The sequence below is a fragment of the Prevotella sp. P4-119 genome, assembly GCF_002251345.1.
In the GTDB taxonomy this organism is placed as follows: Bacteria; Bacteroidota; Bacteroidia; order Bacteroidales; family Bacteroidaceae; genus Prevotella.
The window spans coordinates 1-57,671 of record NZ_NPJB01000063.1; the positions used below are offsets into that span (position 1 = coordinate 1).

At 46.9% G+C, this 57,671-nt stretch carries 41 protein-coding genes and 1 other RNA gene (1 of these 42 running past the window's edge); 20 read left to right on the forward strand and 22 right to left on the reverse strand.

Features of this window, described 5'->3' with window-relative positions:
* Positions 1–313 (reverse strand): hypothetical protein (locus CIK89_RS06365; RefSeq protein ID WP_094390558.1); only part of this gene is annotated, 313 nt, incomplete at its 3' end.
* A 249-nt stretch (positions 314–562) separates the two neighbouring features.
* On the opposite strand from CIK89_RS06365, the gene menA reads away from it, so the two are divergent.
* The gene (menA, locus tag CIK89_RS06370) at positions 563–1,474 is read left to right on the forward strand and encodes a 1,4-dihydroxy-2-naphthoate octaprenyltransferase (protein WP_173824962.1); all 912 of its coding nucleotides are present in this window, start codon (positions 563–565) and stop codon (positions 1,472–1,474) included.
* On the opposite strand, the gene CIK89_RS13510 is transcribed toward menA, so the two are convergent.
* From CIK89_RS13510 to CIK89_RS06385, 4 genes are all read right to left on the reverse strand, one after another.
* Positions 1,443–1,610, reverse strand: coding sequence for a hypothetical protein (locus CIK89_RS13510; RefSeq protein ID WP_158214982.1), 168 nt, complete (start codon positions 1,608–1,610; stop codon positions 1,443–1,445). The two genes, menA and CIK89_RS13510, sit on opposite strands and share 32 nt — an antisense overlap.
* Positions 1,611–1,626: 16 nt before the next feature.
* The gene (locus CIK89_RS06375) at positions 1,627–2,520 is read right to left on the reverse strand and encodes an RluA family pseudouridine synthase (RefSeq protein WP_094390722.1); all 894 of its coding nucleotides are present in this window, start codon (positions 2,518–2,520) and stop codon (positions 1,627–1,629) included.
* A 431-nt stretch (positions 2,521–2,951) separates the two neighbouring features.
* Positions 2,952–3,155 (reverse strand): hypothetical protein, encoded by a 204-nt coding sequence (locus CIK89_RS06380; RefSeq protein WP_094390559.1) that lies wholly within the window; start codon positions 3,153–3,155, stop codon positions 2,952–2,954.
* Positions 3,156–3,220: 65 nt separating this feature from the next.
* Positions 3,221–3,799 (reverse strand): HU family DNA-binding protein, encoded by a 579-nt coding sequence (locus tag CIK89_RS06385; protein ID WP_094390560.1) that lies wholly within the window; start codon positions 3,797–3,799, stop codon positions 3,221–3,223.
* A 203-nt stretch (positions 3,800–4,002) separates the two neighbouring features.
* On the opposite strand from CIK89_RS06385, the gene CIK89_RS06390 reads away from it, so the two are divergent.
* The 4 genes from CIK89_RS06390 to CIK89_RS06400 all read left to right on the forward strand — a co-directional run bounded on the left by CIK89_RS06390 (position 4,003) and on the right by CIK89_RS06400 (position 10,036).
* The gene (locus tag CIK89_RS06390) at positions 4,003–4,224 is read left to right on the forward strand and encodes a DUF4248 domain-containing protein (protein WP_094390561.1); all 222 of its coding nucleotides are present in this window, start codon (positions 4,003–4,005) and stop codon (positions 4,222–4,224) included.
* 495 nt (positions 4,225–4,719) lie between these two features.
* Positions 4,720–4,881 carry a hypothetical protein gene (locus tag CIK89_RS13515; protein ID WP_158214983.1) on the forward strand — a complete coding sequence of 54 codons (162 nt, stop codon included), beginning with the start codon at positions 4,720–4,722 and terminating at the stop codon, positions 4,879–4,881.
* Positions 4,882–5,279: 398 nt separating this feature from the next.
* Positions 5,280–6,743 carry a trypsin-like peptidase domain-containing protein gene (locus CIK89_RS06395; RefSeq protein WP_094390562.1) on the forward strand — a complete coding sequence of 488 codons (1,464 nt, stop codon included), beginning with the start codon at positions 5,280–5,282 and terminating at the stop codon, positions 6,741–6,743.
* Between the two features lie 476 nt (positions 6,744–7,219).
* Positions 7,220–10,036: a pitrilysin family protein gene (locus tag CIK89_RS06400; protein WP_094390563.1), complete on the forward strand. Its 2,817-nt coding sequence runs from the start codon at positions 7,220–7,222 to the stop codon at positions 10,034–10,036.
* 91 nt (positions 10,037–10,127) lie between these two features.
* Here the strand turns inward: CIK89_RS06400 and CIK89_RS06405 are convergent, their stop codons facing one another.
* Positions 10,128–11,411, reverse strand: a complete 1,284-nt coding sequence (locus tag CIK89_RS06405) for an O-acetylhomoserine aminocarboxypropyltransferase/cysteine synthase family protein (RefSeq protein ID WP_094390564.1) — start codon at positions 11,409–11,411, stop codon at positions 10,128–10,130.
* A 483-nt stretch (positions 11,412–11,894) separates the two neighbouring features.
* Here CIK89_RS06405 and CIK89_RS06410 point away from each other — a divergent pair, with 483 nt between their 5' ends.
* The 10 genes from CIK89_RS06410 to CIK89_RS06455 all read left to right on the forward strand — a co-directional run bounded on the left by CIK89_RS06410 (position 11,895) and on the right by CIK89_RS06455 (position 26,442).
* Positions 11,895–13,178 carry a serpin family protein gene (locus CIK89_RS06410; protein WP_094390565.1) on the forward strand — a complete coding sequence of 428 codons (1,284 nt, stop codon included), beginning with the start codon at positions 11,895–11,897 and terminating at the stop codon, positions 13,176–13,178.
* A gap of 213 nt (positions 13,179–13,391) precedes the next feature.
* The gene (locus CIK89_RS06415) at positions 13,392–16,130 is read left to right on the forward strand and encodes a TonB-dependent receptor (RefSeq protein ID WP_094390566.1); all 2,739 of its coding nucleotides are present in this window, start codon (positions 13,392–13,394) and stop codon (positions 16,128–16,130) included.
* 62 nt (positions 16,131–16,192) lie between these two features.
* On the forward strand, positions 16,193–17,743 hold the full coding sequence (locus tag CIK89_RS06420; protein ID WP_094390567.1) for a hypothetical protein: 1,551 nt from the start codon (positions 16,193–16,195) through the stop codon (positions 17,741–17,743).
* Positions 17,744–18,007: 264 nt separating this feature from the next.
* Positions 18,008–19,228, forward strand: coding sequence for an efflux RND transporter periplasmic adaptor subunit (locus tag CIK89_RS06425; RefSeq protein ID WP_094390568.1), 1,221 nt, complete (start codon positions 18,008–18,010; stop codon positions 19,226–19,228).
* 18 nt (positions 19,229–19,246) lie between these two features.
* On the forward strand, positions 19,247–22,351 hold the full coding sequence (locus CIK89_RS06430; RefSeq protein ID WP_094390569.1) for an efflux RND transporter permease subunit: 3,105 nt from the start codon (positions 19,247–19,249) through the stop codon (positions 22,349–22,351).
* 36 nt (positions 22,352–22,387) lie between these two features.
* Entirely contained in the window at positions 22,388–23,617 is a 1,230-nt protein-coding gene (locus CIK89_RS06435; protein WP_094390570.1) for a TolC family protein, read from the forward strand.
* Between the two features lie 188 nt (positions 23,618–23,805).
* Positions 23,806–24,669 (forward strand): RNA polymerase sigma factor RpoD/SigA, encoded by an 864-nt coding sequence (locus CIK89_RS06440; RefSeq protein WP_094390571.1) that lies wholly within the window; start codon positions 23,806–23,808, stop codon positions 24,667–24,669.
* Positions 24,670–24,674: 5 nt separating this feature from the next.
* Positions 24,675–25,100, forward strand: coding sequence for a hypothetical protein (locus CIK89_RS06445; RefSeq protein WP_144007364.1), 426 nt, complete (start codon positions 24,675–24,677; stop codon positions 25,098–25,100).
* Positions 25,101–25,118: 18 nt separating this feature from the next.
* Positions 25,119–25,480, forward strand: an RNA gene (rnpB, locus tag CIK89_RS06450) — RNase P RNA component class A.
* A 41-nt stretch (positions 25,481–25,521) separates the two neighbouring features.
* A complete protein-coding gene (locus CIK89_RS06455) occupies positions 25,522–26,442 on the forward strand; it encodes a TIGR01212 family radical SAM protein (protein WP_094390573.1) in 921 nt (306 codons plus the stop codon).
* Between the two features lie 386 nt (positions 26,443–26,828).
* On the opposite strand, the gene CIK89_RS06460 is transcribed toward CIK89_RS06455, so the two are convergent.
* A complete protein-coding gene (locus tag CIK89_RS06460; protein ID WP_094390574.1) occupies positions 26,829–27,626 on the reverse strand; it encodes a hypothetical protein in 798 nt (265 codons plus the stop codon).
* Positions 27,627–27,802: 176 nt separating this feature from the next.
* Between CIK89_RS06460 and CIK89_RS06465 the strand changes: the two genes are divergently transcribed.
* Positions 27,803–29,065: a DUF4861 domain-containing protein gene (locus CIK89_RS06465; RefSeq protein ID WP_094390575.1), complete on the forward strand. Its 1,263-nt coding sequence runs from the start codon at positions 27,803–27,805 to the stop codon at positions 29,063–29,065.
* Here CIK89_RS06465 and CIK89_RS06470 read toward each other — a convergent pair.
* Both CIK89_RS06470 and mtaB read right to left on the reverse strand, forming a co-directional pair.
* Complete coding sequence (locus CIK89_RS06470) at positions 29,047–30,066, reverse strand: glycosyltransferase family 2 protein (protein ID WP_094390576.1); 1,020 nt, start codon at positions 30,064–30,066, stop codon at positions 29,047–29,049. The genes CIK89_RS06465 and CIK89_RS06470 overlap by 19 nt on opposite strands.
* A 38-nt stretch (positions 30,067–30,104) precedes the next feature.
* The gene (gene mtaB, locus CIK89_RS06475; RefSeq protein ID WP_094390577.1) at positions 30,105–31,487 is read right to left on the reverse strand and encodes a tRNA (N(6)-L-threonylcarbamoyladenosine(37)-C(2))-methylthiotransferase MtaB; all 1,383 of its coding nucleotides are present in this window, start codon (positions 31,485–31,487) and stop codon (positions 30,105–30,107) included.
* 858 nt (positions 31,488–32,345) lie between these two features.
* Between mtaB and CIK89_RS13670 the strand changes: the two genes are divergently transcribed.
* Complete coding sequence (locus CIK89_RS13670) at positions 32,346–32,510, forward strand: hypothetical protein (protein WP_173824964.1); 165 nt, start codon at positions 32,346–32,348, stop codon at positions 32,508–32,510.
* Between the two features lie 107 nt (positions 32,511–32,617).
* Here CIK89_RS13670 and CIK89_RS06480 read toward each other — a convergent pair whose 3' ends face one another.
* From CIK89_RS06480 to CIK89_RS06525, 10 genes are all read right to left on the reverse strand, one after another.
* Positions 32,618–34,279 carry a putative transporter gene (locus tag CIK89_RS06480; protein ID WP_094390578.1) on the reverse strand — a complete coding sequence of 554 codons (1,662 nt, stop codon included), beginning with the start codon at positions 34,277–34,279 and terminating at the stop codon, positions 32,618–32,620.
* A 300-nt stretch (positions 34,280–34,579) separates the two neighbouring features.
* Positions 34,580–36,016 (reverse strand): DUF6057 family protein, encoded by a 1,437-nt coding sequence (locus CIK89_RS06485; RefSeq protein ID WP_094390579.1) that lies wholly within the window; start codon positions 36,014–36,016, stop codon positions 34,580–34,582.
* Positions 36,013–37,482: a PD40 domain-containing protein gene (locus tag CIK89_RS06490; RefSeq protein WP_094390580.1), complete on the reverse strand. Its 1,470-nt coding sequence runs from the start codon at positions 37,480–37,482 to the stop codon at positions 36,013–36,015. Before CIK89_RS06490 ends, CIK89_RS06485 begins: the two co-directional genes overlap by 4 nt.
* A gap of 158 nt (positions 37,483–37,640) precedes the next feature.
* Positions 37,641–39,893: an endo-1,4-beta-xylanase gene (locus tag CIK89_RS06495; protein WP_094390581.1), complete on the reverse strand. Its 2,253-nt coding sequence runs from the start codon at positions 39,891–39,893 to the stop codon at positions 37,641–37,643.
* 31 nt (positions 39,894–39,924) lie between these two features.
* Positions 39,925–40,965, reverse strand: coding sequence for a DUF5627 domain-containing protein (locus CIK89_RS06500; protein ID WP_094390582.1), 1,041 nt, complete (start codon positions 40,963–40,965; stop codon positions 39,925–39,927).
* Between the two features lie 32 nt (positions 40,966–40,997).
* A complete protein-coding gene (locus CIK89_RS06505; protein WP_094390583.1) occupies positions 40,998–42,797 on the reverse strand; it encodes a RagB/SusD family nutrient uptake outer membrane protein in 1,800 nt (599 codons plus the stop codon).
* A gap of 25 nt (positions 42,798–42,822) precedes the next feature.
* A complete protein-coding gene (locus CIK89_RS06510; RefSeq protein WP_094390584.1) occupies positions 42,823–45,621 on the reverse strand; it encodes a SusC/RagA family TonB-linked outer membrane protein in 2,799 nt (932 codons plus the stop codon).
* A 31-nt stretch (positions 45,622–45,652) separates the two neighbouring features.
* Positions 45,653–47,566, reverse strand: coding sequence for a RagB/SusD family nutrient uptake outer membrane protein (locus CIK89_RS06515; protein ID WP_094390585.1), 1,914 nt, complete (start codon positions 47,564–47,566; stop codon positions 45,653–45,655).
* An 11-nt stretch (positions 47,567–47,577) separates the two neighbouring features.
* Positions 47,578–50,688, reverse strand: a complete 3,111-nt coding sequence (locus CIK89_RS06520; RefSeq protein ID WP_254046633.1) for a TonB-dependent receptor — start codon at positions 50,686–50,688, stop codon at positions 47,578–47,580.
* Between the two features lie 137 nt (positions 50,689–50,825).
* Positions 50,826–52,277, reverse strand: coding sequence for a cellulase family glycosylhydrolase (locus CIK89_RS06525; protein WP_094390587.1), 1,452 nt, complete (start codon positions 52,275–52,277; stop codon positions 50,826–50,828).
* 417 nt (positions 52,278–52,694) lie between these two features.
* On the opposite strand from CIK89_RS06525, the gene CIK89_RS06530 reads away from it, so the two are divergent.
* The 3 genes from CIK89_RS06530 to CIK89_RS06540 all read left to right on the forward strand — a co-directional run bounded on the left by CIK89_RS06530 (position 52,695) and on the right by CIK89_RS06540 (position 54,751).
* Positions 52,695–53,069: a RidA family protein gene (locus CIK89_RS06530; protein ID WP_094390588.1), complete on the forward strand. Its 375-nt coding sequence runs from the start codon at positions 52,695–52,697 to the stop codon at positions 53,067–53,069.
* An 8-nt stretch (positions 53,070–53,077) separates the two neighbouring features.
* Positions 53,078–53,956: a helix-hairpin-helix domain-containing protein gene (locus tag CIK89_RS06535; protein WP_094390589.1), complete on the forward strand. Its 879-nt coding sequence runs from the start codon at positions 53,078–53,080 to the stop codon at positions 53,954–53,956.
* A gap of 105 nt (positions 53,957–54,061) precedes the next feature.
* Positions 54,062–54,751, forward strand: coding sequence for a polysaccharide deacetylase family protein (locus CIK89_RS06540; RefSeq protein WP_216820466.1), 690 nt, complete (start codon positions 54,062–54,064; stop codon positions 54,749–54,751).
* 214 nt (positions 54,752–54,965) lie between these two features.
* On the opposite strand, the gene CIK89_RS06545 is transcribed toward CIK89_RS06540, so the two are convergent.
* The 3 genes from CIK89_RS06545 to CIK89_RS13915 form a co-directional block, all read right to left on the reverse strand.
* The gene (locus CIK89_RS06545) at positions 54,966–56,780 is read right to left on the reverse strand and encodes a VapE domain-containing protein (RefSeq protein WP_094390590.1); all 1,815 of its coding nucleotides are present in this window, start codon (positions 56,778–56,780) and stop codon (positions 54,966–54,968) included.
* A gap of 319 nt (positions 56,781–57,099) precedes the next feature.
* Positions 57,100–57,561, reverse strand: coding sequence for a DUF6078 family protein (locus CIK89_RS06550; protein WP_094390591.1), 462 nt, complete (start codon positions 57,559–57,561; stop codon positions 57,100–57,102).
* Positions 57,562–57,624: 63 nt separating this feature from the next.
* Positions 57,625–57,671 carry the end of a hypothetical protein gene (locus tag CIK89_RS13915; RefSeq protein ID WP_256387817.1) on the reverse strand. Its footprint extends 76 nt past the window's final position, so 47 of the gene's 123 nt are visible here — the last part of the coding sequence; the start codon falls outside the window, past its right edge; the stop codon is at positions 57,625–57,627.

A 57,671-nucleotide genomic window follows, 5' to 3' on the forward strand; every position in this document is an offset into this window, starting at 1 on the left:
AGTAGCGGGTTCCTTCAGCCTTCAGCTCATAAGAGTCGGAGAAGTATCGGTTATTCTGCTTGTCGTACCATTTGCGTCTTCTGACGATTAGATCAACACCTTTGTCGCGGATCGGGAAGTCACGTATGGTTACGGCTTCACAGAACCCTTTGGATTCAATCTCCGGGTTCTCTTTATATTCAGCCTTAACCGATTCGTCAAGATAGATGCGGATAAGGGATGCCTCTTCTTCTACACGTACTACTTCAAAATTTGAAAGTATCTCTGATGGCAGAATTAACTGTGCCAATGCTAATAGTCCTTGATTGTTCATGGTGCAAAGATATAAATTTTCTGTAGAATCAAAGAATATTCCCCCCTAGGTTTATCGGGTGAGCCCTCGTGACGTGTTCCATGCCGTGGGCACGGTCGAAATCAGCATACCGTGGGAGGATCTGTGTCTCCACAAAATCTATCAAATCAAGACTGGGATTATTGTTGTTCATAGAAAATGGGCTTATTTTTTGCAAATGTACGCAATAATCTGTACTTTTGCAAGACTTTACAGACAAAAAAACATATAATGAACGAAGAGAATATCAAACAAAACTCCTGGAAAGCCTGGCTGTTGGCAGTCCGTCCCAAGACCCTCACCGGTGCCGCCGTACCCGTCATGATAGGTAGCGCCTTGGCGTATGTCGATGCCCAAGCCTATGGCGACGATGTCTTCAACTGGCTGTCGGCATCCCTGTGCCTGCTGTTTGCATTGGTCATGCAGATCGACGCCAATCTCATCAACGACTTCTTCGACTATGCCCATGGCAACGACGACAGCACCACCCGTCTCGGTCCTTTGCGTGCCTGCACCCAGGGCTGGGTGTCTCTCGATGCCATGAAGCGTGCCATCGCCCTGACCACATGCGTGGCGTGTGTGGTAGGTCTGCCCCTTATCATCTTCGGCGGCCTCGAAATGATTCTGGTCGGCATCTGCTGCGTAGCCTTTTGTTTTCTCTACACCACCCACCTGTCCTACCTGGGCTTGGGCGACATCCTCGTGTTGATCTTCTTCGGCATCGTCCCCGTCTGCATCACCTACTATATACAGTTGCATACCGTCACGCCTTCTGTCGCTATAGCGTCCGTTGCCTGTGGACTGGTCATCGACAGTCTGCTCATCGTCAACAACTATCGCGACCGCGACAACGACCGGCGCGTCGGCAAGGTCACCCTTGCAGTGCGCATCGGTCCGCTTTGGACAGAGCGCCTCTACCTGCTGTTGGGCGTGGCGAGCTGCCTGTTGGGGATCGTGTTCTGGTATCAGGATCATCCCCTCGCCTTCTTCCTGCCCCTGATCTATCTGGTGCTCCATGTGTTCACCTGGTTGAAGCTGCGCCACATCAATCATGGTCGTCGCCTCAACGAGTGTCTGGGGGAGACCGCCCGCAACATGCTGCTCTACGGCATCATGGTGTCGGTGGGATTGCTCCTTCTTTGAAGCAGAAGAAGTAGAGGCACGCCAGTATCGCCAGCAACACCAGTGTCACAATGGTTTTCAGCAGACAGCCTGCTATGCGCTTGACTATCACAAAGCCGATGATAATCATGACCAACAGTATGATATATATTTGCATGGTTTCTATTCAGCAATTACTTAAACAATGATCGGAATGAGGCGGGGATGGGTGTTTCAAACTCCATCCGTTCGCGTGTGACGGGATGCACCATGCACAGCATATAGGCATGGAGGCAGAGTCTGTGGAGCGGATTGTCGCCGTTGCCGTATTTCACGTCGCCACACACGGGATGTCCCATGTCTGCCGTATGCACACGGATTTGGTTCTTGCGTCCTGTTTCCAGTTTAAACTCAGCGAGGGTATGGTCGGTGGTGCGCTGCAACACCTTGAAATGTGTCACGGCATATTTTCCGCCGTTATCCACAGGCGATGAGTAGGTGACATACGCCTTATTGTCCTTCAGCCAGTTTGCCACCGTACCGCTGTCGTCCTTCATCTCTCCGCTGACCACAGCCACATAGCGTCTGTCGAAGACGATATCGTGCCAGTTGTGTTCCAGAATCTGTTCTGTCTCGATATCCTTGGCATATACCATCAGTCCGCTGGTATCGCGGTCGAGGCGATGCACCACGTGTGCAGTACATTTCTGGTGACTCTTCCTGAAATAGTCGTCGAGCACCGTTTTCACGTTCAGCGAACTGTGTCCTGCTGCCATCGAGAGTATGCCGATATTCTTTTCTATCACGATAATCCATCGGTCCTCATATACTATTTTCAGCCATCGGCTCTTAAACTGCGTTTGGTTGCGCTTGGTGCGACTGACTGCCACCTTCATGCCTGGTTTCAGCAGGAAGTCGAACTGGGTGACGGTTTTCCGGTCCACTCTCACTCCCCTGCCCTGCAGTGTCAGTTTGATTTTGTTGCGACTCTGTTCCACGGTCTCGAGCAGAAATTCCAGTAGTGGCTGTTCCTTCTTCACCGTATAATGGGCATAATCGCCCTGCTGATTATAAGGATTATATTTCATTGTCATATCATCTATTAACCCAAAATGCTTCATCTTTGACCATAGTCAAAAGCACACATTGTGCAAAGGTACGATTAAGTGAGTGAAAAACCAAAGAAATTTGTGTTTTTCCGAGCGTGAGTACCTAAAATCCGTAGGATTAAAGGTACGAATAAGCGAGAGAAATACAAAAGAAAAATACTTTTTTCTTTGCTTTACTGCTTATGAGTACCTTCGACCGACAGGTCAGAGGTACGAATAAGCGAGAGAATAACCAAAAATAGCTTTTTTTTGCCGTAAGACGTAGGACATTTGTCCCTTAACTTCTCTCTTACTTCCCTCTTACTTCCCTCTTACTTCCCTCTAACTTCCCTAACTTCCCTCTAACTTCTCTCTAACTTCTCTCTAACTTCCCTAACTTCCCTCTAACTTCCCTCACACCAAATCTCAAACTAACTGTGCTTGCCCAACCGTTGGTCTATCACGCAATCCACTCCGATAAGACTGCCGGAGAATATCAGACACTGCGCCACAAACCACAATACCGACTCGCTGATCTCGCCCGTAGGCGGAGTGAAAAATCCCATGAAGGCAAACACGATGGCTGTGATGATGCAGAGCAGCGATGCCGTCTGCTTATAACGGATACTCTTCATGATAAGAATCTGCTGTTAGGGCAGTGCCCCTCTCGCCTCAGGGGAGCGAGGCACTGCGGTTAGGTTCAGCCCTCCACTCCGCTACCGCCGCTTGGGGTACCGCCAGAGGTGCTGCCAGTTGACGAGCTACCGCCGCCACCGTTTGACCCCGGGTTGTTGTCGGTCACCTTTACAGGGATGGGCAAGAGTCCCTCCTTGTTGGCCTCCTTGATACCCATGCACTCGTAGGCGTGGCGGTCTGCGCGAGTCGTTGAGGTGTTGTTAAACTTGCCGCCGAGCTTCTTGCCGCTGAAGGGGAGGAAGCGGAGGTTCACACCGGCAATCTGTGCCACATCAAACTTGGATGGGTCGCTGACCGCCTTCTTGCCGTCGTTGCGGATGGAGTTGTAGAACGTTCCGAGTTCGCCCAGCTTCACCTTGTAGCCCTGCGCCAGCAGTTCGTTGATGCAGTCAACCATTTTGGTCATCACTCCGACCACCACGTCGCGGGTATAGACTGATCCGTGGTCTGAGATGTGGGCTGCCAGCTCGTCAAGGTTCACGGTGCCCTGCGAAACGGGTTTTGCGTAATACTTGCCGTAAGAGTTGCTCTTGGAGTTCATACTCTTCTGCAGGCAGTAGCGAATAGTAGTCAGTGTACTCATAATAGAAACGAATTTAGTTAAACAAAGAAGAAAATTATCGCCTGCAAAGGTACGGGTATGCTTTGGCGAAATGTCAGTTAATGTCACTTATTGCCACTTATGCCGTGTTAAAAGAACTTAAAGTCGGGCGCTGCGCCTCGCTTCTTTTGCCCCATTGCGGCAAAGGCAGTAACTTTGCGTAAAAATAAAATCATCTGATTATTATGCCTACACTACGTCCTTACACCTCCATGAGCCGCACCCGTCTGGCACAGCTCTACTGCCCCGACGTCACCCCTCGCCATGCCTGGCGCACGCTGAAAGCATGGATGGATCGCTGCCGTCCGCTCATCGCCCGCCTCCGCTCGCTCGGCTACGACGGCCGTCAGCGCATCCTCTCGCCAGCCATGGTAGCCGCCATTACGGAGTATCTCGGAGAGCCTTAAAACGCCGAACGTCAATCGACGAGGGCGATTGGCAATATCTCCTTCGACGATTGGCGTTATCGCCACCGCCGAACGGCATACCTCGCGTGCGCCCCTGTTTACTGCCGATTCGGGCAGTTGCCCGAAAAAGGTTACGATTTGAAACCCTTGTTGCGAAAGAATAGAAACTTTAACAGAAGTGTTAATGCAAATTAACGTTTTTTTTTTGTTAACGCAAAGGTTCGTACCTTTGCAGCCGAGGTCCAGCCTTACGGATACAGCGGTATTCGGTCAAGTAACAAGTAACAAGTAACAAGTAACATTCAAAAGAAAAGCAACGAACGAATAAGGATGTAAACTTTATTATATTATTATAATATATAATATTATAATATATAATAAAATTATATACCTTACAAATTCTTAGCTTTTACCAAACTTGCACTGCTTGTACACCGTATGTTACTTGTTACTTGTTACTTGTTACTTATTCACTAACCCTCAAAATAACGAGCTATGACAAAAGAAAAAGAAAACCCCAGTACCGAGAAATCGCAAATCATCAGCGAACTGGCAAACAAACTCGGATTCAGTGTTGACCTGCTGCAAAGCGTAGTTGGTAACAGAATTAAAGGAACGTTTTCGTTAAGCCAAATGAGCAGAATAAAGCTCGCTTAAACTCAGCCATGGCGAGAAAACGAAGGGTGAAAACCAACGTTTTCGTTAAGCCAAATGAGCAGAATAAAGCTCGCTTAAACTCAGCCATGGCGAGAAAACGAAGGGTGAAAACCAACGTTTTCGTTAAGCCAAATGAGCAGAATAAAGCTCGTTTAAACTCTGCCATGGCGAGAAAATGAAGGATGATAAGAAAACAACTTGCAACTTTTTCAAATGATGTTTTGTGATTTTTTCAACAATAGCAGGGAAAGCGCAAACAGCCGTTAAGGGGAGCGGTCGAAGTGTTAAAATGCGCCAAAAAGCAATGCCATTTTGGCAGTTTAACAGATTTTGCGTCTATATTTGCACCCAGTTTCACGAAAACGGGAATTATAACATCAAAAAAACATAAAAAGAACATGAAAAAGATTGTGAAAAGCATTTTGCCAGCGGTCTATCTGATGGTGATCGCATTTTCTGCTGCATCGTGCAACAAAACCCAGGCGGCTCCTGCTGCTGCTCCGGGACAACCAGTGGATCTGACTTACGCTGCCGACAAGGCTCTGCCTTCGGTGGTTTACATTAAATCGGTGATCAACTCCAAGGTGCAGACCGTGGAATATGCCGACCCCTTTGAGGATTTCTTCTCAGACCCCTTCGGCGGCTTCTTCGGCCGCGGGCAGAACGGCAACAACGGAAGCCGCAAGCGACAGGTGCAGACCCCGAGACAGGCTGCTGCGGGCAGCGGTGTGATCATCTCTGCCGACGGATATATCGTGACCAACAACCACGTGGTGGACGGCGCTGACGAACTGACCGTTACGCTCAACGAGAACAGTAAGGAGTATTCAGCCCGCATCGTCGGTGCCGACAAGACCACCGACCTGGCACTCATCAAGATTGACGCTAAGAATCTGCCTGCCATCGCCATTGCCAATAGCGACAATGTGAAAGTGGGCGAATGGGTACTGGCTATAGGCAACCCCCTCGGACTGAACAACACAGTGACTGCGGGCATCATCTCTGCCAAGGCTCGCCAGATGGGCGAAGGCGTTTCGTCGATGATTCAGACCGACGCTGCCATCAACCAGGGAAACTCGGGCGGCGCGCTCGTCAATACACGCGGCGAACTGGTCGGCATCAACGCGATGATATACTCTCAGACCGGACAGAACATCGGTTATGGCTTTGCCATTCCTACCGCCATCATGAACAAGGTGGTCGCCGACATCAAACAGTACGGTACCGTGCAGCGTGCCATGATAGGCATCAAGGGCAGCGACGTCAGCACCTATGTGGATGTGGAGAAGGAAAAGGGCAACCAACTCGACCTTGGCACCATGGAAGGCATCTATGTGGCCGAAGTGGTGGAGGATGGTGCTGCCGCCTCGGCAGGACTGAAGAAGGGCGATGTCATCACGAGCATCGACGGCCAGAAGATCAAGAAGTTTGGCGAACTGCAGGGCATCATCGCCCAGAAGCGCCCCGGCGATAAACTGACTGTCACCTATCTGCGCAACAAGAAGAGCCATTCCGCTACGCTGACGCTGAAGAACGAACAGGGCACTACCAAGGTGGTGAAGAATGCCGACCTCGATGTACTGGGCGGTACGTTCCGTGCCGTCACCAGCAGCCAGAAGGAGCAATTGAACATCGGCTATGGTCTGCAGGTGGCTAAGATCAGCGGCGGCAGACTGAAAGAGGCTGGTGTGCCCCAGGGCTTCATTATCCAGCGCGTGAACGAACAGCCGATGAAGTCGGTGGAGGACCTGCAGAATGCGGTGAAGGAAACTTCAACCTCCAAGGATCCTGTACTCTTCATCCAGGGTGTGTTCCCCACTGGCAGGAAGGGGTACTTCGCCGTTCCTCTGGTCAACGAGTAATACCAGTAAAACGATACGCCATCCATTACGGATGATGCACATACAGCGTGCCGCCTTGAAGCGATTCAGGGTGGCACGTTTTTTTTCTCCATTATTAATTTATTCAAGTTTCGCAACTGAGGGAATTGATTGAAGTTAAAGAAGTTATCACTCCCTACGGTCGTTCGGGAAGTTAAGAGACAATAGCCTTTTGCCGTAAGACGTAGGACATTTGTCCCTTAACTTCTCTCTAACTTCCCTCTAACTTCCCTCTAACTTCCCTTAACTTCCCCACATGCGAAGCAACTGAGGGAATTGATTGAAGTTAAAGAAGTTATCACTCCCTACGGTCGTTCGGGAAGTTAAGAGACTTGAATTAAAAAACATTAAAAGGCACTACAAATCGGCGCAAAAGCTTTGCTTATCATAACAAAATACTTACTTTTGCACACAATATCCTAATCGCGAGAAAATCATTATTAACAAAAACGTAAAATATGAAACCAAAAAATCTATTGGCAGCGGCCATGCTACTGTTAGGTGCAACACCAACGACGGCACAGCAAATGCCACCTATCCCCGTGGATAGCAAGGTGAAGATTGGTCATCTGGACAACGGACTGACCTACTACATCCGCAAAAACAATTTCCCTGAGCATGTGGCAAGCTTCTATATCGCACAGAAGGTCGGTTCTATCAACGAGAACGAGGACCAGCGCGGACTGGCACACCTCTTGGAGCATCTGGCATTCAACGGCACAGAACACTTCAAAGACAATACCCTACAGGAATATCTGCAGAGCATCGGCGTGGAATACGGTCGCAACCTCAATGCCTATACCAGTATTGACAAAACGGTGTATTTCTTCACCGATGTGCCCACCACCCGACCAACGGCTGTGGATTCGTGTATGCTGATACTGAAAGACTGGAGCAACGGCATCTCGCTGACGCAGAAAGCCATAGACGACGAGCGCGATGTGGTGCACAATGAGTACCGCATGCGCATGGTGGGTCAGCAGCGCATGATCGAGCGCAGTCTGCCTCGCCTCTACCAAAACGAGAAATACGGCTTCCGCATGCCTATCGGACTGATGAGCGTCATCGACGGATGCAACCCCGAAACCCTGCGCGACTACTATCGCAAATGGTATCGCCCAGACAACCAGGCCATCATCGTGGTGGGCGATGTGGACGTAGATCATATCGAAGCACAGATCAAGACGCTGTTTGCCGACATCAAGGTGCCTGCCGATGCCGCCAAAGTGATACCAGAGCAGGTAAGCCCCAACGATACCGCAATCTATGTGGTGGATAAGGACAAGGAACAGCAGTTTGACCTCTTCCTCATAAACATGAAGCACAAAGCTATTCCCGATGAGATGAAGGTCAACATGGACTATCTCCTCATGAAATACATGGACAATGCACTCACCCTCATGCTGAACACCCGATTCAGCGAGAAAGCCAAGGAGCCCGACTGCCCCTATCTGCAGGCTGTGGGCGACAATGGCGATTACCTCATGTCGAGAACCTGCGGTGCCTTCACGCTGACAGGACTCGCCAAGGAAGGTCAAGTCAAGGAGGCGTATGCCGCTGTATTGCGTGAAGCCAAGCGTGCGCACGACTTCGGTTTCACTGCTACAGAATATCAGCGTGCCAGGGACGAGATCAAAAGTCAGATAGAGAAAAGCCTTGCCAATAAGGACAAAATGAAGAATGAGCAGTTTACCACACAGTATGTGGATCACTTCATTGCCAACGAACCTATCCCCTCGATAGAAGACGAGAGTGCTATCCTGCAACAGCTCATCCCCAACATCCCCGTGGAGGTGATCAATATGTATGCCAAGAAACTCATCTGCAACAGCGATACCAACTTCGTGACGCTGATGATGATGCAGGAGAAAGACGGTAAGGCATACCCCACCGAACAGCAGTTGGCTGACATTGTGAAAGGGGTGAGGGCTGAGAAACTCGAAGCCTACGTGGATCACGTGAAGAACGAACCCCTCATTGCCCAGCTGCCTAAGGCTGGCAAGATCAGGAAGACCGTAGAGAATAAGGTGTTGGGATATAAGGAACTGACACTGTCTAACGGTGCGAAGGTCATCATGAAGAAGACCGACTTCAAAGACAACGAGATTCTCTTCTCTGCAAAAGCCAAGGTGGGATATTCGGCATTTGAGAAAGCCGATCAGAGCAGTGTGATGCTGATGACCCAGGCACTGGATGCCAGCGGTCTGGGCAATTTCACCAACGCAGAACTGGAAAAGGCCATGGCTGGCAAGCAGGCGAGTGTCAAATTCACCATGGATCCGTTCTACCACGGATTGAGCGGTAAGAGCACTCCGAAGGATATCGAGACGCTGATGCAACTCATCTACCTCGACATGACAGCAGTGAAGAAAGACGAGAAATCGTTTGCCAACCTGCAGAACACCTATGCCACCATCCTTGCCAACCAGAGCAACAACCCCAACCTCGTGTTCCAAGACTCAGTACAGAGCACCGTATATCTGGGTAGCAAACTGGCACGCATACCTTCTGCCGACGATATCAAGGCCATCAACTACGACCGTCTGCTGGCCATAGGTAAGCAGTATTATGGCAATGCCAAAGACTTCACCTTCTATTTCGTGGGCAACTACGACGAGGCTACACTTCTGCCACTCATCGAACAGTATATCGCTTCGCTGCCTGCAAAGGGCTGCACCCTGCAAAACAAGGACATCCCCTACGCAAAAGGCAAGGTGAGCAACGTATTCACCAAGGCGATGAGCAACCCACAGAATCAGGTTCAGGAGATATGGTATGCCATGACGCCTTACACACTGAAGACTGACGTGCTGGCTGACGTGGCAGCTCGCCTGTTGGAGATGAAGTATCTGCGATCTATCCGTGAGGAACTCAGCGCTGCCTATCATGCGGGTGCCACCGCCTCTGTCTTCACCGATAAAGACGGTTTGGCTGCTGTCAATATCGTTGGTAGCGCACAGCTGAATCCTGAGAAGTCGGATGCTGCCATCCCCTGCTTCTTCCAAGGCATGAAGGAGGTCGTGGCAGGTGCTGATGCTGCCGACCTGCAGAAGGTCAAGGAGATTCTGCTGAAGCAAGCCGATGTGGACAGCCGTGAGAACAGCCACTGGCTTAGCGTGCTGATCAACTATGCCACACGCGGTGTAGATACCCATACCGACTATAAGAAGACGGTCAACGAGATTGACAGTAAACAGATATCAGACTTCCTCCAGAACACAATCCTCAAGTCTGGCAACCATGTGGAAGTCATCATGAAGGCTGTGAAGGAATAATCACCGTGACATCCGAATGACACAACAGGAGGCAAACACCGATGATGCGTGTCTGCCTCCTGTTTGTTATTATTGTTTATGAAAACTACTTTCAGATCTTATCGAGAGCCTGACGGATGTCGTCGAGGATGTCGTCACAATCTTCAATACCAACAGAAAGACGAATAAGATCGGGAGCCACACCAGCCTCACGAAGCTGTTCGTCGGAAAGTTGACGGTGGGTATGGCTGGCAGGGTGAAGCACACAGGTGCGTGCATCAGCCACGTGGGTCACGATATTGATCATGTCGAGCGAGTCCATAAAGCGGATAGCGGTCTCACGGTCGCCCTTCAGTCCGAAGGCTATGACGCCACACGATCCGCCAGGCAGATATTTCTCTGCCAACTCATGATAGGCATCGCCTGGCAGTCCGCTATAGTGTACCCATGCCACACGAGGGTCTGCCTGCAGAAATTCTGCCACACGCTGGGCATTGCTGCAATGCTGTGCCATGCGCAGATGGAGGGTCTGAAGACCGAGGTTGAGGATAAACGAGTTCATCGGTGCAGGGATAGAGCCCAAGTCGCGCATGAGCTGGGCAACGAGTTTGGTGGTATAGCCCATTTTTCCGAATGCCTTGACATAGGTGAGTCCGTGGTAGCTCTCATCGGGAGTGCAGAGTCCGGGGAACTTATCGGCATGCGCCATCCAGTCAAACTGTCCGCTATCTACAACAACACCTCCCACCTGCGATGCGGTGCCATCCATGTATTTCGTGGTACTGTGGGTCACGATGTCGGCACCCCATTCAAAGGGGCGGCAGTTGATGGGAGTGGCAAAGGTGTTATCTACAATGAGAGGCACACCGTTACGATGGGCAATGCGTGCGAATTTCTCGATATCGAGTACGGCACAGCCGGGATTGCTGATGGTTTCGCCAAACACCGCTTTGGTATTGGGACGGAAAGCCTTTTGTATTTCCTCTTCGCTATCGTTGGGATTGACAAAGGTACATTCAATACCCAGTTTCTTCAGGGTGACGCCAAAGAGATTGAATGTGCCACCATAGATTTCGTTGGAAGTAACGATATGGCTGCCAGCCTCACAGATATTAAACACGGCATAGAAGTTGGCTGCCTGTCCGCTACTGGTCAGTACCGCCCCTGCTCCACCTTCGAGTTGTGCAATCTTCTTGGCCACAGCATCGTTGGTAGGATTTTGCAGACGGGTATAGAAATAGCCCTCTTTCTTCAAATCGAAGAGCATCGCCATTTCTTCAGAGTTATCATATTTAAAGGTAGTACTCTGGATGATTGGCAACTCAATAGGTTCACCGTTTTTCGCTTCATAGCCTCCCTGTACACAGATAGAGGCAGTTTTTAGTTGTTTTTTCATTTGCAATATTTTGTTTTATCTGTTTTGCGTTGCAAAGGTACGATTAAGTGAGAGAAACACCAAATTTATTTGAATGTTTCCGAACGTGAGTACCTAAGACCGTCAGGTCAAAGGTAGTGCAAACCGAGAGAAGTACAAAGAAAAAAATATTTTTTCTTTTAATTCCGAGGTGCAGCCTACCTAAGACCGTCAGGTCAAAGGTACGATTAAGTGAGAGAAACACCAAATTTATTTGAGTGTTTCCGAACGTGAGTACCTAAGACCGTCAGGTCAAAGGTAGTGCAAACCGAGAGAAACACCAAGAAAAATAGACAACAAGAATAGGAGTTTTCAAAAAATATACTTATCTTTGCAAAGGAAAACCGCCATGAGAGGCTTATACGGTTAAGAGTTGTTAAGATTGTGGCTGTCTCATGCAATCTATCCCTATCATCGGCATTTACCAGATAAGAAACAATTTGAAATTAAAACCATACAACAACAATGAAGCACTACACAACAACCGCGGCGATACTATTGACTGCCGCCCTTACCGTTTCATGCAACAGTAGCAAGAAGCTCCAAAACCCCAACAACCCTTCGACAGACGATACTGTCGTTGTCACTCCCTCTAACTCTACAGATATGGATGAAGCATACCTCACACTCAGCGATGCACAGCGCGACATCGTCAACCGCAACAATGTCTTTGCACTACAGCTCTTCAATCAGGTTAGCGACCACAGCAGCAAAGTGGTGTCACCACTGAGCGTAGCATACCTCATGGGGATGTTGGCTAACGGTGCTGATGGTGTCAGCCAACAGGAAATCCTTAAAGCTATCGGCTGTGAGGGTATCGACATCAACGACCTCAACTCGCTCTATCAGAATATCCTGCATACTGCCGACCGACTGGATCAACAGACCACGGTAAGCATTGCCAACTATATTGCCGTGAACAAGGCATATCGGCTGCGTCCGCAGTTTGTCAGCACCGTGACAGACCATTACATGGCTGGGGTGGAAAGTCTGGATTTCAGCAATCCTGCCACAGTAAAACACATCAACAACTGGTGTTCCAAACATACTGACGGCATGATTCCTTCCATCATCGACCAGACTGATCCTGCTGCAGTATCTTATCTGATGAATGCCATCTATTTCAACGGCACGTGGGAGAAGAAGTTTGATGAACGCAAAACCAGTGAAGAGATTTTCCGTGGATACACCCGCGATATTCAAAAGGTGGAGATGATGCACCAACGTAACAAGTTCCTATACGCAGAAATGCCACTCTACAAAGCCGTTGTGCTGCCATACGGCAATGGTATCTATCACATGACGGTGTTGCTGCCCAACGAAGGTAAGAGCATCAACGAGATGATGGCATCTATCGACGCTTCGACACTCTCTACCCTGACCAGCAAGATGCATATCTGCAATGTCAATCTGCAACTGCCGAAGTTCACCACCGAGACCAACATCCCGCTCAACGGCATTGTCAGCACACTGGGAGCACCCAGCATCTTCAATCCTGCCGAAGCCGACTTCAGCAAGTTTGCCGATGGTCAGTTCTATGTATCACAGATGTTGCAGAAGGCTAAGATTGAAGTGAGCGAGAAGGGCACCAAGGCTGCTGCCGTTACTGCTGCTGTCATGCTGACGTCACTCGGTCCGACTGACTATCGTGATGTCAACTTCATTGCCGACCACCCGTTTGTCTATACCATCAGCGATTCGCTGAGCGGCACCCTGTTGTTCGTTGGCCAGTTTACTGGCAATAAGTAATCGATAAGGCGCAGCCCTTATCGCCCATTCCACTTCCGGTGATTGAATCCGCTTGGTTCAACCACCGGAAGTGTTTTTTTATCTCCATTGCCTTTCCCATACCCGTAACACGACTGTCGTACCATTGTCATTCACTTTCAACACCAGCGTAACAGACCTGTAATAAGAGACACGTAACTTTGCAGCCGAAATCATAATGGTAATAAGAAAGAAATGAAAATGAACAAGAGAATCATTGTTGCAGCATGTCTTGCAGTTGGTTGTTTGCAGACTTGGGCGCAACAAATCAAAGGTATCGTTAGCGATGCAAAAACGCAGGAAACATTGATCGGTGCGGTCATCTCAGTAGAGGATTCTAACCTGAAAGCTATCACCGATATGGAAGGTTGCTTTGCACTCGATGGACTCAAATCAGGAAAACACACCTTATTAATTAACTATATAGGCTACAAGACCTGCCAACTGCAGGTGGATGCACAAAAGGGCAACACACAAGTGGTGAAGGTGGCTCTCTCTCCTGACGAGCAACAGCTCAAGGAGGTGACGGTTACGGCGGTGGAACGCAAGAATACCGATGCTGCCATGGTACAGATGGCTAAACAGAGTGCGTTGGTCATGAACAATGTTTCGGCTCAGGAAATCAGCCGTACACAAGACACCAATGCGGGCGAGGTCATCCGCCGTGTACCTGGTGTAAGCCTCATCGACGATAAGTTTGTGATGGTGCGCGGACTCTCTCAACGCTACAATAATGTATGGGTGAACGGAGGGGCAGTGCCCAGTAGTGAAGCTGACTCAAGGGCGTTCTCGTTTGACATCATACCCAGTTCGCAGATTGACAACCTCACCATCGTCAAATCTCCTTCTGCAGAATATCCTGCCGACTACTCTGGCGGTTTCATCATCGTCAATACCAAGGAGATTCCTACATCCAATGGTTTCTCGCTGATGCTGGGTGGCAACTGGAATACCTCTACCGCCATGAAGGACTTCAGCTATTACAAGGGTTCTGCCACAGACTTCCTCGGATTCGACAATGGCAAGCGCAGCATGGACATGCCGTTCAACTACGATTGGGCGGTGAAGAGCAAAAAGCCATTCGGCGATCTGAAACTGGCGGCAAGCATGAACCACCGTTGGAACCTGAACGGACGCACCCTCGGACTGTTGGCTGCGATCAACTACACCAACGAATACCGCACATACGAAAACATGGAGAACAACCTCTTCGGCATTTATGATGCGGTGAACAACAAGCCCAACTATCTGCGCTATTCTGTTGACGACCAGTATAACAATAATGTGAGACTGGGGGCCATGGTCAACCTTACCCTGCTCTCACGCAACGGAAAGCATAAATACCAACTCAAAAATATCTTCAACCAACTGGCTACCAGCCGATACACCTGGCGTGACGGTGTTAGCGCACAGTCGGATATGGAGCGCAGCGCGGAATACTACTATCGAAGCCGTACCACGTACAACGGACAGCTGACGGGAAAACACTCGTTTACTGACGATACCTTCGACTGGAATATCGGTTATGCCTATGCCAATCGAAGATTGCCTGATCGCAAGCGCTATATGGTGAACGATGCACTTGAAACGGGAGTGTTTGCTCTCAGCACAGGCAACGATGTGAAACGCGAATGGACTGCACTCGATGAACACATCGCCTCTGTAGCACTCAACGAGAAACACCATTTCACGCTTGGTTCATGGGAACCTGATCTCATGGCTGGTACCTATGGCGAATACCGCACAAGAGCGTATGAAGCTCACGAGTTCTACTACCAATGGAATCCCGGCAACAACACATTGCCCAGCGACTTCCAATACATGGATGTGCCAACACTCCTTGGTAATCCCGACAATCTGGGCGACAATAAGCTCTACCTCTTCGAACAACTGCAGATGCGCAACAACTATCGGGGACACAACATCTTAGGGGCTGGTTATCTCAACATGATGCTGCCATTCGGCAAGGTGACTGTCAATGCTGGACTGCGCTTCGAGCACAACGATATGGAACTCATCTCCAACACTCGCGACAACGAAAAGAGCGAACAGAGTCGCCACTATCGCACCAACGACCTCTTCCCCTCACTCAATGCCACCTATCGCATGAACGATATTCACCAAGTCAGACTCTCCTATGGACAAAGCATCAACAGACCGGAGTTTCGCGAAGTGGCATCGTCGGTCTATTACGACTTCGACCTGGCAAGCGATGTGCAGGGTAATACCGAACTGAACAACTGCTACATCGACAATATCGACCTGCGCTATGAAATCTACCCCAGTCGAGGCGAACTCATCTCGCTGGCACTCTTCTACAAGCATTTCGATTCACCCATCGAATGGACCTACACCGTGGCAGGTGGCACCAACCTCATCTATTCCTATAAGAATGCACGGAGCGCAAACAACTACGGTATAGAACTCGATATCCGCAAAAACCTCGCCTTCATCGGTCTCCCTGACTTCAACTTGTCGTTCAATGGGGCACTCATCAAGAGTAAGGTGGCTTTCGCTCCTGGCAGCAAAGAGGAAAACAGACCCATGCAGGGACAGTCGCCATACCTCATCAACACTGGACTGTTTTACAAAAACAAACCACTGAACCTCGATGTGGCGGTACTCTACAACCGCATCGGAAAGCGCATCATCGGTGTGGGACGCAGCGAAGGAAGCAGTGCCTCTGACGAGAATGCTCGTGTGCCTCATAGCTATGAGATGCCTCGCAACGTGATCGACCTCTCTGCCACGAAGCGCTTTGGGGAGCACTGGGAAATCAAACTCCTGGTGCGCGACCTCTTGGCTGAAAAGGTTTACTACAAACAGTTTGCCGACGTGACATACACCGATGGTAGCCAGCGTACCGTCGAAGAGGTGGCGCGATGCTATAAACCCGGTCGCAACATTGGTTTGCAGGCCATCTACAAATTCTAATACGAAATTGATAATATACTGAAATAACAGATGTTTTGTTTAATCAAAAAAAAAGTAACAAGATGAAAAAGATGAATTTCATGGGATGCATGGGCATCCTCGCAATGACGGCTATGATGGCCGCATGCAGCAGCAGTAACGATGATCCTACACCAGACCCTAATCCACAACCTGGACAGAATACGGTCTATAAATGGACCAAAGACGGAGGACTCAATGCCTGCGACCATATACTCTTCGATGCTGACGGCAAAGAAGATGCCAATGGTACTGTCATTGGCAACGGCGATCAGGAGTTTGTATTCACTGGCAAGCAACAACTCAAAAAAGGTACATACACGCTGAAAGGATGGATCTATATCGCAGCAGGAGCAGAACTGACCTTCGAACCGGGAAGTGTCATCAAGGGTGACAAGACCACCAAGGCAACGCTTATTGCTGAGCGTGGCGGTAAAATCATTGCACAGGGTTCGGCAACCGAACCGATCGTCTTTACTTCTGCTGCGGCTGCCGGACAGCGTCGCCCCGGTGACTGGGGGGGAATCATCCTCTGCGGTAAAGCGCGCAACAACCAAACGGAGATGCAGATTGAAGGTGGACCACGCACCAAGCACGGCGGCAATGACGATGCCGACAACTCAGGTGTTTTGAGCTATGTTCGTATCGAGTTTGCTGGATATCCCTTCAAGGCTGACCAGGAAATCAACGGTCTGACTTTGGGTAGCGTAGGTTCTGCCACCAAGATCGACCACGTACAGGTTTCATTCTCCAACGACGACTCGTTTGAATGGTTCGGTGGTGCGGTCAACTGCAAATACCTCATTGCCTACAAAGGATGGGACGATGACTTCGATACCGACAACGGCTTCTCTGGTAAGGTGCAGTTCGGTCTTGCCGTACGCGACCCGAAGATTGCCGACCAGAGCCAGAGCAACGGTTTCGAAAGCGACAACTGTTCTGATGGTTCTCAGCTTTCTCCTTACACCACTGCCACCTTCTCCAACATCACCTTCGTTGGTCCAAAATCGGCTTCTGACTTTGTCAACGACAAGAGCTATATCACTGCTGGCAACTATTTTCCCAACAACGGTTCGGGTCTCGGACGTTTCCAGGCTGCCATGCAGATTCGCCGTTCGTCACGTCTAAACTGTGTCAATTCGCTGGTTATGGACTGGCCTATCGGTCTGATTGTTGATGGTGAAAAGGGCAATACTCCTGAAGAAGCAAGCAAGGGAACACTGCATCTGCAAAACATACTGATGGCTAATCTTGACATCATCGGTTCGGATGCCAACAAGAGCTACGAGGATAAGGAATACGACTTCGCCAACAAGACGGTAAAGGCTGACAGCAAACAGTCATACTCTCACACCTTCTTCGCTGCTCAGCCTGGCAACAAGGCACTGGCAGACAAGACTTCATTGAAACTAACTGACACCAAAGGCGTTGGCGTAGCGATCATTCCCCAGAGTGGCAGTGCTGTGTTTGGCGCACAGAACTTCAAGGGTCTCGACAGCTGGTTTACTTCTGTCAACTACGTTGGCGCATTCAATGCCAACGACAACTGGCTCGATGGTTGGACCAACTTCGACCCTCAGAATGCCAAGTATTAATCCCAACCGACTGATTAGGGTAAAACCTTACATACATACGTTTCTTACATACGTTCTCTCGTTTAGAGGCACGACCTGTCAAACAGGTATCGTGCCTCTTTTTTATCCACATTACGACACGAACTATTACCAACTTACCGATTGAACATGAAACACATTTGCAACCCAGTTGCAGAAAATAGCAGTTGAAACTTATATCATACTTCGATATTAAGACGTTTCACTAATTTTGCACGGAATAAAAAAAAGAAAACCTGAAAAAATATGAAAGACAATATCAAACGACTGGCAATAGTGATAGCTGCAACACTGGTGGCTGTAGGTGGATTTACACTACTATCACACGGTGACGACGATCACCACGATGCACCTGCAGGACATAGTCAGGCAGAAGACGAACACCACGATGAAGAACAAGATTTCAAAAACATACCTCTAACAGCTAAACAGATAGCTACTATCGACTTAAAAACTGACTCTGTGCAACACCGTGAACTCAATGCTACCATCCGCGTCAACGGGTCGATAGTTTTGCGCCCACAGTCGATGGGTAATGTTGCCTCACTAATGGGTGGCGTGGTAAAGAACATCCTCGTGAAAAACGGACAACACGTGACAAAAGGTCAGGTGGTGGCAACCATAGAAAATACTGATGTGGTGACACTACAACGCGAATACTATGCTGCCTACAAAGAATGTGAAATGGCACAAATAGAAAAGCAACGCCAAGAAACACTGGCACAGCAGGGGGCTGGTGTGCAGAAGAACCGCCAACAGGCTGAACGCAACTATCAAGTGGCGCACGCCACCATGATAGGTATTGGTCGCCAACTGCAACAAATGGGTATCAGTACCCATGCCGTAGGACGAGGACAGTTTACCACAACATTCCCTCTACGTGCTCCCATCAGCGGAACAGTATGTCAACTCAATGCACCACTGGGCAGCTATGCTGATATGCAAACACCACTGATGACAATCCGCAATAATGATCAAGTGGAGTGCGACCTGAACGTCTTTGAGAAAGACCTGCAGAAAGTGAATAAAGGAGACCGCGTATTGGTGGCTCTCACCAACCAACCCGGCATAGAAGTCAGCGGACAGGTTTATGGCATCAACGACTATTTCAACGATGGTACAAAGAGTGTTGCCGTACATGTGAAACTGGACGGTAACGCCAAAGCACGACTGATAGACGGTATGTTTGTCACAGGACGCATTGCCACTGGCAGACAGCGTTGCAAAGCACTGCCCTCAAAAGCCATTGTCAATACCGATGGTAAAACCTACATCTTTGCACTCGACAAAAAAGGAAAAAACGGGGACTGTGTGTTCTCACGACATGAGGTGACGACCGGAGTGACCGATTCTGGATATACCGAGGTGGAACTCTGTAAACACATACAAGACGGACAGCAAATCGTAACAGAAAACGTGTTCTATCTGGCTTCGCTCATCGGTGAACACGGTGAACACAACCATTAATATAGCTAATACCTCTCTATGTTTCAGAAACTGATAGATTTTTCCGTCACACACAAACTGACGATAGGCATTCTGACCCTTGCCATGGCGGTATGGGGTATCGTATCATTGGTGCATCTTCCCTTCGATGCCTCACCGGATATTACTGACAATCAAGTACAGGTCATCACCCAAGCTCCTGCACTGGGCGCACAAGAGGTGGAACAATACATCACCACTCCGATAGAAATGGCATTAGCCAATATCCCACGACTGGAAGAAAGACGCAGTATCTCACGTAGCGGACTATCGGTCATCACACTTGTGTTTGACGATGCTGCCGACATCTACTGGGCTCGCTCACAGGTGAGCCAAGTACTGATGGACGTGACCAAGGAACTGCCTGCCAATACAGATACCGAGATGGGACCTATTGCCACCGGACTGGGCGAAATATACCACTATACCATAAGAGCCAAAGAGGGCTATGAAGACAAATACACGCTGACGCAATTGCGCACCATGCAAGACTGGATAGTACGCAAACAACTGTCGGGTACACCTGGTGTGGCTGAGGTGAGCGGATGGGGAGGATTTGTCAAACAGTATGAAGTGGCTATCGAAACCAACCGACTGACTGCCTACGGACTGACTGTGGGCGATGTCTTTGAAGCACTGCAAAAGAACAATGCCAATACGGGCGGCAGCTATATCGAACAGGATGCTAACCAATACTACATCCGCGGACTGGGTGTGCTGACCTCTGCCGACGATCTGCGCCAAGTGGCTGTCAAGACTGTTGATGGCAACGTAGTAAGCGTGGGTGATGTGGCTACCATACAGATGGGACATGCAACACGTTTCGGAGCAGTAACACGCAACGGTAATGGTGAAGTGGTGGCAGGTATTGCCATCATGCTGAAAGGTGAAAACTTCCAAGAAGTGAGCCAACGCGTAAAGGATCGCATCAGCCAGATACAGAAATCACTACCGGAAGGTGTGGTCATCGAACCATTCATAGACCGTACCAATCTGGTGAACCGCGTGGAACATACCATTGCACGCAACCTCATCGAAGGCGGACTCATCGTCATCTTCGTGCTGATACTCTTTCTCGGCAACTGGCGGGCAGGCATCGTTGTGGCAAGTGTTATCCCCCTGAGTATGCTCTTTGCTTTCGGTATGATGAAGACATTCGGCATTGACGGTAACCTGATGAGTTTGGGAGCCATAGACTTTGGTATGATAGTCGATTCGGCGGTAATCATCGTCGAAGCGGTGGTGACCCATATCAACAGTAGTGCCGACAAATACCCTACCCTACGGCTGACACGTCAGGAGATGGACAACGAGGTGCATTTCTCAGCATCACGCATCAGGCAGAGTGCTGCCTTCGGCGAAATCATCATCATGATTGTCTATATCCCATTGATGACACTTATAGGAATTGAAGGAAAAATGTTCCGCCCCATGGCATTAACAGTATTCTTTGCCATAGTCGGCGCCTTTATCCTTTCATTGACCTATGTGCCGATGGCAAGTTGCACATTCCTCAGCAGAAAGGTACATACCCAAGAAACGGTTTCCGACAGGATGCTTGCCAAACTGCAAGAATGGTATCGACCGATATTGGAATGGACGCTGCAACGTCGCAAAGATGTCATTACCATTGCCGTTGCACTGTTCTGCGTCAGCGGTGTAGGCTTCAAGTTTTTGGGCGGTGAATTCATCCCAAGTCTGGAAGAAGGCGACTTTGCCATCGAGATGAGTATGGCACAAGGCACGTCGCTCTCACAAATGGTGGAGAGTTGCAGCAAAGCGGAACAACTCCTGAAAGCCAAATATCCTGAAGTAAAACAGGTGGTGAGTCGTATCGGCAGTGCCGAGATTCCTACAGACCCGATGCCGGTGGAACGTGCTGACATCATGGTGGCACTGAAGCCAAAAGCCGAATGGACTTCGGCAAAGACTACCGACCAACTCATGGCGATGATGTCGGAAACACTAAAGAACATTCCCGGTCTTGAAGCCGAACTGACCCAACCCATACAAATGCGAAACAATGAATTGCTGACGGGTATCAAACAGGATGTAGCCATCAAAGTGTTTGGCGAAGACCTCAACGTATTGCAACAGCAAGCTGCTAAGATTGCTGGACTGGTGCGCAACGTAAGAGGTGTCAGCGGCGTACAGGTGGAACAGGTTTCTGGACTCCCGCAAATACAAGTGCGCTACAACCACAACCGCATGGCTGCCTATGGTGTCAGCGTAGATGATGTGAACCGCATACTTGAAACAACATTTGCAGGCGCCACAGCAGGTGCTATCTATGAAGGCGAGAAGAAATTTGACGTGGTGGTACGACTCGACAATCGCAACCGCACGGTTGAAGAACTTCGACAGTTGGCAATTCCCGTTGGCGAGGGCATTACGGTGCCTTTAGAACAATTGGCAGATATTGTCAATGAGCCTGCTCCGTCACAGGTTTCCCACGAGAATGGCGAGCGCCGCATTTACGTCGGTTTCAATATCAAGGGACGCGACATGCAGTCAACCGTGGAGGAGATAGAAACGCTGATGAACGAAAAGGTGCACCTGCCCGAAGGCTATTATTACACCTATGGCGGTGAATTCCAGAATATGCAGAGTGCTATCAACAGACTGAGCATTGTAGTGCCTATCGCGCTACTGATCATTCTGCTGTTGCTCTATGCCACGGTGAAGAACCTGCGCGACTCACTCTTTGTATTCTCTGCCATCCCATTGGCTTCCATCGGTGGCGTATGGGCTTTATGGCTCAGAGGTATGCCCTTCTCCATATCGGCAGGTGTTGGTTTTATTGCCCTCTTCGGTGTGGCTGTGCTCAACGGTATTGTACTGGTGGGACAGATGAACCAAATGCAACGTGAAGGCATAGCGGACATCAACCAACGCATCACACAGAGTTGTATGATTCGCTTGCGCCCTGTTCTGATGACTGCCCTTGTGGCGTCAATGGGTTTCCTGCCTATGGCAATCTCTACAGGCGATGGCGCAGAAGTGCAACGCCCGTTGGCAACAGTAGTGATCGGTGGACTCATCACTTCCACCCTGCTCACACTTCTGGTATTGCCTGCGATTTACCGCACCTTTAAAAAAGAATAAATCACACATCTTATATATATTAAAGAGTAAGACACTATGCGACACATCATCCTCACAATAATGGGTACGATAATAAGTGGTGCTGCCATGGCACAAATGCGCCACCTGTCACTTCAAACATGTATTGACATGGCGATGAAGCAGAGCCCGACAATACGTATGGCAAACAAACAAGTGGAACGGGCGCAGGCATTGCAAGGCACGGCATGGGACTTGGAAAAGACAGAGCTGTCGCTTTCGCAAGACCCTACATCGGGAGGTAGTCCTGACAACGCACTGTCGGTAACGCAGACTTTCGACTTTCCCACAGTATATATTGCCCGACGTCAACAGTTAAAAGCTGAGACACAAGCCGAAAGGAGCAGACTGGAGATGGAACAAAAAAACGTGGAGGCTGCTGTGGCTTCTGCCTATTTCCAACTGGTTTATCAGGAACAATGCCTTCGTAACCTAAGAAGACAAGACAGCATCATGACACGCTACCGTACCGTGGTGCGCCAACGTATGGAGGCTGGAGAGACAGGCAGACGTGAACTCATCAATGCAGAACGCTTACAGCGCGAAAACCAACTCGACATCGTAAAAGCTGAAAATGAGGCTGAGAATGCTCGATTGCAACTGATGCAGGTGATTGGCACCGATGAACCCATCACTGCCGCAGACGAACTGTTAACTCCCATAGAATTCGTCCTACCGGCCTATAACTATCAACAAACTCCAGAAGGACGGTTCTCCAACGACAAACTGCAAGCTGCTGAACGCCAGGTGAAGGTAGAAAAAAGCGGTTATGCCCCATCCCTCTCACTCTCACTACGCAATCAGATGGTTATCTCTTCATGGAATCCCTACAACGAAGATCGTAGCAGATATGACGGTGGAAACTTCATGGGCTTTGAGGTTGGTGTAGGCATTCCCTTGTTTTATGGCGCTACCAAAGCACGCGTCAAGGCTGCTAAAGCTGAGCGCGAACAATTGCAAATACAGATTCAACAGGAAGCACAACAACGTGAATCTCAATACAACGCACTATTGAGCCGTTGCAATGCTGCACGGCAACGAGTGGAATACTACGCCGAAAACGGTTGTCAGTGGAACGATGAGATGGTGAGACTTGCCACAGCTGAATACGAACAAGGCGAAATCGGATATGTAGAATATGTAGGCATACTGAAAGATGAAATCGATGTCTATCAGAAACGCGCAGAAGCCATCAATGAATACAACCAAACCGTCATAGAACTACAGCGTCTGTGCGGTACTAAATGATATTTACCACATCTATTCTTCATAGACAAACATCCTTTGTCCATAGACGAACCAGTATCCTTGCCCCCCATGATCCAAGAACAAATCAGGGAGCAAGGATACAAAAATATTATAAAAAGAGGTTTTTTGTTTTGGTCTTTCGAAAAAAATACTATACCTTTGCAAAATACACCAAACCAAAAAAACCTATGAGACAGCTGAAGATCAACACATCCATCACCAACCGAGAGAGCGAATCTCTCGAGAAGTACTTGCAGGAAATCGGTAAAGAAGAACTGCTAACAGTAGATGAGGAAGTGGAATTGGCACAGCGTATTCAGAAAGGCGACAAGCGCGCTTTGGAGAAACTGACAAGGGCCAATTTACGTTTCGTTGTTTCAGTAGCCAAGCAATATCAGAACAGAGGACTATCATTGCCCGACCTCATCGACGAGGGCAATATAGGACTCATCAAGGCTGCTGAAAAATTTGACGAGACACGAGGCTTTAAGTTTATATCTTATGCCGTTTGGTGGATCAGACAAAGTATCCTGCAAGCCATTGCAGAACAGAGCCGATTGGTCAGAATGCCACTCAATCAACAAAGTGCGTTGAGCAGAGTGACCCATGAGGCTAATAAGTTTGAACAAGAACACGAGCGGAAACCATCGTCGGAAGAACTGATGCAGCTTGTTGATTTGCCGCAGGATAAAATTGACGAAGCGCTCAATGCTCACACATGCCATGTATCGATGGATGCTCCATTTGCCGATGGTGAAGACAGTAGCCTCATCGACGTGATGGAAGATACCAACTCACCGATGGCTGACCGAGAACTCGTAAGAGAATCGCTGCGAGCAGAAATAGAGAATGCGCTGAAAACACTCTCCAACAAAGAGCGCTCTGTAATAGAAGCCCTCTACGGTATCAACTCACCAGAGATGACCATGGAAGAGGTGGGTGAAAAATACGGTCTGTCCCGCGAACGTGTCAGACAGATTAAGGAGAAAGCCATTAGGAGGCTACGTAATAATACGAACAACACGATGTTAAAATCATATTTAGGACAATGAAAACAATGACAAAAGCAATATTATTGCTTCTCATGGCGCTAACCATGCCAATGGTAGTCAACGCCAAAAACATAAAGACTCCGAAAGTCTATATCTTTGGATTTTCAGCTTCTTTCCAAGATTCCACCATCTACATGACCGATGTGCAGGAAATCACCAACGTCTGGATAGAAAGCAAAACAAAATTTCTGTTGGGCAGAGAACACTACTCACGCCAACTCAACGAATACCTCACAGCACAACAACACCCCAATAGGGTTTGCTTGGTAATATTTGCACTCAAAAGAGAAGATGCAGAGAAGAAATATCTCAAAATGAGAAAACAATACACGTCGAAGTCGAAACGCAAATACGATATGAAGTATCTCAATACCAACGACTTCAAATTCTCTACAGTCAATCTTGACATAGAAGAAGAACCAAAGAAATAAACGCAGAAAAGATAGTAAACAGTGTTTCGGTCTGCCGCTGGCATCAGCAATGGTGCGAGAGGAAAGTCCGGGCAGCATAGGACGTCCCACTTCCGAAAACAGAAGCAGTTGGCGACAGCTGGATATGGAAGAAGAGAATGACCGCCCGCAAGGGTAAGGGTGAGAAGGTGGTGTAAGAGACCACCAGCCGACGGGTGATCGTCGGGCTGTTCCATCTGGGAGCTGCAAGTTCACGTAAACCATCGTCTGAGGGTTGTCCGCCCGAGTAACAACGATGGAGGGTAGAATGCTAGAGACGTAGGGTGACCTGCGTAGTAGATAAATGGCAGACGCCTTGCCTTGGCAAGGAACAGAACCCGGCTTACAGAAACACTGTTTACTCTTTTTTTTATATTCTTTACTTTCCTTATCTTCCTACAACATGCGCTACAACTCCTACAGTACATGGATACGGCAACAGTTTCCATTTCGCGTACAGAAGATTGCCGTTGATGCTGGTTTCTCTTGTCCCAACCGAGATGGACACATCAGTACAGGAGGGTGTATCTTCTGCGACAACCGTACCTTCAATCCATCATACTGTAATCCTGAGAAATCCATCACTACACAACTGGAAGAGGGAAAACAGTTTTTCAGTCATAAATATCCGGATATGAAATATCTGGCATATTTTCAAGCGTACTCCAACACTTATGCAGATATAGACACACTGAAACGCCGCTACGAGGAAGCTCTTGACGTAGAAAACGTGGTAGGACTGGTCATCGGCACACGCCCAGACTGCATAGACGCAACAACACTCAACTATCTGGAACAACTGAACCAACAGACCTTTCTCATCGTGGAATACGGCATCGAGTCTGCCAACAACACCACGCTGCAACTCATCAACCGCGGACATACTTTTGAGACATCATGTCAAGCAATCAAAGCAACTCATGACAGAGACATACTTACTGGTGGGCACGTCATATTGGGACTTCCTGGTGAAGATGAGACAGAAAGCATGCGCCAAGCCGATTTGATATCTGCCCTACCACTCGACTTATTAAAAATCCATCAATTGCAAATCATTAAAGGCACACCATTGGCACGCCTATACCAACAAAATCCTTTTCCGCTCTATACCGTTGATGAATACATCCGTTTGGTTACAGCCTATTTGGAAAGACTAAGACCTGACATCGTGGTAGAGCGTTTCGTGTCGCAATCGCCAAAAGAGATGAAGATTGCCCCACAATGGGGATTGAAAAACCATGAGTTTACCGACCGCCTTCTAAACTATATGACGAGGACAAATGCCCAACAAGGCCGGCTCTATCATGCACTCGGATATCAATAAGGTTTTATGACTGGCAATAGTCTTATGAACAATTGGGGATTAATAGCAATCATTATATGAGGGTATCAGCCCCGTTTTTGAAGCACCCAACGCTGAGTATATATTTACACCACATTATCTTACACCCATTACAGTATTACAGTATTACAGTTTTCAAAAAGCAAAAACAATGGGTTTCCAGCATTTTTGCCAAGCAAAAACATGAAAAATCCATTATATAAGCCTAAAAACAGTTTTCAGAAACTGTAATACTGTAATACTGTAATGGAGCTAAACGACAAATATTAGCACAATTTCTTTACATAAGATTCTCAAAGAAAAGGGCACAAATAAAAACTATGGGATTCTAAAGTACAAAGGGCAACCATCTAAAGAAACGTGGTTGCTCATTCCACGATAGCATCGTGACTGTTGAGCAACTGCTGAATAGACTTGTGTCGATTAGACTTCATATAGCGATCTATTGCATCAACTTCTGGATTACGAAAAGCACGCCTTCCAACAATCTGATTAGCAACCCATTGAATTTTTCCAGCACGCAGCTCACGATGTATTTCCGCTTTGGTCAAGCCATCAGGTGTTGGGAACATACTCAAAATATAGAATGCCACACAATCGGGAACTATCATCTGACGAGTCATCATCGCACGCTGCGCGTCAGAATAATGCTGCAGATAAAATGGATAGTCGGCACCTAAATACTTATCGAGCGAGACACCAACCATATTGCTATCTACTACTATGCTCTGGTCAAAAGAACCAATCTGAGTATAGATGGTAGGAAGCACGATATCGGGAAACTCTTTTCTCATGCGCTTGAAAGCCTTCTGCAAGTCATGCGACACATCATCAAGACTGGCAAACTCCACCTGTACATCTGCCAACAAGCGCTGAAGCGTAGAATCGCAGAAGAAATGGCGGAAACGTTGGTTGATGCCAACATCATTCACATGGCCTATATGCAACACATCCTCTATCAACATCCGAGTTTGACCAGGATAGTCGGATTGCATCTGCTGCAAAGCGGAATAATCGCCAGTGGTCAGATAAAGCATCTCAATACGATCATATCGGTCTATCAACGACTGGTCATGCCCCATTTCAGTATCGCCCGATTTCAGGCGCCACTCGCAACCGAGGCATATCAGCATCACAACCGACAAAAGTATATAAGTTTTCCGCATTGATATAAAAAAGGCCGTCTTTGTAATATTATATAATGTTAAAATACACCGCAAATTTACTAAAAAATATTTTATATTCCAAGTTTTAAGCAAAAAAAAGATAAAAAACAAGGTAAAAAGGCTAATTTTGCACAAGAAAAACTAATCAGAAAACAAACATAAGAGATTTTCGGTATATGAAACGTGAAATAGCAACTATTGCCCTCTGTGGCTTGTCTTGCTGTGTACTTATGGCACAGAAACAATTAGACATTACTGTAAAAAACACCATGAAGACGGAGCGTACCGCCCAACCCATCGTGATTAATCTTGCTCCATACGGTACTGACATCCGTCAAGCCATCGTTAAAATGAACGGGCAGGAAATTGCATCTCAGCTGGACGACCTCAATGGTGACGGCTGTTACGATGAACTCTGTTTCATGGCAGATATGCCAAAGAAATCTACGACAACCTACAACGTAGAACTGCTCAACAGCGGAAAACCAAGAAAATACAAGTCTCTGGTGTATGCTGATATGATACTGCTCAACAAGAAAGTAAAGTCCAACAACGAGCAAAACCTGTTTATCAGCAGTCTGACCGTTGAGAACGGCACAAACCCTTACTGGCAGATGCATCACCACGGACCAGCCTTTGAAAACGAGTTAGTGGCTTATCGCATCTATTTCGATCATCGTCAGACCGTAGATCTCTATGGAAAATACCGTAAGGGACTGGAACTGAAGGAAACACAATTCTACACCAACAAGCAGCAAAAGGAGGCAGGCTATGGTGACGACGTACTCTGGGTGGGTAACACATTTGGACTGGGCACTATGCGCGGATGGGACGGACAGCAGCCTACCCTGTTGGAGGATGTGGATCATCGCACAGAACGCATCATCAGCTACGGGCCCTTACGCACGATAGTAGAAGTGGTGGACGATGGTTGGAAAGACAAAACGGGCAACAACGCTTTCCATCCCTATCCTATAACGATGACCACACGCTACACGCTCTATGCTGGTCGCCGAGACTGCCAAGTTGATGTATTTTTCAGACAAGCAGTTGCCAACCATCAATTTTCTACAGGTATCATCAATATAAAAAACTCAACGGAATATTCCGATCATGAGGGACTACGCGGTTGTTGGGGTTCTGACTGGACGGTATCTGCCAAAGATTCTGTAGGTCATAAGCGCGAAACAGTTGGATTGGGCATTTGCCTTCCCATGAAACATGTTGTGAGCGAACAGCCTGCCAACAAAGACAACTATCCTTATGTCATCGGCGGTATCGATAAGGCCATGCGCTACTATATCACGTTCGGTTCTGACAACGAGAGCTTTGGCTATCATTCTGCCAAAGACTGGTTTGACTATCTCCAGTTGTGGAAGAAAGACCTCATGAATCCCGTTGTGGTAACGGAAAAGCTCCGTCAAACAAAATCCGAATAACGTTTGCGCCCTTTGGCATAATACTGCCAAAGAATACTAAACGTACAAGTATCCGTCAGGCTGGCAGAAGTTCTGCCGGCCTGAATTGTTTTACGGTCTTCTGCAAAATCCTTACGCCAACGGCGGAAGGCATGGCGTGCACGATAAACAGCCAGGAACTCGCTGACATTACGGTCAAGCAGGAGCGACTTCCATGCAGCCACATAGTCAAGCACCCAACGTATCAGCATCACCTTGTGAAGCTGTTTATCGGGCAGACATTTATAAAGCATGGTAAGATTATTGCGGAAATTGAGGAAGGTCTTCATGGGATTGCCCTTAGGGAGCGTTCCTCCTCCCACATGATAGACGTAACTCTCTGGCAAGCAATATATCTTTCGTCCGCTAATACGCAATCGCCAACAGAGGTCGATTTCCTCATTATGCGCAAAGAAACGACCGTCAAGTCCGCCCACAGCCCAATAGTCGGCAGAACGAATCATCATAGCAGCACCTGTTGCCCAATGTATTTCCTGCCGGAAATCATATTGTCCGTTATCCTGTTCTACCGTCTCGAACACACGTCCGCGACAGAAGGGATAACCATAACAGTCGATGAAACCTCCGCTTGCTCCAGCATACTCAAATCGGTCGCGGTCATAGATGGAAAGGAGCTTAGGCTGACAGGCTGCCACTTCAGGATGTACATCCATAAACTCGATAAGGGGTGTCAGCCAATGATGGGTCACCTCAATATCAGAGTTGAGCAGCAGATAATACTCTGCGTCTATCTGTTTCAACGCTTTATTGTAGCCTTCAGCAAATCCCCAGTTTTTATCAAGAGGAATGGTTCTGCACGATGGAAACTCGCTGGCAAGCATAGCGAGCGATTGGTCTGTCGAGGCATTATCTGCCACATAAATTACAGCTTCATCCTTGGAGTATTGTAGAACGGTAGGCAGATATTGATGCAACATTTTCTGTCCGTTCCAGTTGAGAATAACAATTGCCAGTTTATCCATCTTTTGCGGGTTGTGATATTGAGTTGTGATGTTCTTGTTTATTTTAATGTAACACGTAGGGCACTATGATCGTGATTGAAGTCGCCAAGTCTGACGGTCATCAGCTGGTTGTCATATTCCTCACGTGCTTCTGCGGCAGGAAGTTCCACACGAACGTAGTTTTTGGTGAATCCATGCATGGCTTTGCCTCGTGGTGCCTTTTCAAACAGAACTTCGGCTGTAGTGCCAATAAACTGGCGATAGAAATTTTCGGTCTTCTGATCGGAGAGTTCCAACAGTCTTCTACTACGCTCACGCTTATCTTGATCGCTGACCACATAGGGAATGGAGAGTGCCGATGTTCCAGGACGTTCTGAATAAGGGAACACGTGAAGCTGGGTAACATCAAGCGATTGCAGGAATTCAAATGTTTCCTCAAAGCATTCTGGTGTTTCGCCTCTACACCCCACCATAACATCCACGCCGATAAAAGCTTCAGGTGTTACTTCCTTGATGCGATGTATCTTATCGGCAAAGAGTTGACGGTCGTAATGGCGGTGCATCAATTTCAATACCATATCACTTCCACTCTGTAGCGGTATGTGATAATGGGGCATGAAAGCACGACTCTGAGCACAATAGTCGATGAGTTCATCGCTCATCAAGTCGGGTTCAAGACTACTGATACGGTAACGTGAGATTCCTTTCACTCCATCCAATGCCTTAACCAAATCTACAAAGCTTTCACCGGTAGTCTTTCCAAAGTCTCCGATGTTCACACCAGTCAACACAATTTCCTTGCCGCCTTCGGCAGCTGCCTGCTCTGCTTGTTCCACCAGAGAGGCGATGGTTGGATTGCGGCTGAAGCCACGTGCGTATGGAATGGTACAATAGGTGCAAAAATAATCGCAACCATCCTGTACTTTCAAGAAATAGCGAGTGCGATTGCCTCGTGAACAACTGGGTGCAAAACTCTTGATATCTTTGGTTTTCTGCACAAAATAGTGGCCTTCTCCGGATTTAGTCTTTTCATCCTGCCCATCGGAAACAGAAATATCGGCTCCACCCAACACTTCACCCCATTTCTCTGAGAGAAACTGGATGAGTTGCGCCTTCTCGTTAGCACCAAGCACAAGACTTACCCCTTCTATTTCACTCACCGTTTGAGGTTTCAACTGAGCATAACACCCCGTAACGACAACAAAAGCACCAGGATTCTGGCGCACCAAACGATGAATTGCCTGACGGCATTTATGGTCGGCAACCTCCGTAACAGAGCATGTATTAATGAGACAGAGGTCTGCCCGTTCACCTTTCTGTGCTGTTGTCACTCCCATATCATGGAGCATCTTTCCAAAAGTCGATGTTTCAGAAAAGTTCAGTTTACAACCCAAAGTAAAATAGGCGGCTCGTTTTCCTTGAAATGCCGATGTATCAATCATACCTTATTTATATATATTACGTTTTCTCGTGCAAAGGTACGATTAAGTGAGAAGAATACAAAAAGAAAATTAAGTTTTTCTTTTGGATTATCGAACGTGAGTACCTAAGACCGACAGGTCAAAGGTACGATTAAGTGAGAAGAATACAAAAAGAAAATTAAGTTTTTCTTTTGGATTATCGAACGTGAGTACCTAAGACCGACAGGTCAAAGGTACGATTAAGTGAGTAGAATACAAAAAGAAAATTAAGTTTTTCTTTTGGATTATCGAACGTGAGTACCTAAGACCGACAGGTCAAAGGTACGATTAAGTGATTACTATACCTATCTTATACCGTCGGGATGAGTTCGGGATGTCTTCGGGAACTCAGTTCCCATAAGGCACACAGCCTATTTACCACGTCAATCCCAAGTAAGTCATAAGTAAATCCCAAGCAAGTCCCATAACTGACGGACGATAATAGGAACACGATGGGAGAACAAAAGTAAGTAAGAGAGAGACGCAACCTACACAAAACTGCTACTACAGGGATAGTAAAAAGCGATATAAACGGCGCTTTCTTAGTTGATGATTGGCCTAAATTGCCCATAGAACGGCAATTTAGAGGCAAATTGGGTAAAAGACAATGTGCTCAAGTAAATGCAAAAAACGGGTTTTTCGCTGTTTTTTAAGAAATGCGCCAAGATTATCCAAATTTTAACATTTCGTATATACCTGTATATCAACACTTTGCGAAAAAGTTACAAAACAACACTAAAAAAAGTCTTAAAAAAAAGAACAACGTATTGAAAAAATGCCTACCTTTGCAACGTTTTAATAAACAAATGATTGTTTTACAGATTTAAAAAGCAAAGAAAAATGAAAAAATTGGTATTTATGTTCGTAGCTATTGCAGCTATCTCTTTCGCATCATGTGGTAACAAAGCTCAGACTGCTGAGGTTGACACCGATTCTGTAGCTGCTGTTGACAGCGTTGCTGACAGCACTGCAGTTGATAGCGTTGCAAATGATAGCGTAAACTAATTCGCTACGAATTGAGAGAAAAAAGCCGCTAGACGAGAGTCTAGCGGCTTATTTTTTGTCCTTATGCAACAAAAGGGGAAAGTTCTACTTCACCTTTCCCCTACGTTCTAAACCATAAACATGATAATCACCTGAGCAATTATCACTCTTACAAACATACCGAGAGGATAAACCGAAGTATAGGCCACGGCAACATGTTCGCCCTCAATGGTCTCGTTGGCATAACCCAACGCCATGGGGTTTGCCATCGAACCACAGAGCAGACCACATATAGTACCGAAATCAAATTTCTTGGCCTTCAGGGCAATAATGCCTATGATAAGAAGTGGAAGCATAGTAAGCAATAGACCAACTCCTACCCACAGTAAACCTTCAGGACGTATGATGGTTGCAAGGAAATCCTTACCGGCAGCCAGGCCCAGACAGGCCAGATAAAGCGAAAGTCCCAACTTGCGCAACATGAGCGACGCCGACCGCGTAGTATAACTAATGAAATGTACACGAGGTCCCAAGGCACCTATCAAAATTCCCATAATAATCGGACCACCGGCAATTCCAAGTTTCACAGGAGTACTCATTCCTGGAATAGAAAACGGAATCATTCCTAAGGCAAGTCCCAACAGTAATCCGAAGAAGATGGCTCCGAGATTAGGTTCGTTGAGCACTTGTACTGCGTTACCTAAGAAAGCTTCTGCATGGTCAAGATTATCTGGAGTACCAACCACGGTCACTCGGTCACCATATTGCAAATGGAGAGCATCGGTAGCAAGCAGTTTGATATCGCCACGCATCACACGACTCACATTAACCCCATAAGTCTGTCGGATATGGAGTGAACCGAGCGTTCTACCATTGAGTTTTACTTGTGTCATGACAATTACACGACTCTCCACCGATGAATCTATAGAGTTCCAGTCTATCTGCTCCCTATTCCAGTCTTTCACTACGCGTTTACCAAAGAGAATATCCATGGCAGACACCTCATCACGTTTAGTCACCACAAGCACATTATCACCTATTTGTAATTCGGTAGAGGCAATAGGTACTATCACACGGTCTCCACGCCATATGCGCGAGATAATAAACTGACGGTGTGTCATCTGCGATATTTCAGCAATCGTTTTACACGAAATGGCAGGATTCACCACTTCATACTGCCCAACAAATGTCTGGTCTTCATCATCTTTATTATGAGGTTGCAAATCTTCCGGTTTGACAAAGAATTTTCGCAACAGAATCATAACAAATATCACACCAACCACACCAAGCGGATAGGTCACAGCGCAACCCAGTGCAGCACCACTATGCGACAGATGGGCATTGGAAAGTGCCTGTTGGGCTGCACCAAGTGCCGGAGTATTGGTGGTAGCACCACAGAGGAGTCCGACCATATCAGGTACTGAAATGGGCAATACCAGACATAACGATAGCGCCATGACCGTGCCAAGCGCAATTACTCCCATACTCCATATATTGAGTTTCGTACCTTCGTGACGCATCATACCAATAAAGTTGGGACCCACATGCAGTCCTAAGGCATAAACAAATAGCGACAAGCCGAATGTCTCAGCAAATGTCAGCATTTGTTCGTCAGCAGAAAAATGCAGGCTTCCTGCCACAATACCTATAAAAAACACAAAAGCCATGCCTAGCGAAATGCCTCTGATATGAATTTTACCAAGGGCAAGTCCTAAAGAGGTAATGAGCGACAGCACCACTACAGTCTGTACTGCTGAGTGTATAGTAAAAAGACTTTCAATCCATTCCATTTCTTGTTGTTCTTTTAACGAGTAGTTTTCTTATTTATTCTCTGTTTCTTGGTATTCCATACGCTATTTTCCCCCCATATCTATTCTGCCTCACAATAATCAAGGCATGGGTGAAAAGAATTCTTATGCAAAGATAAACAAAAAGTTTGAATTACTCAACATTAAGCCTCAAAATACCAATAAGAACTGGTACGAATGAAAAAATAAATACAAACCCCAAATCGGTCATCAGAAAAAGTTGTCTTGCGAATTCTAACGACCGATTTGGGTTAAATACAATCTAAAACTTCATATACTCTTTTAAAAGAAATATGCCCAGAAAGAATTAGGGAGCAAGTTGGGAAGTTGCGATTTCTGTCCACTGTTGAGCAGTTTCATCACATTCTGAAAAGCATCCTGCGTCTGCTGACTAATCTTGTAGAGTTGCATCACCTCGGGTTCTGAGGCCGCTACCAACATCAATGCCTGCTCATAATAGGCAGGAATAGGTTCTCCGTGCGCATATTGTCGTTCAGCAATAACCTTAAAGGCTGGATAAAACTGATTACCGTCTTTATTGGCCAATAGAGCGCAAAGCAGCACATCTGCATATTTCCGTTCTGTCGGATAGCGGTCTGCCATAGCTACCATAGCTACCAGAAGATCAGCAGAATAGAATTGATCCAACCGTTGTTCATAGTCGGGCTTAGCATTTTTAATGGCTTCCAACTGCGGACGACGTTCTTCTGCCCATGACTTCATCACGGTCGAATGACTCAATATATCAAGGTATTTCTTTGCCAACGGATAGTTTTTTATTTCCAAATTGGTTACTGCCAACCGTCGAAGTACATTAAAACTGGTACCGAAGGTTGATAGTATCTGCTGTTGAAAACTCTGTCTAACAACCTCATTGGGCATATTCATCGAACGGAAAAACAGGCTATTGAAATGGCGGCAGAGCGGTTCGTCATGGTCTTTGAAGATAAAGTCATCCGCAGATGTCACGCCATAGAGGAACATCTCTTTGTTCAAACGTCCCTTCTCTATCAAAGCCAGTAAGGCAAATCGTCTGGCTATAAAACTCTCTTGTGCAACCCCAGGAGGTATAAGTTCCAGTATTTCATCCCATTGCCGGTCTTCTGCAAGACATTCCAACTGACAATAGAACGCATGTATATTGTTGGATTTATCTTTATAACCAAGTTGATAGACCGAAACCAATAAGAGCATTAACGTGGCCACCACAGCCACATAACCATTCGAGATAAATGACGGGAAATGGAATATTCTGCGATTTTTTAGTGTTAGGATGAATACTATCAAGGCTACGCCCCATGAAACCAATACGGCAGTAAGTGTCTTGTCCAATTCATTATCCCAGAACTGGCTGCCCACAACATAGACCACAGGAATCATGGCTATCCACAAGAGTTTACGCGATTCCTTGAAAAGGCGCACCACAACAATAGCTGCAGCCAGAAACACCATGACAGGAAGCAATGCCTGAACAGTAGCACCTACTACTGGATAATAATAGAACTGTATCAGCCAGGCTCCAACAACCTTCAACACGTCTCCTGGCATTACCGCACCAAGGAATATCATGTCAGACGAAGAACTATAGAAAGTATAATTCTCCATCCATTTCAGGACATAATAAAAATTATTATACCATACGAGCCAAAGGCTTACAAAGAGAGCAAGGGCAGACAAAGCCATTGCCACAGATGTTGATATTTTGGGAATTTTCATCATTGTATCAGTTTATCGGGACAACGAAATAGTTCTACTACCTCTTGGGGCATTTCCACCCTGCCATCCACAAAGTCAGGAATATTATATGATTTCAATCGCAGCGTATTGCTGCGCGGATCTTTCTGTGGCAACAAGAAAGGCTTGTGTGCCTTGCCATTAGCATCGAGGTAACCGAAATATACACGAGTATAACGACCATCAAGACGCCGGCTGGCAATCATTGCCCATCTGCTATTGGCAGACCACGCATGATAGCTATCTGTCTGATCCTTTGCATTCCACGCATCCACATCCACAGGTTTACCCGTAGTTAAATCTATCATTTTCAGGTCAGCCTCGTTGTGCCAAATAGGAAATGTGCCATAGTCCGCCAAAGTAAACAACAGGTATCGACCATCGGGAGAGATTCGTGGGAACGAAGCACTTCCTCCTTCCATACGTGCATTATATAAGGTATCGACCTGTTCTCCCAACAGTCCTGTTTGACTGTCGAAAGCCACGCGCAGGATAGAATAATGCATCTCCTTGCGCTCATCAGGAAGTTTCTTGGCAGGTGCCGAACAGAAATAGAGCCACTTACCATCGGGTGACCAAGCAGGGAAGGTCTCCATTCTTTCTTCATTGAGAAAACGATTGTCTGCAGTCACCTGATTCTCTTTAGTATCATACAATATCAAGTCTGAGGCACGGTCATAGACTTCTAGTGGCTGACGCCCCTGACCGAAGAAGGTTTGGTTGGTGGTGTTCGATGAAAAAGCGATGTATCTGCCTTCGGGATGCCATGCAGGATAGACAGCACCTTTCTGTGGTCCCATTTTCTTTGGATCCACCTTTTTCAGTTGCCCCTGATCAAGAATTATTGTGCCACCATTCTCTCCACGGGCATGAAACATCATGCGTTTCGCTGAGCGTCGGTCGAAATGATGACAGTTGATGCAAGCACTTGTTGTAGTTTTATTAGATACGATCTCGCGCTCACAAAAACTACCAAGCTCACGTTGGTAGATGCCCATGAATTGCCATGCTTCATACCCCGGTTCTATCAGTCGATAGGCAATCCAAGGATCAATACTATCCTTTGCCACAGAAATATTAAATGGACGATAACCGATACCATCTGGATGCTTTTCATCCCAGACAGCCACCTCTACCTGCATTTTCCTTCCAACTGTCTGTTGTAACAGGTGTTTCCAGTCGTCTTCGGGAATATCAATAACTTCGTCGCCATACACAGCCAATAATTCCTTTTCCGCCACAAGGAAACGCGCCTGAATATGTTCAGCTCCTTCTATCATGAAGTTGAGTGGTGCGATATTTGATGGAATAGTCACATCAGTATAATCGGGAAAAATGCTGGGCAGCGCTTGGCTTTGTTTTGCAGGTTTACGCATACCGCCACACCCCATTAGGAATAGCAGGAAGCAACAAGCCCCCACCCCAATAATCATTTGTTTTAAATCATTCATCTATCCATAGTTTTAGACATGCAAAGATACTCAATTTTTGTCAGATAAGAGCATCTTTACACCATAAAAGTAGATAAACAAACGAGGACCGTGTCAGAGACACAGTCCTCGTGCCGGATAAACACGTTATCCTTGAAGTATTAATAAAAACTAGTTTCTTATTCTACGGTGCCTTTGCCAGCCAGACCGTCAGCATAACCAGCATAGCAATGTTTGCGGTTGTAGTTGCTGTCCCAAAGTCCAACAGGCTCGCCTGGACGCCATCCACTGTTGGCAGGAGCATCGGTAATACACCAGTTGGTGATACCGTATTGCTGTGCAGCAGGCACATACTTGAAGTATGCTGCAATAACATTCTTGTAGTATTCAGACATCTCTCTGTGTTGCTCATCAGTAAGATCCTGTGTCTTCAGCTTGTTACCGTCTGCATCCACATAACCCAGATCAAGTTCAGAGATCTTCACGAGTTTACCTGAAGCTGCAAGGATTTCGAACATCTTCACAATGTGCTGGAACTTCGAGTTGCGTGTAGCCTCGTTAGCATAGTAAGAGATGTGCATCTGCGTACCGATACCATCAATCTTAGTACCGTCTTTCTCCCATTCCTCAATCCACTTCACGAGCGAATTAGCCTTCATATTATCATCCCAATCAGACTCGAGATTATAGTCGTTGATGAAGAGTTTCAGTTCACCTTCACCACCATTCTCAGCGAAGCGCTGACGAGCCAGTTTCACAGCGGTGCGCACATAGTCAACATCACCGAGGTAATCCTGCCAATAGAAGTTGTTGGCAGCATCTTTCTCGCTCACTGTACCACGAGTAGCCGACTGCAAGTCATACTTGCCATCACCATCAAGGTCATCACCAGCAAGAGGCTCATTGACAACGTCCCATGATGTAACATAGCCGTTGGTTGCCTTCATCATACCAGTAATCCACTGATCCATAGCCCAAGTCAAGGTATCCTTCTTCTCTTCATCGGTGAGTTCAATCTTGTTGGTTTTCTCCATTACGCCCCAATGTACGTCAGCGAAATAGTAGTCAACAGCGTGATCAACCTTACCTATGTTGAGATTGAAGGCAATGGAGTGCATGGGGTTAGCATCTGTAACCTGTGAGGGGATGGTTCCTGTCATCTCATACTTCTGCCACTTGGTAGTAAAGTTGGGATTGGCAGGGAGACAAGCCCAGTGGATATAACCGCCAGGAGCACCGTGACACTGAGTAGCAGAACCGATGTTCTCGGAAGCCTTGTAGTAGAATGAAATCTTATATTGGTCACCAGCCTTCCAATTTATCTTTGGAGTATAGATGAAGAACTGAGTATCCCATTCATTTGCAGCATTAGCATTACCATGGATTACGATGCAGTTCTTACCTTCTGGACCTCCGGCAACAGCTGTTGGAGTGAATTGCCCTTTACCAGCTTCAGCCACCACAAAGTTATCCATTGACTTACCGCTTTCCATTGCGCCATTGGTGATATAGTCTTTGAAGACTTCCATTACAGGAGATTCAGAGTGAGTAATCTGAACGTTCTTGATATAGATGGAACCTACAAACTGACCAGTCTGACAGAGAACAAATCCACCATCGGCAGTGGCCACAAACTCTTTCTCAAACTCTTTCCATTCTGTATCGAAACCGAAAGAGCCTTCTGCGCGACCACCCCAGCCGCCAACGCCCCAACTCATGGTACCTTGACCAGTAGCCTTGATAGTCATCTTCAACTTATAGGTATTACCAGCAACAGTGGGCAGACCATCAGCCACATGATACTGAACCTTCCAGTTGTCAATAGCTTTAGCGTTGTCAATCTGAAGAGCACCTTCTACGGTGTTAACCTTGATATTGGCCTTTACCTCATCTGGAGCCCAGAAATAATAGCCAGGGGCAGTACTCCAATCTTTCTCATAGTCAATCTTATCAACCTTAGCATCTGGATCCACCTCAATTTCCTTGGCAGCTATAATACCTTTGAGATAGTTATTGTTCTGCTGTGCATGCCAAGCCAGCGTATGACCATAGATGGTAATACCATTTTCTTTAGCGTTGTTGACAAAGGCTTCAACGGTACCGAAGTCCATCTTGCCATCATCTTTCACACATGAAGCGTACTTCATAGCGTTGCCCGCAGTCATCTCGTCATAGTTAGAGTTGGCCAAACGGGTCACCAGACCGTCAGCATTATAGTCAGAGGCAGCCAAAGCCACACCCAACTTGAAGTTGGGGTGCTCTGAACGGTTGACGTATGTTTTTAATGCGTCGTAGTCTGCAAGATATTCCATGCCTGCAATAGAGGCTGGTTTTTCGAAAGCATAGCCCAGCTTGTCGTCATCGACACACGAAGTGGCGAGAGCGGCAGTAGCCAGCAGCATAGCTCCTAAAATCTTGTTTGAATGTTTCATACTTTTGTTATTGTTTATATCAGAAACCTAATTACTTTTCGAAGGCGAACCAATCGGATTTCACACCACGGTCGCGAACAACTAATGTATCCTTGGTAGCACACTTGATGCCGCTATACTCAACGGTGTAGTCAAGATAGAGCACATCGCGGTCTTTACCACCCCAACTGTTCTTATCACCTTTATCAGCATACTGACCTGTACCAGTAGCAGTTACACCTTCTACATTCGACGATACGGTACAAGTACCGTTGCCATCGAAGTCGAGTTTCAACAAGCAATCAATATTGTTGCCGGCATTATCCTTTGCAGGACGATCCCACTGTACACTATTGATACCAAGAGTCTTAAACTGGTTGAGCACTACTTCGTCCTTCTCTACGAATCCAGCATGACGTACAACTGTTCTACCGTCAGCGTAGTTATCAACACCACGACGCAGATAGTTTGACTGGTACTTGCTGATATATTTCACAGCATAGAGCACGTAGTTCTTTGGAGCCACATCCCAGTCACCAAGGTTGGTTATTGAAGGATTCTCAATACCTTCTTTGGGTTTACCAGAGAGGATACTGTCAACACCCACAGCGCTAACCATCTTCACTGGAATCACATAGTTGAGTTCAGTAGCTTTAGGATCGTTGAAGAAATCATCGGTCAACTGTACAGTCACACCACCGATCACCTTACCTTTAGGGATAACGATCTGATTGGCAGCAAGTTTATAATAGTTGGAAGGCATAGCCACTACAGGCTGATCTGTGCCCTTGAACTTCATACCGTCGCAAAGCGAGTTGTCAACAGCAATCTGGATAATCACATCGTTTTTGTTGTCATACACACCACCCATTGTGGCAATGATCTGACACTGGTGGTTATTGTCCAGTTTGGTATCATACTCAGGATCTTCACCCAGAGTAATGGTACGGATAGGGTTCTGTTCCCCCTGATAAGCGAAATAAGTTGTCGAATATTCGAAATCGGGGAAATCCCAATCGCCATTCTCACAAGAAGTAGAGGCAAGAGCCAGAACCCCAAGGGCAACCATCGCTTTGATATTATTCATTTTCATTGTTTTTCAGTTTTTATTAATAATGTCATTGATTACCAGCCCTTATTCTGTTGGAGCTGATCATATTTCAGGGTCTCACTGTAAGGGATAGGACCCCAGTACATATAGTCTTTGTATGAACGTGTTTCTACGTCAACCACCTCATAGTGTGCGGGGTCGCCAGTAATCTTCATACCTTTGACAGTCTCATTCAAGTCTGCCTTCCAACGACGGAGATCCCAGAAACGGAATCCTTCGAAGCAGAGTTCTATACGACGCTCGTTGTGAATCAGTTCACGCATCTTATCTTTATCGGCAGCACATTCGTTCAGATAGGGGTCGTCAACGTTGGCACAGATGCCAGCACGTTCACGGATAGCCTTCATCACATCGTATGCTGAGAAGCCCATACGACTGTCTCTTGGTCCCCATGCCTCATTAGCAGCCTCAGCAAATCCGAGGAAGAATTCTGTGAAGCGCATGAGTGGTTTGATGTGGTGTTTACCCTGCTTTGAAGTAGGATTACAGTTTACATCACCATTGAGAAGTTTACGCATGTAGTATCCAGTACGTGTTGACTCACCATCCTTCTTGTCCATAGCATTGTTGTCAGTACCATCGAAAGCAGTAACGATTTCCTTGCCACCAAACATAGACTTGTTCAGCACAATGAACTTAGCCAAACGTGGGTCGCGGTTTGCGTATGGATTCTGAGCATCATAGTTTGCTGCAGCAGCGCTGATGGGATAACCGTTTGCCATGGGGAAAGCATCGACGAGGTTCTGTGAAGGATTGATACGACCTTTACCAAACATAGTTGGTGGGAAGTTATTCTCCTCCATGCCAGAGCTTTCGCCAGCATTAGTACGCCAGAGCCATTCATTAGTATTCTGACCATTAGCGAGGTTCTTCAGAGCGTCGGCATTGGTAAACCAGTCATCACCCTTAGGATCGAGTTGTGAGACAGGATTAGAACCTAAATATTTGCAAACGTCAGCCATAGCCTTGGCAGCTTGTTCCCAGGTCACACCTGAACCTTCTGCAAAAGCAGGACTGGCTGCCAAGAGGTAAGCCTGTGCACGTACAGCTTTAGCAATGCGTGCGCTCATACGGTTCTTTGCAGTCACACCAAACACACGGTTGTACTGCGAAGCAGCAGCACCGAGTTGCTGGTATTTGGCAGGCACATCACCATCAGCATTGACGTCACCATATTCTTCAGGCAGCAATTCCACAGCCTTATTCACGTCGGCATCAATCTGAGCGATACACTCTTGGAATGTGTTACGTGGATAGTTGAACTGTGAATTCACATTCTCAGGCTCAGTCAGAATGGGCACACCCAGCAGTTTGCCATCTTCTGTCCATCCAGCGTGAGCACGGAGCAGGTGATAGATATAGAGGGCGCGCATACCATAGGCATCACCTTGGAAACGCATCTTATAGAGTTTTGACGAAACTTCGTCAGCTGCCCAAGTCACGTCCTCAGAAGTTTTGAGGAACAGGTTGATATACTGCATAGAGGCACGCAGATGCTGCCACTGGTCGAGAGGATTATTGTCCTTGCGCCATGCACCGCCTGCAATTTTACGGAATCCGTTGTTCACATCGTTTGAAACAGCATCGTCCGTAGCGGTTTCCGACCAAGGATAGCTCTCACCACCGTTACCCAAAGGATTGCTGATATAGGCATGTGCCAACAGTCCGGCAGCCCATGAAGGCATTTCCTTCAGGTCTTCCTCGCCTTTAAAGTTCTCTGGAGCTGGATTGAACAAGTCATCACAGCTGGTCAACGAGAGCATCAAAGGAGCTATCATTGTTGAAAGTATTGCTACTTTTTTGAATGTTTTCATTTTTCTTTGATTTATGAGTTACTAATTAGAACGAAGCTCTGAAACCAATGTTGTAAGAGCGCATCTGAGGTGCACCACCGATGTTGGTCTCCAGAATCTTACGCTCCTTGGCAATGGTCAGCAGGTTGCTTCCACCCACATAAACGTCGATACCACGTACGAACGAACCTTCGAAGAGGTTGCTTGGAAGTGCGTATGTAATCTGTACGCGCGAGAGGTTGAAGCGATCAGTGCTGTACATCCAGAAGTCTGAATAGCGGAAGTTGTTGTCACCATTGGTAGTGGTCAGACGTGGATAAGTGGCAGTAGCAGCAGTCTCGGGAGTCCAAGCGTTGCGAACTACCTCAGAGTACTTACCTGTACCACGAACCCACCAGTAAGAGTCGCTCTTCATGGCATGGCCACCCAACCAGAGGTTACCCATTGCAAAGAAGGTGAAGTTCTTCCACTTAGCAGTAAGGTTCAGACCCATGCGGAATGGAGTGTCCCAACGTCCGAGGAATACGCGGTCGTTATCATCAATCTTACCGTCGTTGTTCATATCAACATACTTGATATCACCAGGTTTTACCTCACCGAAGGTCTGCTCAGGAGCTGCATCGATTTCTTCCTGTGAGTTGAAGAAACCATCGCTCTTCAAGCCCCAAAGTCCGTTGAGCGGACGACCAATAGCTGAGAGATAATCAAACTCTATGTTCTCGTCGCGCTTGTCGGCAGTACTCTTATACCATGTACCGCTTACACCGAGGCTCAAATCCACTTCACCGATCTTCTTGTTTCCATATACACTGAAGTCAACACCAATACGTTTGTCAATGTTGTAGTTCACATAAGGAATAATAGAAGAGGTAGGATAACCAGTCTGTGTGAAGTAGTTCGGGAAGAGCGAAGTAGCACGTGTCAACATACCATCCATCTTACTGGTGAAGAAGTTCACGTCAAAAGTGATAAGTTTATCGAGCAACGAACCGCGGAGACCTACAGAGAACTCCTTACGCTTTACGAAGCCCATGTCATAGTTGTCACCACGCTGGAACTCAGTAGCAGCACCGCCTTCGAGGTCACCCCATGAATACCATCCACCGGTCTGTAAGATGGTCTTATACATGAAGTATCCGTCTTCGTTATCGCTGGCAGTGATGTCGATATCCTGGTTGATGATACCACCAGATACGTTCACCATCAAATCATCTACGAAAGTATCTTTCAGCACATCCTTAGTAGGACGCCATCCCAAAGTCACTGTGGGAGAGATTGCAGCACGGTTGCCTGCAGGCAACTTGGTTGAATATGGCATAGCAGCGCTGAAGTCAAAATAGTAAGTATGGTCGTAGTTATACGACAACTGCAAACCGAGGTTGGCATTGGTAGTGCGATGGTAGTGACCATTGCGCTGAGTCTGCCAAGCATTGGCGAGTGCCATAGCGAACACGTTGTGTACGCCATCAAATGTACGAGCCCAATCAAACTGTCCGCTAACATTATAAGTATAGCGGTAAGAAGAATCGCTGATATACTGCTGACCGGTCTTCTTGTCTTCACCATACTGGGTGATGCTACCAATCATGTCAGGACCGTTATAGTTAGTCCAAGTTGGTGAGAAGGTAGCATAGCTGTTGCTATAACCCTGGTTGTAGGTAGAAGCATAGTCGATACCGTATTTAGCACGGAACATCAGACCCTGTGTCAGTGCAGCGAGATTTATGTCAAACTCAGTATTGAACTGGAACTGACGACTTACAAACTTGTTGTCACCTGCTGCGAAAGCATCAGCATAAGGGTTGGTGGGGTTCGACTGTGTACCACCGAAGAAGAATCCATTTTGCAGGTAGTTACTGTTCATCACCGAACCGAGCGATACTTTGTCGGTTGACTCGATGAAGCTGATGGGAATCAATGGAGAAACGAGATGTGGACGCAATGTAGCGGCCTGTCCCCACCAATCAGTCTTTGCAGCGAATGCATCGTAGAAGGTCACATTAGCATCGGCCTTAGCAGACAACCAGTCGTTGAATTTCACGTCCATGTTACCACGCACGAAGAAACGGCTGGTAAAGTTGTCCTTGGTATTACCCACCTTCAACAGTTCGTTGTTGCGATAGTAACCTAAAGTAGTGTAGTACTTCACACGCTCTGTACCACCGGTAACTTCGACGATTCCCTCATAGCGAGTGGTGAAGTCACGACGATACTGGCTGTCGTACATATCAAAGTTAGGATAACGGTATGGATTCTTTCCAGAAGCGAAGTTATAGATTTCCTCGTCTGAATAGTTCTTATCATAACCGTCATTGATACGAGCTTGGTTATAGTAACTCATATATTCAGCAGATCCCAGATACTTGGGGAACGAGATGGGAGTACCAATACTCATGTCAGCATGTGCGTTGATACGGAGGTCGCCCATCTGTCCGCGCTTGGTAGTAATCTGCAACACACCCTTAGCAGCACGTGGTCCGTAGAGCACTACGGCAGCCGAACCTTTAAGCAGGGTAACTTGGTCTATTTCCTGTGGAAGCACGTTGTTGGCATCGCGAACCATTCCATCTACCACAACGAGATAGTCGCCATATCCCCAGAGACCGCCATTGACACCGCCGACCACGTTTTCGATATACTCGATACTGCTGGTGGCATAGTTCTTTTTGGCCATCTCCTTCATGTCTATTACCGACACACCGCCCATAAGGTCTTGTTTATCGACAGCGCGGAATGCCACTTGCACCTTGTCGAGCGTATCGGTCTCGGCTTCTTGGGCATAAACACCTGTTGAACCTGCAACCAAAGCTGCACACAACGCAAGTCCTTTATATATATGTCTCATTTGTTATTCTGTTTAATCATTAATATTACCATTACCAACCAGGATTCTGGCCGAATTCAGGATACATCGTAACATCATCGATACGGAATGGCAACCAATAGTGCTTAGCCGAAAGCTTACGTGTCACGAGAACTTCCTGTTCAAAGTTGACCACAGCATTGTCCTTTGGTGCATTACCATCGAAGGGCACACTTGGATCACGGTCAAATGTCTGCTTGGTCTTGATAGTGTAAGGATAAACGGTGAGGAGTTTCCAACGACGGAGGTCATTGAAGCGATGGCCTTCGAAAGCCAACTCTACAGCACGCTCACGGCGTACTTCACTCATAAACTTCTCTACGCTACCAGTAAAGCTTGCATCAACATGAGCCACACCTGCACGGTCACGAATCACATTGATAGCATCCTCGGCAGAGAGATTGCATCCACTGGCTTTCGCTGTGGCACTTCCATAACCCTCTGCAGTAGCCTCTGCATAGAGCAGATAAACCTCTGCCAAACGCAGCCATGAGAGGTGCATGTGGAATCCCCAACCATAGTCGTTGTCGGCCAAGTTAGCACCGATGGGTATAAACTTATAGTTCAGATAACCAGTACGTGAGGTTGACTTCGGGTCGTTCACGCCATTACCACCATTATAGAAGTTGGCAAACTCGTAAGGACCATACTTGTCTTTATCGGCAGCCACGTTTTTGATCATCTTCACACCATCATAGACAATGTCGTGATAGAAACGTGGGTCGCGGCCTTTCCAAGGATGATGCTCATCGAAACCAGAAGCAGCGTTGACAGTTCCATCTTCGTTATAGAGAGGTTGTCCGTTAGCCATACCATAGTAGTTTACATAGTTAGCAGTAGGACAGAGAATGATACCGTCACCGTTACAGATAGCAGAGATCTGGTATGAGTTCATCTGGCGCCAGTATGAGTCAGCACCGAATGAAGGGCTACGCATGATAGCTTCGGTAGAACCAGGCATCAAGAAGTCCTTACGCTCATAGAACAGTTTGCTGTAGTCAGCAAAGTCAACAAGTTTATACTGGCACTGGCCTTTATCCACCATAGAGATCACTTCACCGAGCGCATCGGCAGCAATCTTACAGTAGTTGGCATCATAAGTGCGCAAATCGTTGTCTGTTCCATTGACCATCAGTGGGCTACCGGCATAGAGGGCAGCTTTACCAAGATATGAGAGTGCCCAGATCTTGTTAGGACGGAAGATGTTGTTACCCTTGGTAGGACGACCAGTATCGGTATCATCCCAATTGACAGGCAACAGTTTAGCGGCTTCACGGAAGTCAGCAATCATGTGGTCTGCACACTCCTGATAGCTCATACGTGGAAGTCTGAACTGCTCCTGTGGATTGAGAGGTTCAGTCATGTAAGGCAGACCTCCCCAATAGGTAGTCAGTTCGAAATAGAACCATGCACGGAAGAAGAGCAACTGACCTTTGATAAAATTGCGTTGTTCCTGAGTAGCATCAGTGAGCATACCATCTTCAAGGGCCTTCAGACCGATGTTTGCCTGACGGATGGCATACCATCCACCACCCCAGAGTGACTTCTTGAAACGGTCGTCTTGGTTGGAACCCTGATCAATAGACCAGTCACGGTCCAAGAAAGTACTACCGTTTTTACCCGAACCGTAAAGGAAGTCGCGGTATGAACCTTTATCAACTGAGTAGCCAGCCAGATATTCGCCGGCACCGGTAGTGATGATTTCATCTTCTCCCCAGTTGAATGAGCTTACCCAGTAGTGCTTGGCAACATCGGGGATGACGTTATACATCACCTCGACATATCCCTGGAAATTCTTGAAGTTCTTGAAGGCGTCTTCTTTCGACAACACGGTCTGCTCATCACGATCCAGATAATCGGTACATGAGCTGAGTCCGAGTGTCATGCAGAAAAGTGCACCAAGAACATATATAAATGTTTTCTTCATTTTCTTTGCGTTTAAAGTGTGATTTTGAAACCTAAGTTGAAACGCTTCTGAGTAGGATAAGCACTCCATCCACCGGTATTTGACTCACGGTCGTCTGGCATATCAGTCCAGAGGGCGAGGTTGTTACCGTTGACGAAAAGCTTCAGACTCTGAAGTCCAAGTGAGTGGAGCCATTTCTCCTTAGAGAAGGTGTAGGCGATTTCTGCATATTTCAGACGGAGATATGAACCGTCGAACATGAAGCGTGTACCATCTGTATATGGGCTCTTCTTAGTCAGCCATCGTGGCAGGGGCACATCACCGTTCTGGTTTTCCTTAGTCCAATAGCTACCTTCGTGGTAAGCGGTGTTACGTGTACCGCCGAGACTGCTCAAGCCCACTGAACGTGATACGTTGTTGGTGCCATAGAACTGTACGAAAGCAGAGAATCCCTTGAAGTCAACACCAATCTGGAAGTTACAGGTATTCTGAGGGATACTGGTGAATCCGTAAGGAATATAGTCGTTAGAGGTAATCTTACCGTCACCATCATAGTCAAGGATGATATAGTTACCGGGCATACGCTCGTCGTCGTTTTGGTCGTGAGCGGTACTACCATAGAGTTCGTCCCAGTTGTTATAGTAGCCCTTGTCAACATAGCAGTAGGTCTGACCGATACCCTTGCCTGCGTTCTTCTGGTAGATAGGTTTCAGTTCTGGGTCATCGCGGTCGATGATTTCACTCTTAGCGTGGGTGAACGATACGTTACCCCAGAGACGCCAGTCCTTATTGAGTTGTTTATTGAAGCGGATGTCAACTTCATAACCTTCACTGTTCACTTTACCCTTATTGACTGCAGGAGCACCACCGCCGAAGTATGAAGGAACGGCACGGTCGTTACCTGTAATCAAAATATCGGAACGCTTCTCCTTGAAGTAGTCGAACGATCCAGTGATCAGGCCACCGAAGAATCCGAAGTCGGCAGCGATGTCGAGCTTCTTAGCTTTCTCCCAGTGGAGGTCGGGGTTACCAAACTGTGTCTGTTGCCACCAAGTATAGGGGCTCTTTGCAGGATCCACACCTGTACTGTTCTGACGGAAGGCACCTGAGTTAGCCCAGAGGTCCATATAGAGCCAGCGCTGGTTTGACACCTGGTCGTCACCGATTTCACCGTAAGAAGCACGGAACTTCAACATATCAATAATGTGCTTATCGCGAAGCACCTTCATGAACTTCTCTTCACTGATAGTCCATCCGATAGCACCTGAGTTGAAGAATGCGAAACGGTTGTCGGGTGAGAAGAGCTCAGATCCGTTGTACGCACCGTTATACTCAATCATATATTTATGAGCATAGTCGTATGTGGCACGGAATACCCAGTTCTCACGATAGTAAGGCTGCTGGCTACCGGTAGCATACTGTTCACGGTTGAAGTTACCCATGGCACCTACGTTGTGCTGACCGAACTGACGCTGCCAGTTAACCTGTGCAGAATAGTTCAAGCGACGATATGACATCCAGTCGTTCACTTTACCAGCACCTGTTTTCCAAGCCTTGTTGTTCTTAAAGTCAAACTTGTAGTTCTTGTCGGTAGTAACATTGGTTACAATCTTACCGGTCTCAGGGTCAATCCACTGTGTGAAGTCATCCTCCCAGTCGGTGGTATCATCAATACCGCGGCCTGTTTCATTGAAGGCGTTGTCGAATGCCAAACGTACCTGTGCACGCAATCCCTTGGTGATGAAGCCGAGGTCTTGTTCCAAGGTGAAGTCGGTGTTCAAACGGTCGTTAGTAGTATAACCGATACCGTTCACGATCAAGTCCATCATAGAGTTGGTAGCAGCCTGGTCGGGGTTCGGAGCATAGTAACCGAAAGCACCATTGCTGTAGATAGGACGGAAGGCATCAGGTGAGATACCATAGAAAGCAGACCAAACGAGATTTTCATACTGACCCTGTGTAGCTTTCTTCACTGCGTGTGAACCAGAGAGGTTTACGTGCAATTTAGTTGTCTTGGTAAGATTGAAGTCCAAGTTGCTGCGCACGTTGACACGGTCGTAAGAAAATCCTGGGTCGTAACCACGAAGTGAAGGCATCTTCTTATAGATGTCACCTTCATGAGCGTAATCGACACTTGCGAAATACTTGGCAAATTTAGTACCGCCAGAGATATTCACGTTAGCCTGATACGAAACTGCGACGTCCTTCAGCAACTCATCGACCCAGTTTACGTTAGGATAACGTTCAAACTCCTCCTGGTTGGCAGGATGGCGATACTTATTAATACGGTCACGAGTCAGATAGTAAGCCCAAGCCTCAGGACGGTAGGGCAACTCAGCCTCGATGACATCATTACGCAGACTGAGCGCATCGTAAGCATCCATCATATCAGGAAGCTTCGAATAACTCTTCAGCGTAGTGCTTGCACTAACATTGACCGTAGCCTTGCCCTCTTCACCACGTTTGGTGGTAATCAAAATTACACCGTTGGCACCACGTACACCGAATACTGCTGTGGCTGATGCGTCCTTCAGCACGGAGATGGTAGCAACGGAGTTGATATCAACGCTCGACATGGGGCGCTCGATACCATCGACAAGGATAAGAGGTGCACTGTTGTTCCACGACGTCACACCACGAATGGTGATGGTTGGATCTTCATCACCAGGCTGACCAGTAGTCTGCATGGTAACAACACCAGGCAGGTTACCCGCCAAGGCCTGTCCCAAACTGGTCACACCACCGGTGCGCTCCAACACTTTCGCCGTGGTTTGCGTAATGGCACCGACCACAGACTCTTTCTTCTGTTGACCGAAACCAACAACAATTACCTCTTGCAGAGCGTTATCGTCAGAAAGTTCGATACGCAGATTGCGCTGCTTACCAACCTTCACGCTCTTGGTAACCATGCCGACGTATGAGAATTCCAGAACGGAAGCCTCAGAAGGCACGTTGATAGAGAAATTACCGTCGAAGTCGGAAACCGTACCCGAACTGGCATCTCCCTTAATTCTCACTGTAGCTCCGATGAGACTTTCACCAGAACCATCCACGATCGTACCCTTGACCGTGATTCCCTTCTGGGCAAATGCGCCCAAAGTGAAGAGCATCAGCATCGCGATCAAAGAGAGCGAACGCTTCATTGTTAACACTTGTTTACACATGTTTTTTTCATTTTTGATTCATATTTTGTTTTAGGTTGCTGAATTCACAAGCTTATTTCTGCGTACAAAGTTACGTATTTACTATAGTTTTCACTTTTCACAGAGTAACAAATACTTTATTCAGACGATAACACCTTGCGATTGCGCACAGTTCCGTCCTTTAACACTTGTTTGATGATATAAACACCCTTTTGCGGTTTTTCCACCTGTTCACCTCTTATATTATAATAATAGGTGTGAGCCACTTCTTGCGAAGAAGCCACCGAACCGATGCCCGAAGCGTTTTGTTGCTTCTCCCACCACTCTTTATACCATTGGAAACAGGCATAGGCACAGCACTCCTCAAAGAGATTATATTTTTTCGCGTTTTGGAACGCTGGTCGCACAGTGCCATTGGCGAGATATTCGTCAATATCGAGATAGTCATGGGTATGGGTGAGTGTCATACCGATATTACCGAAGTGGTCATGCACGGCTTTCCAAGCTGCGCCCCATTTCGACGTCGAACCAGTTGCCCAACTGCCAAAGTTGGGAACGACCCATTGGTTCCACTCATTATAGTGTCCCTCCGACGTACGTCCAGGATCTTCCGGCGACCAATCAATCTCGGTCACCATGACGGGTTTGAAATCCACTACAGGCACATCATTATGAAAATTGGTAATGAAAGTCTGTGGATTGCAGTTATTATCGGTAATGTTGCCATACCATCCAGAATAGACATGAACGGCATAACCAAAGTTATTATCACTGATAGGATACTCCTTATAGCCCACATAGTTCGACTGATAACCTGCACCCGGCACCCAGATTATTCCGGTGAATCCTGCTTGACGAATAACATCTACTACGGGTTGGAAGAAATCGTGCAAGGCATTGGGAGCGAGTAATTGTCCTTTACCATAGTCATAACCATACTTTACGCCATTAGCCGAATATACATTGACGGGTTCGTTGGCGAGTTCAATAGACACTTTACCTGCCAACGCTTTAATCTCTTCATGTTGTGCAAATTCCTGCCAAACGGTCTTCAGATAATTCTGATAACCATCACCCACCTTAATATTCTGCGGACAAACACCCGGAGGGCGCACAATGACATAAAGTCCGTGGGCAAGCGCTTTCTTTATAAGAGGTATATAAAGCTGATTGAGGAAAGTCTTATAGCGAGCAAGCGAGAATTTAGAAATATCCGCCTCGTTGGTTGCATTTCCGCTATTGGTCCAACAAGGATCCATGTGCAGACGGAACACATTGCAATAAGACCCTTGCGACTTGTCGGTAATAGCCGTGAAGATTTTCTCAAAGAAATTCAGACATGGTGGAATGTCGGCTGTGTCGTAACCGGGCTTCCACGATTGCCATCGCCATCCGTTGAAATAGCGGTTGGGGGTATCCATCACACCGTGCAGCTGAATAGCCTTACCAGTGGGATCAACCAACTGTTTGCCGCTAACCTTCAGAGCAGGCAATTCGGTTGTGGTCTGTGCCCCTGCTCTTGCAACATTTGCAAAAAGCAGGAGTATCAGCCACAGCCGAATTGATTTTGAATAGTTGAATAGTTGCATTGCTTCTTTTTTAGTTTTAGGAAACCATGTACCATGGTTTTTCCTGTTTTACATAACCCAGACTGCATTGGAGTCTAAATGGTTTGTTTAGTTTGATTGCAAAGTTACGAAGTATTTCGCACGAGCAGTTTACAGTGTGTAACATACACTTTATATGAGATATATCATGTATCAAAACCTTTTCATCATGTACCAAACAACACATTTTCCCCATATAAAGGATGGTTTTGGGCCATTTTCTGTCGTTTTATAGAGGTTTTAACACTTTCATATAAAAATACATGTAACATAGAAAAAAACACCGCCAATGATGGTTTATTGCGGAAAAAGCAGTAATTTTGGACCAGAAACAAATATCTAACCCAAACATCTCCTAATGGTCTAACGACCCTTGGGGGCTAAAACAAGAAAAAGACAATGAAACAAATCCATTCAGAACAGGCACCAGCAGCCATCGGCCCTTACAGTCAGGCCATCGAAGTAAACGGTTTCGTATTCGCATCTGGACAGATTCCTGTAGATCCTGCCACCGGCAACTTTGTAGAAGGCGGTGTTAAGGAACAGACTCGCCAGTGCCTCACCAATGCCAAACATGTACTCGAAGCCGCAGGCACCGATTTGAGTCATGTGGTAAAAACCACTGTCTATCTCGACTCTATGGACGATTTTGCCGCCATGAACGAGGTTTATGCCGAGTTTTTTGCTCAGCCCTACCCTGCCCGTTCGGCTGTTGCCGTTGACCGTCTGCCCAAAGGGGCTTTGGTCGAAGTAGAGGTTCTGGCTGCCAAATAAGCATTGCCATGGTATATAGCGACCGCCGGGTCATTATCTCGTTGCTCATCGTGGGTATCGCCATGATGGGAATCCTTTTTGTGCTGACCGACGACAACCATACAGAATCGGTACGCGCACGTAAAGAAGCTCCAGAAAAGCCCAAGCATCGCTATTATCACACCCAAGGACAGCGGGTGGAGTCGTTTGTGTTTGATCCGAACACAGCCGACTCTACCCAACTGCTCCGTTTGGGACTGCGCCCATGGCAGGTGCGCAACATTTATAAATACAGGTCGAAAGGTGGCATCTATCGCACTAAAGCCGATTTTGCTCGCCTTTACGGACTGACCGTCAAGGATTACCGCCGACTGGAACCCTATATCCGCATCTCGGCAGACTATCAGTCGGCAGCATCACTGTTTGCCGACGACCGTCACCCACGCGACACCTCTCGTATGCGACGTGACTCGCTCTACCAGCATCGCGACACTACGAAATGGATTAAGAAGATTACCAACACCCAACGCATCGTGCTCAACACTGCCAGCGAGGAAACGCTGCGTCAAGTGCCTGGCATCGGCACGTTCTATGCCAAGGAGATTATTCGCCATGGTAAATGGATTGGTGGCTATGTGGATGTCAACCAACTCGACGAGATTGAGAATTTTCCCAAACAGGCCAAACAGTATTTCGTCATCAGCAAGCCCAATCCTGCCAAACTGAAAATCAACGAGTTGTCGTTCTCTGCTTTGCGGCGTCACCCCTACATCAATTTTTATCAGGCTAAAGACATCATAGACTATCGCCGGCTCTATGGTCGGATCCACTCGCTGGCAGACTTAGAGTTTTCTGCCGCATTCAGCGAACATGATTTGAAACGCTTGGAACCCTACGTGGAGTTTTGATTTCACACCGCACGGATATGTTTTTACTACATTCTATTGTGCGATTCATTTTTTTATAGTACCTTTGCCAGTGCGGAACATCCGCCTAACCTATACATAAAAGAAATGAAAAAACTAACATTACTATTGTTTATGGCTATACAGACCATGACTCTACTCGCTCAGGAAAAACTGGTGGCCCTCAGTTTTGACGATGGTCCCAACACCACCACTACAGTCCACATGCTCGATGTATTGAAGAAACATGGTGTCAAGGCTTCTTTCTTCGTCATTGGCAACAATATCACCGAAGAGAGTGCCGTAGTGATGAAACGTGCCCACGACGAGGGCCACGAGATTGAGAACCATAGTCTTACCCACAGTCCAATGTCGCAACTCACGCCCGACTCTATCCGCAAAGAAATCAAGACAACTTCGGCTTTGGTTGAGAAATATGTGGGTGAGGCGCCTGTATTCTTCCGTCCACCATATATCAATGTCAACCAGACACTGTATGATAATGTCGATTTGGGATTCATCTGTGGTGAAGGTTGTGAAGACTGGCTCGACCATGTTACTGCCGAACAGCGTGTAGAGCGCCTGACAGCTTGTGCACGTGACGGTATCATCTTCTTGCTCCACGATTTCAAGGGCAACGAACAGACTGTTGCTGCTGTCGATCAGCTCATCCCCATACTGCAAGCCAAAGGTTTCCGCTTTGTCACAGTCAGAGAACTCTTCAAGGCAAAAGGTATTAAAGCACAGAAGAATCTGATTTACAGCGATGTTATGCATCCAGAGCATCGCATCCAGTAGCAGCACATTGTTCTTCTAACCGTTGCTATCAGCAAAGATGTTTCGCGTGGTCAAAGCCCTGACCGCCGTACATAAATTTAGTTTTCAAGAAATATTTGAACACCGAACACCACATTTTGCTAATACATTGACATACAACAAACTATATGGTGTTCGATGGTGTTTATAACGCATTTATCGAACACCCATCGAACACCATAGATTGATTAGTTCCTCACAGGCGTTTCACAAGATAGTCAGTGCTGTATTTGGTTCTGCGTCTTTTGAAACCAGCAATCTGTTTCAAGTGACGACCAAGTGTTTGTATATTCGCCACACTCAAGCCACTGCCGAACCGAGTTTTCAGTTCGGCATAGATTTTTGCTACTGACAGATACTCACCCTCCATCTCATTGGCTGCCGGTGAGAAACATGCTGCGAAACACTGTTCAACAGGGATGATGGTGGTAAACCGCTCGTTGTTTTCCATGACCAGTTTAGTTTGTTCCTCGTCAAACCATGTTTTCTCACCATTTTCTATTGCCTCAACTGCCTGTGCATAAAGTTGTTCGTGGTTGGGACGACAATCCACACGTATAGGAGCAGTCAACTCGATAGCCATAAAACGGCGATTGCCTGACGGATCTGCCAAGATATCGTCCATATTGCTGGTGGCAATAAACGAGGCGAGACGCGGAAATTCCTCAACATGAGTGCCATAAGCGCGTTTGATCTTGATATTAGACAACTGGATGAGGTTTTTCAGAAAACCCTGTTGCACCTTGGGCGATATCTGGTTGAACTCGTCGAGATTGATCAGCAGAAACTGCGACATAGCCTGCAACACCTGGCGTTTCTCGTTGAGTAAAAGATTGTCGTTATAGCCCCATTGCAGTTCGGGCGGTAGCAAACTGCGACAAAACGTACTCTTATGGTAACCCTGTGGCGAAATGAGCAGAGGCACCATACTGTTGCCATATCGTCGGTTATACTGTCCTCGCCATTGGTTGACCATGGCGAGAAACCAGATGCGAAACCATGTTTCCCAGTGTGGATTGGCGGTTGGCACGGTTCGTGCCAATGCTCCGATATGGTCTTGTCCGTCCCATTTTCCATGCAGTCGGTAGAGATAATGGTCCATAGGATTGTATTTGCGTATGATATCCGACTCAAGATAATTTCTCACATCTTTATAGGAGACATTGATTCCTGCCAGAAGGAGTTCGACCGCCATGCGTTTTTTCACGCGTTCATCGAGTGGTTGGAAGTCGTAATACGCTTTCTGCCGATTCAGATACTCGGTATATTTCATCAGATCATTATAGCGAAAGTCGTAGTGACTGTCAAAATAGGCAATCATACGCTTAATCTCCGAAAGCGGATTTTCCGTTGCATCATCGACTTTCACAGGCGATGGCATATCCAACATATCAGATTGACAATCTACCTCATAGCGATTCACGCAAAGCGGTATCGCCTGAGGATTGTAATATGGATGGGCATCGAGAGTGTTGAGGAAATTATCATACAAAGTAGATACTTCCTTCGCCCCTTTTCCTTCAATCTGTGAGAGATAGAGCGGTCGGATGCGTGCTGCTGCCTGACGGTAGAGGTGTTTTGCCACTTCTTCATCAGTAGGCAACATGCCATTTTCATCGGCATAGCGCACCAACACCACGATGCCCTTAGCATCTGCAGCGGTCACCACAAGGTAGGTAGAGGGCAGAAAAGCGGCATTTGTCTTGGCTTTTTCGAGTGATTCTTTCCCTATAATGTCATCAAAATACAACATAAGAATACCATTGTTACGGGTCATCATAAGGTTGCCGTTGCTGTCTTTTGTAAATTCAGCAGCAGGGAATACATGGCGCCAAGTGGGGATGGCACGATGAAAGTCGTAGCCCAAAATACTGTCGGCAACCTCTTCTCGAAATTTTCCCACAGTCTGTTGCGCATCATCATGTGCAATTTGCTCCATCCATTTCACGATGTCAACGGTTCTCAAGGTCTGTCTGTTTTTTGTATTTCGTCTTGTAATTGTGAATTTCATAGTGTTTATATTTATTTGTTGTTCAATAACTTATGTTTATTTCCCCATACAGGTGCCCGTATCTTTTATGGCTATCCAACATTTTCAGTCCTTTGCCACATACCTGACAAAAGTATTATCAAACGTTGGATAAAGGTATTATCAAACGTTAGATAAAAGTATTGTCAAACGTTGGATAAAGGTATTGTCAAACGTTGGATAAAAGTATTGTCAAACGTTAGAAAGATGTTCTTTCAACGTTGGAAAGATGTTTTTTCAACGTTGGAAACGACTCATATCAAACGTTGGGCAAAGACTTATACGCCTGCATGGTTGACACTTATTCAATAGGCTGATCTGTCAGCATGTATTCATCTTCATAATGGTCGAATGTGACATAAGAACACCCTTTGTCTTTAAGCATACCAGCAATCGCTTGCTGTTGTTCGGAAGACAAATGTTTTTCTCCTCGGTTATAACGGTAGAAGGTGGAAATACTGCCCAAATAATTGATCAACTGTTGACGCACTTCGCCAATTTTACCACACTCCAATTGCTTCAAAATATTGTTCATTCCCCATGCTGTTTTCACCATTTTCAAGCGCACGAAATAATGACAATCTCCATTGTTGATAGCATCGGGATAGATGGCAAGTCCTTGGTGGAGATCAGCATCTTTGTACTGCATAGAGATTTGTCGAAAACATTGTGAGGCAAGCGGGCATTGGGTATTGAAACAAAAAGCCCATTGGTCAGTAATCAATCGTTTGACAGTCTGTGTTTCGATAGGTTGTGTTTTCATAAGCTGTTAATTATTAAGTTATTAAATTAAAAAATGTGTTTCTCGTTATCTGGTTCATGCCCGTTAGGCTGATAGGGCGTGATGTGTTTTTCCGCCTACAAAGATAATAA

Coding starts and splice junctions, on each gene's coding strand:
- menA (WP_173824962.1), top strand. CDS start 563: ATGAACGAAGAGAATATCAAACAAAACTCCTGGAAAGCCTGGCTGTTG.
- CIK89_RS13510 (WP_158214982.1), bottom strand. CDS start 1,610: ATGCAAATATATATCATACTGTTGGTCATGATTATCATCGGCTTTGTG.
- CIK89_RS06375 (WP_094390722.1), bottom strand. CDS start 2,520: ATGAAATATAATCCTTATAATCAGCAGGGCGATTATGCCCATTATACG.
- CIK89_RS06380 (WP_094390559.1), bottom strand. CDS start 3,155: ATGAAGAGTATCCGTTATAAGCAGACGGCATCGCTGCTCTGCATCATC.
- CIK89_RS06385 (WP_094390560.1), bottom strand. CDS start 3,799: ATGAGTACACTGACTACTATTCGCTACTGCCTGCAGAAGAGTATGAAC.
- CIK89_RS06390 (WP_094390561.1), top strand. CDS start 4,003: ATGCCTACACTACGTCCTTACACCTCCATGAGCCGCACCCGTCTGGCA.
- CIK89_RS13515 (WP_158214983.1), top strand. CDS start 4,720: ATGACAAAAGAAAAAGAAAACCCCAGTACCGAGAAATCGCAAATCATC.
- CIK89_RS06395 (WP_094390562.1), top strand. CDS start 5,280: ATGAAAAAGATTGTGAAAAGCATTTTGCCAGCGGTCTATCTGATGGTG.
- CIK89_RS06400 (WP_094390563.1), top strand. CDS start 7,220: ATGAAACCAAAAAATCTATTGGCAGCGGCCATGCTACTGTTAGGTGCA.
- CIK89_RS06405 (WP_094390564.1), bottom strand. CDS start 11,411: ATGAAAAAACAACTAAAAACTGCCTCTATCTGTGTACAGGGAGGCTAT.
- CIK89_RS06410 (WP_094390565.1), top strand. CDS start 11,895: ATGAAGCACTACACAACAACCGCGGCGATACTATTGACTGCCGCCCTT.
- CIK89_RS06415 (WP_094390566.1), top strand. CDS start 13,392: ATGAAAATGAACAAGAGAATCATTGTTGCAGCATGTCTTGCAGTTGGT.
- CIK89_RS06420 (WP_094390567.1), top strand. CDS start 16,193: ATGAAAAAGATGAATTTCATGGGATGCATGGGCATCCTCGCAATGACG.
- CIK89_RS06425 (WP_094390568.1), top strand. CDS start 18,008: ATGAAAGACAATATCAAACGACTGGCAATAGTGATAGCTGCAACACTG.
- CIK89_RS06430 (WP_094390569.1), top strand. CDS start 19,247: ATGTTTCAGAAACTGATAGATTTTTCCGTCACACACAAACTGACGATA.
- CIK89_RS06435 (WP_094390570.1), top strand. CDS start 22,388: ATGCGACACATCATCCTCACAATAATGGGTACGATAATAAGTGGTGCT.
- CIK89_RS06440 (WP_094390571.1), top strand. CDS start 23,806: ATGAGACAGCTGAAGATCAACACATCCATCACCAACCGAGAGAGCGAA.
- CIK89_RS06445 (WP_144007364.1), top strand. CDS start 24,675: ATGACAAAAGCAATATTATTGCTTCTCATGGCGCTAACCATGCCAATG.
- CIK89_RS06455 (WP_094390573.1), top strand. CDS start 25,522: ATGCGCTACAACTCCTACAGTACATGGATACGGCAACAGTTTCCATTT.
- CIK89_RS06460 (WP_094390574.1), bottom strand. CDS start 27,626: ATGCGGAAAACTTATATACTTTTGTCGGTTGTGATGCTGATATGCCTC.
- CIK89_RS06465 (WP_094390575.1), top strand. CDS start 27,803: ATGAAACGTGAAATAGCAACTATTGCCCTCTGTGGCTTGTCTTGCTGT.
- CIK89_RS06470 (WP_094390576.1), bottom strand. CDS start 30,066: ATGGATAAACTGGCAATTGTTATTCTCAACTGGAACGGACAGAAAATG.
- mtaB (WP_094390577.1), bottom strand. CDS start 31,487: ATGATTGATACATCGGCATTTCAAGGAAAACGAGCCGCCTATTTTACT.
- CIK89_RS13670 (WP_173824964.1), top strand. CDS start 32,346: ATGAAAAAATTGGTATTTATGTTCGTAGCTATTGCAGCTATCTCTTTC.
- CIK89_RS06480 (WP_094390578.1), bottom strand. CDS start 34,279: ATGGAATGGATTGAAAGTCTTTTTACTATACACTCAGCAGTACAGACT.
- CIK89_RS06485 (WP_094390579.1), bottom strand. CDS start 36,016: ATGATGAAAATTCCCAAAATATCAACATCTGTGGCAATGGCTTTGTCT.
- CIK89_RS06490 (WP_094390580.1), bottom strand. CDS start 37,482: ATGAATGATTTAAAACAAATGATTATTGGGGTGGGGGCTTGTTGCTTC.
- CIK89_RS06495 (WP_094390581.1), bottom strand. CDS start 39,893: ATGAAACATTCAAACAAGATTTTAGGAGCTATGCTGCTGGCTACTGCC.
- CIK89_RS06500 (WP_094390582.1), bottom strand. CDS start 40,965: ATGAAAATGAATAATATCAAAGCGATGGTTGCCCTTGGGGTTCTGGCT.
- CIK89_RS06505 (WP_094390583.1), bottom strand. CDS start 42,797: ATGAAAACATTCAAAAAAGTAGCAATACTTTCAACAATGATAGCTCCT.
- CIK89_RS06510 (WP_094390584.1), bottom strand. CDS start 45,621: ATGAGACATATATATAAAGGACTTGCGTTGTGTGCAGCTTTGGTTGCA.
- CIK89_RS06515 (WP_094390585.1), bottom strand. CDS start 47,566: ATGAAGAAAACATTTATATATGTTCTTGGTGCACTTTTCTGCATGACA.
- CIK89_RS06520 (WP_254046633.1), bottom strand. CDS start 50,688: ATGAAGCGTTCGCTCTCTTTGATCGCGATGCTGATGCTCTTCACTTTG.
- CIK89_RS06525 (WP_094390587.1), bottom strand. CDS start 52,277: ATGCAACTATTCAACTATTCAAAATCAATTCGGCTGTGGCTGATACTC.
- CIK89_RS06530 (WP_094390588.1), top strand. CDS start 52,695: ATGAAACAAATCCATTCAGAACAGGCACCAGCAGCCATCGGCCCTTAC.
- CIK89_RS06535 (WP_094390589.1), top strand. CDS start 53,078: ATGGTATATAGCGACCGCCGGGTCATTATCTCGTTGCTCATCGTGGGT.
- CIK89_RS06540 (WP_216820466.1), top strand. CDS start 54,062: ATGAAAAAACTAACATTACTATTGTTTATGGCTATACAGACCATGACT.
- CIK89_RS06545 (WP_094390590.1), bottom strand. CDS start 56,780: ATGAAATTCACAATTACAAGACGAAATACAAAAAACAGACAGACCTTG.
- CIK89_RS06550 (WP_094390591.1), bottom strand. CDS start 57,561: ATGAAAACACAACCTATCGAAACACAGACTGTCAAACGATTGATTACT.